The following is a 57,671-nucleotide window of genomic DNA, read 5'->3' as shown; positions in this document are numbered from 1 at the left end:
GATCACTGGTGGCAGGCCGACGTCCAGGGGCTCCTCCCCCGGTTGATCCGGTACGTGCAGGCGGTTGCCCAAGAGGGGGACGGCGAGGAGCCAGATGGCGACGGGCGCGGCCACCGAGGCGAGCACCGCGAGGGCACGGGCCTTTCGCCGGTACGCGGCTCCGCGTTCGCGCACGGCCGCTGTCGAACGGCCGGCCGACGATCCGCTCGAAGGGCCGGTCGACAGGGCGCTCAACGAGCCTCCCCGGGGCCGGTCAGGGCTCCGTGCAGGAACACGTCGATGAGGGCCTCGGTGTCCACGCCCGATTCGGCCGTGCCCGGCACGCGGCGCATGCCGGCGAACATCAGGTGCTGGAACAGCGCGGCCAGCCGCTCGGGCGGCAACCGCAGCGAGTCGCGTTCGGGTTCGAACAGGTCGGCCAGCGCTTCCCGGGTCTGTTCGATCCCGGCGTCGCGGTTCAGTCCGGGGGCGGGCGCTCCCTCGGGGCGGCCTCGTGTGTGGCGTCCAGTCGCGTGCAGGGCACCGAGGACGGTGCCCATCCGGGTCAGGAACGCCTGCATCGTCTCGGCCGCCTCGGCCAGCCGATCGGCCAGCGGCTGGTCCAGCGGGATCGCGGCGATGCCGTCCAGCACGTGGTCGGGGCGTAGTGCCTCGACCACGCAGGCGTCGAGGAGCTCCTCCTTGTCGGTGAACACGCGGAAGATCGTCGCCTCGCCGATGCCGGCCGCCTTGGCGATCTGGCTGGTGGTGACCGTCGTGCCGTGCTCGGCGACGAGCGGGAGCGCCGCCGCCACGATCATCGTTCGCCGTTGCTCTGCGCTCATTCCCGGCGCGCGCCGCCGGGTGGGTGTGGTTTCCATACGGCCGAGAGTACGGAGTGAGTACTCACTCCGTCAATCTCTTCAAGGCGCCGCACACCCACCCGATCCCGCTTGAACGGCCTGACCTGCATACGATCGACCGGTGCTCAGACCCGCCTATCCGCTCAAGACGGCACGGCTCATCCTGCGGCCGTACACCCCCGCCGACCTCGACGCCCTGTACGACCTGCAGTCCCGGCCCGAGGTCACGCGCTACCTCTATTTCGGGCCGCGTGACCGTGACGAGGTGAGGGAGGCGCTCGACCAGAAGACGCAGGCCGTGACCCTGACCGACGAGGGCGGCAACCTGTCCCTCGCGGTGGAACTGGCGGAGACCGGCCAGGTCATCGGTGAGGTCATTCTCTTCTGGCGAAGCCGTGCGCACCGGCAGGGCGAGGTCGGCTATCTCTTCCACCCCGACCACGGCGGCCGCGGGTACGCCACGGAGGCCACGCGCGTGATGCTGCGGCTGGGCTTCGAAGATCTCGGCCTGCACCGCATCATCGGCCGCATCGACGCGCGCAACACCGCGTCCGGACGGGTCCTTGAGCGCCTCGGCATGCGACGCGAAGCCCATTTCGTTCAGAACGAGTTCGTGAAGGGCGAATGGGCCGACGAGGTGGTCTACGCGATGCTCGAAACGGAGTGGCGAGCGGACTGACCTGCGAAAACGCCGATCGGCCGTCATCGCACCTGCGGCCGGACACCTGGAATGCGCGGAAACCGGGTGTATAGACTCAGGGTATACACCGAGTGTATTGTCTGCCTCATGAGCGTTCCCCTCACCTTGCTCGGCCTGCTCGAACGAGAGCCGAGCCATGGCTATGACCTCAAACGCGACTACGACGCCTTCTTCGGCCGCGGCAAGCCGCTCCCGTTCGGCCAGGTCTACTCGACCCTCAGCCGCCTGGCTCGCGATGGCAAGGTGGTGGTGGCCGAGACGGCGGCCGGCGCGGGGCCCGACCGTAAGCGCTACGTCATCACCGACACCGGGGCCACCGAGTTCGAGGCCTGGCTGACCGAGCCGGTCGAAGCCGAGCCGCACCTGCAGACGGTGCTGTTCTCGAAGGTGGTGCTGGCGCTGATGCTGGGACGTGACGCGGAGCACTACCTCGACGCCCAGCGCGCCGCGCATCTGCAGCGGATGCGCGAACTGACCGAGCTCAGGCGGGAGGGCGGCCTGGTCGATGCGCTCTTGGCCGACCACGGCCTGTTCCATCTGGAATCCGATCTGCGGTGGATCGACCTCACCGTGGCCCGGCTCGACGCTCTGGCCGAGGCGGTGCGGTCATGAGCGGCGCCGAGGTTCCCGCCGAAGCCGGCTCCCCGAGCTTCCTCACCGAGGCGCGCGACGTCGCCTTGTCGTTCGGCCGGACACCCGCACTCCGGGGCGCCAGCCTGTCGGTGGCCGCCGGAGAGATCGTGGCCATCATGGGCCCGAGCGGCTCGGGTAAGACGACTCTGCTGCACTGCCTCGCCGGGATCCTGACGCCCGACGCCGGCGAGATCCGGTTCGCCGGGCGCCGGATCGACACCATGGGCGAGACGGAACGCAGCACCCTGCGCCGGGACCGGTTCGGGTTCGTCTTCCAGTTCGGTCAGCTCGTCCCCGAGCTGACCGCCGAGGAGAACGTCGCGCTGCCCCTGCTGCTCGGCGGCACCCGCCGGGCGGCGGCACTGAAGGAAGCCGGCACGTGGTTGGAACGACTCGGCCTGGACGGGCTGGAGAAGCGCCGGTCCGGGGAGCTGTCCGGGGGCCAGGCCCAGCGGGTCGCGCTCGCCCGCGGCCTGGTCGCGCGGCCGGAGATCCTGTTCGCGGACGAGCCGACCGGATCGCTCGACTCGCTCACCGGCGAGCAGGTCATGGACCTGCTGGTCGCGGCCGCCCGCGAGCAGGGCACCACCGTCATCGTGGTCACCCATGAGCCCCGCGTGGCGGCCTACGCCGACCGTGAGGTCATCGTCCGCGACGGAAAGGTGAGCTCGTTCTCGGCGGCCGCCCAGGTGAGTTCATGATCAGCTTTGGTCTTCGGCTCACCCTGCGCGGCGGCAGGGAGGCGGCCGTCCGCCTCGTCGTCACCGCGGCCGCCGTGGCACTGGGCGTCGGCCTGCTCCTGGTCACGCTGGCGAGCATCAACGGCGTCAATGCGCAGAACGCGCGGTACGCATGGCTCAACTCAGGGGCGCCCGCCGCCACGTCCCCCGATGCCAAGGCATCGCCTGATCCGTTGTGGGGCACGCTCGGAACCGACCTCTACGACGGCGAGAGCATCACGCGGGTCGACGTCGCCGCCACCGGCCCGCAGTCTCCTGTCCCGCCGGGGATCTCACGGCTGCCCGGTCCCGAGCAGTTCTACGCCTCACCCGCGCTCAGCGCGCTGCTCCGGTCGGAGCCTGCCGCCGAGTTCGGCGGCCGCTTTCCCGGGACCCAGATCGGCGAGATCGGCATCTCGGGACTGCCGAGCCCGGACTCCCTGATCGTCATCGTCGGTCACTCCGCCGACGAGCTGTCGCGCGTGCCCGGTGCGGTGCGGATCAGCACCATCGCGACACTGACCCCCGGCAACTGCGCCGACTGCATCGTCGGCCTTAACGCCGACGCCATGACCCTCATCCTCTCCGTCACGTCGGCGGCGCTGCTCTTCCCTGTGCTGGTCTTCATCGCCACGGCGACCCGGCTCGCCGCTGCCCGTCGGGAGCAGCGGTTCGCCGCGATGCGCCTGGTCGGTGCGACGCCCCGGCAGGTGTCGGTCGTATCGGCCGTCGAGTCGACCCTGGCCGCCGTCGTGGGCACGGTCGCCGGCTTCGGCGTGTTCTTCCTGCTTCGGGTGCCGCTGGCGGGGGTCCCTTTCACGGGCGAGCCGTTCTACCCGAGCGACCTGTCGCTCCGACCGGTGGACGTCCTGTTCGTCGCGGCCGGCGTTCCGGTGGCGGCCGCGATCGCGGCACGGATCGCGCTCCGACGAGTGCGGATCTCTCCGCTCGGAGTCAGCCGACGCGTCACCCCGCGCGCTCCCCGGGCGTACCGGCTCATCCCGCTGGTCGCCGGCATCGCCGAACTCGCCTATTTCGTCGGCAGGCGCCCCGAGAGCACCAGCGGCCAGACCCAGGCGTACCTCACCGGCATCCTGCTGATGATGGTCGGACTGGTCGTCGCCGGGCCGTGGCTGACCATGGTCGGTGCTCGCATCATGGCCCGTCGCAGCAACCGGCCCGCGACGCTCATCGCCGCGCGACGGCTGTCGGACGATCCGCGTACCGGCTTCCGCGCGATCAGCGGGCTGGTCCTCGCCCTGTTCGTCACCAGCACGGCCGTCGGCGTGATGACCACCATGGTCGCCGAACGCAGCACCCCACGTGGAAACGCCGTGCAGCGGAGCACGCTGGTGGCCGACTACTCGCGGGGCTGGACGGAGGTTCCGGGGGTGCCGAGATCGTCCGTCGGCCCCGTCCCGGAATCGGTCCTCGCCGGGCTGCGCTCGATCCCGGGCGTCCACGGCGTGACGATGATCCACACGAACCCGCTGGGTACCACCGTCTCCGTCGGCGGCCCCCGGCCGATCGTTGCCGGGCTGATGTCATGCCGGGAGACGGCCGGCGTTCCGCTTCTCGGCCGCTGCCCCGCCGGAGCGGACGTGGTATCGATCCCGGCGCACTTCGCCCTGGACATTTCGCCGGGCGACACACCGGAGGCCTCGGGCTGGCCTACCGCCCCCATCTCGTCCGAACGGCTCCAGGGCCTCCCGGTACAGACGATCGTCATCGGAACGAATGGGTCGAAGTCGGTGCTCGAACGGGTGCGAACCGCTCTCGCGGTCGACTTTCCCGGGCAGAGGCCGGCCGCCACCTGGTCCGAGCACCTCGCGCAGTCGGGGATGGCCAAGGAGATGGCCGGGTACCAGCAACTGGCCAACGTCGTCATGCTCGTCAGTCTGTGCATCGCCGGCTGCGGCCTGGCGGTGAGCGTGGTCGCCGGGCTGAACGACCGCAAACGCCCCTTCAGTCTGCTGCGGCTGGCCGGGGTCCCGCTCGGCATGCTCCGCCGGGTCGTCGCCTTGGAGAGCGCGGCCCCGCTCCTCGTCAACGCCGTGGTGGCGGCGGGTGCGGGGTTCCTGGCGGCGGCGCTGTTCCTCGAGTCGCAGATGCACTATTCGCTCCGGCCGCCGGGAGCCGAGTACTACATCACCGTCGGCGCCGGGCTCGCCGCTTCGCTGGGGGTCATCGCCTGCACCCTCCCTCTGCTCAAGCGGATCACCGGACCCGAGACCGCCAGGAACGAATGACCACGACCGGCGACATGGTGCCGGTGCGGCCGAAGGCCGCGCCGGCATCCGGCCGTTCAGCGGCCCGACGGCGATGGCGACCTCGACCGGACGGAGGGCCGGCTCGCCGCTGTCCGCAAAGGCCGCCGCCGGTCCGGCCGCCAAGGCCGCTACACGGCGCCCGATCGGCGGCTACCGTTCCCCGCATGGCATCCGCCGCGCTCGCCCACGCGATGAGCGATCCGAGCGATCCACCCCTGCGCCCACTGCCGGCGCGAGTGTGCGCGCTGCTGGAGACGCTCGCCGCCTCACCCCGGCTCGCGGCCCACCTGCGCGCCGTACACGACACGGCGTGGGAACTGGTCCGCGCGCTCGAACCGCATTACCCCTCACTGCACTGCGACCGGGAGGCCGTGCTGTTCGGCGCGGCCACTCACGACATCGGCAAGTCGGTGCACGACGCGGAGCTGTCCGGTCCCGGGTCGGCGCACGAGCAGACCGGGTACGAGCTGCTCCGCTCGCAAGGCGTCGAGGAGCACCTGGCCCGCTTCGCCCGTACGCACGCGGCGTGGACGGCTCCAGGCGTCACCGTCGATGACCTGCTGGTCTCGATGGCGGACAAGGTCTGGAAGGGCAAGCGGGTGATCGATCTGGAGGAGCTGGTCATCGGGCACCTCACGGCCGCGTCCGGGCAGGAGCCCTGGGAGGCGTTCCTCGTGCTCGACGACATCGCCGGCCGCATCGCGGCCGGCGCCGACGCCCGCCTGGCCTTCCAAGCCCGCCATGCTCTGCCCGCGCCCCCTTCCGATCGGCCGCGCTGAACGACGGGCCCTGAGCGACGGGCCCTGAACGACGGCGCTGAACGTCGGGCCTTGAACGACGGGCGCGTCCGCCGCGGCACGCGACCGCGAGCCTGATCATTCGGTCGCGTACGGCGTTGGCCGATGGCCGTGACGCGGTTCATGAGAACCTTGGCGATCACGGGCAGCCAGACACCCTTTGGGGCAAGGAGGTACGGAATGTCAACTCGTACGGAATCGGTGACGGTCGAGGACGGAACGTTCGATCTGCCGATCTGGCTCCCCGAGAGCGGACGCGGACCGGGTCTGCTGCTGGTCCAGGAGATCTTCGGGCTCGGGCCGTACATCCGCGAAGTCGCCGAGGACCTCGCGGCGCTCGGCTATGTGGTCGCGGCACCCGACCTGTTCTGGCGGCTCGAGCCGGGCTATGTGGCACCCGCCGGTGAAGAGGGGCTGACGCAGGCGGTGGAGATGTCCTCCCGCTTCGAGGTGGAGACGGGCGTCGCCGACCTGGCGGCGGCGTTGGACCACCTGGCCGGGCTGCCCGAGCTGTCCGCCGGAGTCGGCGCCCTCGGTTTCTGCCTGGGCGGGACGATGGCCTACCTGCTCGCCGCGAAGACCACACTCGGCGCGCTGGTGTCGTTCTACGGTTCCGGAGTGCCCGACAGCCTGAACCTGCTCCCCGACATCGGATGCCCGGTGCAGTTCCACTTCGGCGGCTCCGACCCGTACATCCCCCGCGAGCAGGTCGCGATGGTGGAGCAGGCGGTGGCCGGCCTGCCGAACGTGGAGATCCATGTTCAGGAGGACGGGGGCCACGCGTTCCACAACCGCAAGTCGGCGATGTTCCATCAGCCCGAGCCGGCCGCCCGCGCGTGGGCGCTGACCGAGACATTCCTCGCCCGGCACCTGCCCGTATAGTCGCCACCTTTCTACGGCTCCGCACGACTGTAGGCGGCTCAGGGAAGAGTCCTCAGCGAGCTCCTCGCGCACTGGCGGCTGACCGAACCCCTGGTCGTCGGACATGACTTCGGCGGCGCCGTCGCGTTGCGCGCGCACCTGTTGCACGGCACGCGGTTCCGCGTGCTCGCCCTGGTCGACCCGTGGCCATCGTGTCAACGTGGGTTGACACGAGCCCTCTCGTCAACCTATGTTGACACCATGAACGAAGGGGTGCAGCTCGCGCAGGACGCGAGCAGCCGGGACCCGGCGATCGGGCTGAGGGCCGTACGAGCACTGAGCGACCTCACGGAGCGACTGGAGTCGCTGCAGGTGAGCAACGCCCGTGAGCTCGGATGGTCATGGCAGGAGATCGCCGCGGTACTCGGAGTGAGCCGGCAGGCAGTCCACAAGAAGCACGCGCGCACGTGCGCACTCGGAAGGGAGCGCTGAGGATGTTCGAAAGGTTCGGCCAGGACGCCCGCCAGGTGGTCATCGTGGCCCAGGAAGAGGCTCGGGCCCTCGGGCACGACCGCGTGGGCAGCGTGCATCTGCTGCTGGCGCTCGCCAAGGACGAGGACGGCGCCGGAGGCGACGCCCTGCGTGAACACGGGCTGCGCCTGAACGACCTGCGGGCGCGGGTCCGTCGCCTCGCGTGGGCCGACCAGTCCTCGGGCCCCATCGACGGCCAGGCCCTCGCGAGCATCGGCATCGACCTCGATGAGGTGCGCCGCACCGTCGAGGCCACCTTCGGGGAGGGTGCCCTCGACATCGGCCACAGGACCAAGGGCCATGTCCCGTTCACGCCCCAGGCGAAGAAGTGCCTGGAGCTGTCGATGCGCTCGGCCATCGCGCTCAAGCAGAAGCACATCCGCAGCGGGCACATGCTTCTCGGCCTGCTCCGTGCCACCGGCGACGACAACCTGGCACTACAGGTGCTGCGGGACTCCGAGGTCGATCTCGACGCGCTGCGGACCACGACGACCACACTGCTCCGAGCCCACGCCGCCTGAGGCGAGGCTCACCCGACGGCGCCCGGCTCACCGGACCAGCCGGGCGCGCCCCCACCGCAACGTACGGCTCCTCCGGTCCATGCCGCGGTCGGCTACCCGGCCGCGACGAACCGGGCGACGATCTCGGCGGCGGGGGCCTCCGAGGCGAGTCGGAAGGACGTGCCCGCCCACAGCGCCACCGTGTCGGCGTCGCCTTTCGCCGCGGCGGCTCTGCGCAGCGGCGAGGTCAGGTCGTTCACGTGGGGGTAGGCGGCGGGCGCGTACGCGCTGTGCAGTGCCAGGAAGCGGTTGACCAGTCCACGGGCCGGCCGGCCGCTGAACGCCCTGGTCAGTGCCGTCGCGGAGAACCGCGGATCCGCGAGCGCGTCCTTGTGCACCTGGTTGGCACCGCTCTCAAGTGAGCGCAGGAACGCGGTGCCCAGCTGAGCGGCCTGGGCACCGAGCGCGAGAACCTCGGCGACATGGCCACCGTGCCCCAGGCCGCCGGCCGCGATGAGCGGCTGGTCGGTGACCTCCCGTACGGCCGGCAGCAGAGCGCGCAGGCCCTCCGGACCCTCGCCGCCGCCCTTCTCACCCGTGCCTCCCCGCACGGCGTCTGCGGCGATCCGGTCGGCTCCCGCGGCCTCGGCCCGGCTCGGATCGCTCAGCCGCGCGGTGTTGTCGAACGATCCCTGATGCGCACCGGCCTCCGGCCCCTGTACGCACAGAGCGTCCGCGTCCGAGGCCGCACTGGCCTCCGCGACGGAGGTCACGGTGACGACTACCAGCGCACCGCGATCACGCAGAGCGGTGATGACGTCGGCGCCGGGGCAGCCGAAAGTGAAACTGACGACCGCGGGCGGGTCGGTCAGCAGGTCGGCGACCTTGGCGTCCCAGTCGTCATCTCCCCCGGCCGGCTCTCCGAGTGCGACGCCCAGCCGGGCCGCCTCGGGGGCCAGCCGGTCCCGGTAGGCGGCCACGGCCCCGGCGTCGACGGGGTCGAGCGAGGGCACGAAGAGGTTCACGCCGAACGGCCGCGACGTGAGGGCCCGTGTCTCGTCGATCTCTCGCCGCATGTGCGCGGCGGTCTTGTAGCCGGCCGCGAGGAACCCCAGGCCGCCGGCGTTCGAGACGGCGGCGGCCAGCGCCGGGCCGGACGCTCCCCCGGCCATCGGCGCCTGCACGATCGGATGCTCGCAGAGTTCACCGAACCGAACGGACATCTTGGCCTCCTCGCGGCACGCCGGAACGCACCTCTGAGCGGTACGCCGGCGAAGACTCACCCGATCCCCAGCCTAGGAAGCGCCGGCGGCTCGGTGCCCGTGCACCCCTGTGTCCTTGCTCGCATCGCCCCGGGTCGCCGCGGGCGGGGAGGTCGGGCCACGGCCGACGCGATCTCGCGACGACGTCGGCGACATTCAGTGCCGCCTCGGGCCTCAGGCTCAGGCCTCGGGCGGGCCTCAGGCGTCGGGCTCGAGCCGCGCGTCGAGCCGGCCGGCGAACGCGACGACCGCCTCGGCGATCTCGGCCGGGTACTCGACGTGCGGGTGATGCCCCGCGCCGTCCAGCAGTACCAGCTCCGCGGACAGCCGCTCGACGACCCATTTCGCCTCGGCGACCGGGTCCGGCCAGTCGATGTCCCCGGTGCCCATGATGACCAGCGCAGGCGCGGTGACCCTGTCGAGTCGCGCCTCGGCCTCTGCGTGCGACTGCTCCAGCATGTAGCTCTTGATGACGCCACGGCGGTCGCGCTGTTTGAGGTTGGCCTTCAGTTTCGCCACGTGCTCATCGAAGTCCGCGGGCCGCTTGGGCTCCCACTTCGGGTAGTACGACAGGTACATCGGAAGCGCGATCGCGTTGATCCGCGCGACGTTCATGAGCATGCGTTGGACGAACGGCTGCTCACCGTCGCGGACGAACGGAGCGGCGAGCACGAGCCCGCGGATCAGTTCTGGCGCCTCGGCATTGGCGTAGACGCCGGCGGCCGCGCCGTTGGACGTGCCGTAGACGATCGCGGGTCCGGCGTCGAGGTGCCGGATCAGCGCGATGAGATCGTGGGCAAGTGGCGTACTGCCGTACTCCGGCCACTGACCGCTGCTCTCGCCCATGCCGCGCTGGTCCAGCGTCACCACCCGAAAGCCGGCCTCGACCAGCAGCGGGGTGAGGAAGCGCAGCTCGGAGCGCAGATCGAGCATGGCAGAGGTGCAGACGATGAGTGGGCCCTCGCCCATGTCGTCGTAGGCGATACGACCGCCCGGAAGGTCGAGGAACTTCGTGTCGCTCATGGCGCGCTCCGTGCCGTCAGTCGCTAGCTACAACATCTAGCCCTACAGCTAATGACATTAGCCTATACACCACGATCGTACAAGTGCGCATCGAGGATCGGCAGGACGGCACTAGGACGGCTACGCCAAACGGCTGGACCGTTCTGCGCCTCGTCCCCGTACCGTCTGGGCGGTCAGGGCTGTCAGGGACTCAGCCGATTCGCGTCCGAGGAGGAGCGCATGCCGGGGGTCCGGCCGCACAAGCGCAAACACCACAAGACCGCCAAGCGCCGGGGTGCCCGTGGCCACCGCCGGAAAGACCCGCCATGGGTCTACGCGGTCGTGATCCTCATGGTATTGATCATGATCGCCGCGGTGGCGTCCAAGGCGAGTTTCGGGTGATCACCGGCCCGCCGAACAGGTACGTCGCCGGCGTTCGGCGGGCCCGCTCGACGTAGCCGGATTTCACCGGGCGCCCCGTCCACATGCTCCCGTCATCGCACTCCGATTCCGGCGCATCGGCATTCCCGGCATATCGGCATTCCGGCGTATCGGCGATGCACCGCTGACCCATGCCTCCGTGCAGTCATGCCTGTACTGCCTGGTAGACGACTCCGGACGGAATCTTCAGGAAGAGTCGTCACGCACGGGAACGGCATGACGCCGGCGGGCGGCATGACCGAGGCCACCCTGTCGACGCCGCCGCCGAGGGCGTCCGGGCGGCCTTCGGCACCTTGACATCCAGAACCCTCCGGCCCGGGGCGTTTCGCATCCGTGCGACCCCCACAGCCCCGGGCCGGAGGCCCCGACCGGACGAGAAGCGGCGGGCCCGCTCAGCGATAAGCGGACAGACCCGTGATGGCCTCGCCCAGTACCAGCGTGTGGATCTCCTGGGTGCCCTCATAGGTCAGGACCGACTCAAGGTTGTTCATGTGACGGATGACCGGATACTCCAGCGTGATGCCGTTGGCGCCGAGCACCGTACGCGCCTGCCGGGCCACGTCCAGGGCCGCCCGGACGTTGGCGAGCTTGCCGAACGAGACCTGCTGCGGCGTGACCTGGCCCGCCTCATTGAGCCGGCCCACGTGCAGCGCCACCAGCCCGGCGCGGCCGAGTTCGACCTCCATCCACGCCAGCTTCTCCTGGGTGAGCTGGAAGGCCCCGATGGGCCTGCCGAACTGCTCACGGCTCTTGGCGTACGACACCGCCGCCTCATAGCAGGACCGGCCGGCCCCGACGGCGCCCCAGATGATGCCGTACCGCGCCTCGGACAGGCAGCCGAGCGGCCCGCGCAGGCCCGCCGCCTCGGGCAGCATCGCGTCGGCGGGCAGGCGTACGTCGTCGAGCACGAGTTCCGAGGTGATCGAGGCCCGCAGCGACAGCTTCCGGTGGATCTCCGAGGCCGTGAACCCGGGTGTCCCGGCGGGGACGAGGAATCCACGGACGCCTTCTTCGGTCCTGGCCCAGACGACGGCCACGTCCGCGACGGACCCGTTCGTGATCCACATCTTCGTGCCGTTCAGGACCCAGTCGGAGCCGTCCCGCCGCGCGCGCGTCAGCATCGAGCCGGGGTCGGAGCCGCGATCCGGCTCGGTCAGCGCGAAGCAGCCGAGTGCCTCACCGGCCGCCATGCGGGGCAGCCATTCCCGCTTCTGCTCCTCCGACCCGTACTTGTGGATCGCGGTCATCGCGAGCGACCCCTGCACCGACACGAAACTGCGCAGGCCCGAGTCGGCGGCCTCCAGCTCCCGGCACGCGATGCCGTACGCGACCGCGCCCGCACCGGCACACCCGTATCCGGTCAGGTGCATGCCGAGCAAGCCCAGCTTGCCCAGCTCAGGGGCGAGCTCGCGCACGGGAAAGGTGCCCCGCTCGAACCAGTCCGCGACATGCGGCTCCACTCGTGAGGCGGCGAACTCCCGCGCGGTGTCTCTGATCATCCGCTCTTCGTCGGTGAACTGATCGTCGATGCGCAGCAGGTCCATGACGCTCCAGGTCCTCTCGTTCGAGCCGGGAGCCCAGCGTACGTTCGTCACCCGGCGGCCCAGTAGACACAGATGACGATCAAGGGTCGAGGTATGCAGGCGTCGCCCGATCATTGATCGTCATCTGCGTACCGGAGCGACGTCACGGCAGAGGACACGGGTCGGTCAGCCGACCGCGACCTCGGGTTCCGGATGGTCCGACTGGGTCGAGGCGATGACGTCGACCCGCACCTGGGTCCAGGTGAGGGTGAGGATACTCGCCGCCGAAAGGCCCGCGACCCCGGCCAGCGCGACCACGGCCTCGGGGCCGAGCACCTGTGCGGCCGCGCCGGCGAGCAGGATGCCGATGCCCTGGCCGGCCAGAATGCCCGACTGCGCCAGCCCGAACGCCTGCCCGCGCCCGGACGGGGGCACGGCGGCCACGAACGCGGCATTGGCGGCGAGCTGATACGCGCTGCCGGCGCCGGACAGCGCCCAGAGGATCAGCACCCCCCACAGCGGCGGATGCAGGCCCGAACCGATCAACGGCGCACAGGCGAGCATCGACAGCCATCCCATGGAGCGGATGCGATCCGACGGCCGGACGAACCGGCTGAACAGGAAGACCCCGATGATCATGCCGACGGGCATCGCCGACATGAGCAGCCCGACCACCACCGGGCTCCCGCCGAACGTATTGGCGTACGGCGCTGCCAGGCCCTCGGGAATGATGTAGAACCCGCACAGCCAGGCGAACGACACCAGCGCGCGCAGGGTCGGGTCGCCGAACACCAGCCGGGCCCCGTCGCGCGTGTTGCGCCACAGCGAGATCGACTCGTCCTGGGCGTCGCCGGCCGGCGCGGGCCTGCGCTCGACCCCGGCCAGCAGGATCACCGCCGACACGGCGAACGTGATGGCGTCGATCGCGAGGGCCTGCTGGGTGCCGAGCGTGGCGACGATCGCCCCACCCACGAGGAAGCCGATGACCTGCGTGGTCTGGTGCGTGATGTTGTTGATCGCCGTACCGGCGACGTACCTGTCCCCCTTCAATATGTCGGGTAGCAGGGCGGCACGCGCGGCGGTGAACGGGGCGCCCAGCAGCACACTGACGAAGACGAGCGCGCACAGTGCGGGGAACGGCATGCTCTTGAGCGCCATCAGCCCGAGCAGCCCGGCGCGCAGCAGGTCACAGACCACCATGACCGTACGGCGCGGGAACAGGTCGGCCAGCCCCGACAGGATCGGCCCGCCCACGATGGGCGGCAGGTAGGTCAGCGCATAGGTGACCGCCGTGAGCAGCGGCGAGCCCGTGCGGTAGTAGACCAGGACGGCGAGGGCGACCTGGGCGAGTTGGTCGCCGATGCCCGACAGCGCCGAAGCGGCCCACAGCGCGCGGAACTCACCTACGGCGAACACCTCACGGTAGGTCGCCCGTTCCTCCGGCGGTCGCCGATGCCTTCCGGCCACATCTGCTCCCACTCCACATCCGCCCCGTGCCGAGCGGCTACCACACAATAACTCACGCTGCGTGGCAGTTATGTGACCTACCGTACCCAATTGCGGGCGGGATTGATGGTTCGGTTACCAACCGAGTTCGTGAAGTCGCTGATCGTCGATGCCGAAATGATGGGCGATCTCGTGGACGACCGTGATCCGGACCTCGTCCACGACGTCCTCGAACGTGTCGCAGATACGTAGAATCTCGCGACGGTATATCGAGATGTGATCGGGCAGGACGGCTCCGTACCAGTCGCCGCGATCAGTCAGGGGTACACCGTGGTACAGGCCGAGCAGGCCGGGCTCGGGGGCGTCGTCCTCAACGACGATGACCACGTTGCTCATGACCTCGGCGAGTTCGGGCGGGATCGTGTCGAGGGCTTCGGACACGAGGTCCTCGAACGCGTCACGCGATAGCTCGATCACACTGACATTGTGCGTGAGACGGGAGGCGATGTGGTCATCGCAACTGCCAGGGAACGTCTGTCCGACGTGCGCCGCATCCGCAGCCCCGGCCCGGCGACGAGGTCGGGACGGTCGCTGCGGATCCTGGCCGTGATCATGGTGGGGCTCGGGGGCGGCCTGATCGGGATCCTGCTGGGCGGCCGGGTCGAGACGCCGATCGGCCCGGTGAACGTCGCAATGTCCGTGCACCCTTCGTGGAACGGCGGCACGACCGTCGACGTGCCGCCACTGGGCACGCTGCGGATGGACAGCCACTGGGGACCTCTGCGGTTGCGCGCGCAGGTCGCCGAGATCCGCTCCGATGACGCGCGCGAGCTCATCGAGAACCCCGACGCGATCGAGAGCCTCACCGAGACGATCGGCGGCGAGGTGCGCCACGGCGTGATCGTCCTCGCCGTCCGGGCGCTCGCCTCCGCGCTGGTCTTCGGTGCGCTGGCCGGGCTCCTGGTCTTCCGGTCCTGGCGGGCGGCCCTGTTCACGGCGACGACCGCGCTGGTGGGCTTCGCGGCGGTCGGCGGGCTGGCCGTGGTGACCTTCAACCCGCAGTCGGTGGTCGAACCGCGCTACACCGGCCTGCTGGCCAGCGCGCCACAGGTCGTCGGCGACGCGAGATCGATCGCGCGACGGTTCTCGGAGTACCGGGGACAGCTCGCCCGCCTGGTCGGCAACGTCTCCCGGCTGTACGCCGCGACCTCGACGCTCCCGACGTACGAGCCCGACCCGACGACGATCCGGGTGCTGCACGTCTCCGACATCCACCTCAACCCGGTGGCATGGAGCGTGATCGGCTCGATCAGCAAGCAGTTCCAGGTGCAGATGATCATCGATACCGGCGACCTGACCGATCACGGTAGCAAGCCCGAGGAGAAGTTCCTCGACGAGATCGAGAAGCTCAAGCTGCCGTACGTCTTCGTCCGCGGCAACCACGACTCGCGCGCGATCCAGCGGGCGGTGGCCCAGCAGAAGAACGCGGTGGTCCTGGACGGGCAGATGAAGGACATCGGCGGGCTGCGCATCTACGGCGCCGGAGACCCCCGCTTCACCCCCGACAAGAGCACCCGGGACGACAACGTGGGCGCCGCGGCGATGACGGCCGAGGGCCGGCGGCTGGCCGAGGGCCTGCGCGGCACGGGGCTCAGGCCCGACATCGCGCTCCTGCACGACCCCAACGCGGGCCAGGCCTTCGACGGGGCGACGCCCCTGGTGCTGTCGGGCCACGCGCACCAGCGGTCGACCAAGCTGCTGCCGTCCGGTACCCGCCTGTTCGTCCAGGGCTCGACGGGCGGCGCGGGCCTGCGCGGGCTCGAAGGCGAGCAGCCCACGCCGATCGAGCTGTCCATTCTCTATTTCAACCGGACGACCCACCGGCTGCAGGGCTGGGACGACTTCCGGCTCGGCGGGCTAGGCCAGAGCTCGGCGCAGATCGAGCGCAAGCTCGAGCCCGAGCCGGACCGCCAGATCAGACCGCCGGCCCCGCAGACCCCGTCACTGACGCCCGGATCTCCTTCCCGCACCCCCGCGTTCCCGTCCGAGACCCCGGAGTCACCGGCCGATAGCCCGGGCTCCGAGCCCTCCTCACCAGGGGCGTTGCCCTCGGCTCCGGGCCCGGCCCTCCTGCTGGCGGTTCCCTGGGTGCCGACGCGGCGGCCGCGGTGAGCGCCGGCGGAGGGGAATCGTTTTAGTGTCAGGCCCGCTTGTCCCCTATGCTTGGCAAGTCCGGTGACGGCCTGCGGTCGCCACTGCAGCCGCCCCCATCGTCTAGCGGCCTAGGACGCCGCCCTTTCAAGGCGGTAGCACGGGTTCGAATCCCGTTGGGGGCACCAAGAAGAAGGGAAACTCGTCGCGGCTTCAGGTTGTGGATCACCAGACGTTGAGATGCGACTGTCTGTTGGCGTTGCCTGGGTGAGCGTGCGGATGGTGTCTTCCCTGACGGTGACACGGAGCACGGCTTCGTGTTGTGCCCGGTTGTAGCGGATTTGTAGCTGGAAGGCGTCGTAGAGGCGTCGTTGCAGATCTTCTGGGAGCTCGGCCAGTTTGATCGACAAGTACACCTCGTTCGCGTTCACCGCCCACCTGCTGGAGGCCCGGAATCGCCGCCTCGGTCGGTACCGTCGGGGACGCTCTGGACCACGCGCTGATGGAATCAACGATCGGCCTGTACAAAACCGAACTGATCAAGCGCCATGGCCCGTGGAAGACCCTGTCGCAGGTCGAGCTGGCCACCGCCGAGTACATCGACTGGTACAACAACCGCCGGCTCCACACCGCCATCGGGGACATCCCGCGAACCGAACACGAAGCCTTCTATTACGCTCAACACCAACCCCGTGAGGCGGTTGGAGCCAACCACTGAGGTCTCCATAGAACCCGGGGCGGTTCAGTCGGGTTGTCCCGCGCCATCTCCACTACCAGCGCCCACAGCGCAGCGGCGGCCGGTGGACGGCCCGGCCGCCACCCGGGACACGCGGTTCTCTTCGGTCAGGCGGTGGGACTCCGGTTGCTCGGCCAACTCGACCATGCGGCCGGTCGCCTTGACGATGCGCTCCCCAACCTCACAAAGGCCGTACGGATAATCCACAGGTTGCGCAACACCTACGAACAGGCCCTCACCCTCAAGGCCCTAGCCGAGGCACAGCAGGCCTACGGCGCTCACTATGCCGCTCACCGGGCCTGGCAGGAAGCTCTCCATCTCTTCGAACGGATCAACAACGTGGCCGAGGCCGCGAGCGTGAAGAGACTGCTGGAGACACCCGGCACATAGCGATACCTCCGATCGTCGTCGCCGGGACTCACGTGGAGCTGGCCACGGTTGGTGAGCCGCACGGCGCAGCCATGGCACAGCCGGTGTCCTCGAAGCTTGGCTCGTGGGACATGAGCCATATCGGCCCATCAAGCGGGCCGGGTCTCTGGTCATCGATCACGTCCGTCGGCGAGATCATCCGTGCTGCAGGGGGGCCGCATGACCAGCGTACGGCCCGACGCCGGCCCGCCATTGGTGACCGAGTCCACTGTGGTGCGGTTGCATCCGCTGAGCATGCGCCCCGATGGCGTGTCGTGGGTCATCCTCCTTCCACCCTCGGTGAGCGGCTGAAGAGCGGGTCGGCGCCCTTGGCAGAGGTCAGCCGACGATGGGTCGCTCGTGCGGCAGTTCGTAGCGGCGAACGCGTTGTCGTAGTGCGAGTGCGGTGGCCAGGGTGAGCGGGCCGGCCCGGCCCAAGAACATCAGCGCGGTGAGCAGCAGATGCCCGGCAGGCGGCAGATCGGCGGTGATGCCGGTGGACAGCCCTACGGTGCCGAATGCCGACACCACTTCGAACAGCACCCGGTCCAGGCTGTGCGGGCTGAGCGCCAGCAGCACGAACGTCACGCCCGCGACCAGACCGGCGCCCAGCGACGCGATCGCCACGGCCTGCCGCTGGGTACTGTCGGGCAGCCGGCGGTGCCCCGCGTTCACCCGTGTCTCGCCGCGCATCTCCGCCCACACGACGAAGACCAGCACCCCGAAGGTGGTGACCTTGATACCGCCGGCGGTCCCGGCGCTGCCACCCCCGATGAACATCAGCACATCGGTGACCAGCCAGCTCTCGTGCCGCATCTGGCCGACGTCGATGCTGTTGAAACCGGCCGTGCGCGGCATGACCGCCGCGAAGAAGCCCGCCAGCACCTTGGCCGGTGCGGGCAACCCCCCCAGCGTCTTGGGGTTGTCCCACTCGGCCACGGTAAGCATGACCGTTCCCAAAGCGAGCAGCATGACCGTCACACCGACGGTCAACCGGGTCAGCAGCGACCAGCTCCTCGGCCGCCGCCAGGACCGCAGCAATTCGAACACCACCGGGAAACCCAGTCCGCCCACGATGACCGCCGCCCCGATCGTCAGATTGATCCAGGGATCGGCCACGAACCGCATGAGGCTGTCGGGCCACAGCGCGAACCCGGCGTTGTTGAACGCCGAGATCGCATGGAAGACCCCGAGATAGACCGCCCGCCCGAACGGCTCGCCATACCCGATCACAAACCGGCCGGTCAGCACCGCCGCCACGACCGCCTCGCAGATCAGGCTGAAAACCACCACCTTGCGCACGACGTGTCGTACATCGACCATGCGCAGCGTCCGGGTCTCCGCCTGCGCCACCAGCCTGGCACGCAGCGCCAGCCGACCCGATACCAGTACCGCGAACATCGTGGCCAGGGTCATGATGCCCAGCCCACCCGCCTGGATCAGACCAAGGATGACGATCTCCCCGAACATCGACCAATGCGCGCCGGTGTCGACGGTCACCAGCCCGGTGACGCATACCGCCGAGGTCGCGGTGAACAGCGCATCGATCAGGCGGGTCGGCTCGCCGCCGGTCGTGGCCACCGGCAGCGACAACAACACCGTGCCGACTCCCACCGCCAGACCGAACCCGGCGACGACGACCTGCGCCGGATGCTGGAAACGAATCAGCACGGTGACCGCCGGTCAAGCGTGCGATCACCGAGTCCAGGACCGTGTACTGAGCCGATAAGGCGCCCCCCCAGGCGTTCGCCGGCCGAACAGCCGAGCACACGTCCCGGCATACCAGCACACACCGTACGGGGAGAATTCCGAACGGAACCGGTATCCCAGACACCGACCTCAGCCCGGAGCCTGCGCACCGCCGACCAACAGACGAGCCCGTCCGCCCACCGAGACCTCCGGCCTCGGCGTACGCGTCAGCGCGTGGACTGGGCGCGTTCGGCCTGCCAGCGTTCGATGAGCGCGGGCAACTCCCGGAACATGTACTCATAGAAGTCGCGCATCTCAGCCAGCCGGCGACCAGCGAGACTGTCCTCACCCACGGCCTGGATGCCCTGCCGTGCGACCTCGAACATGTACTGCACCATGCCGTTCTGCGCCGACATCAAGGTGGCCCACGCGCCATCGCGGAACCGATAGTGCTCGCGACGACTTCCCGGAACAGGTACCCGCTCGATCAGTCCCACTGTGCTCAACATCTTGATCGCCCCGGACACCCCGCCCGAGCTCATCCCCAGCCGCTCGCTCAACTCGCCCGCCGTCACACTCTCCTGCTCGGCGAACAGCAGCGCCGCCATCACCCGGGCGGTCGCCTTCTGCATACCCCCCTGCGTCAGGGTCAGCGCCAGTTGCTCCGCCACCGCCGTGGTTTCCGCCAAGTCGTGGCCCCTTTCTGACCTCACTGCCATTGAGTCTAACGAACTCCGATTCTTCAGAAATATCTGAAAGTTCTGATAGCTTGGTGCGTATGAGGGCAGCGATCGAACTCGAACAGCTCACCAAGACTTACGGATCCCGCCGCGGCTTGACCGGGCTCTCCCTGCAAGTGCGTGAGGGTGAGGTGTTCGGGTACCTCGGCCCGAACGGCGCCGGGAAGTCCACCACCATCCGCCTGTTGCTGGACCTGATCCGCCCCACCAGCGGCAGCGCGCAGGTACTCGGCCTGGACCCGCGGGCAGACGCGGTGCGATTGCACCGCAGGGTCGGTTACCTGGCCGGTGACTTCGTCGTCGACGGCCGGCAGACCGTCCGTGAATGCCTGATCTTCCTGGGCAACCTGCGCGGCGGCGTACCGCGATCCCGTATCGACGACCTCGCCGAGCGTCTCGACCTCGAACAAAACGCCAAGATCAAAAAGCTCTCCAAGGGCAACCGCCAGAAGGTCGGCCTGGTCCAGGCCTTCATGCACCGCCCAGAACTGCTGATCCTCGACGAGCCCACCTCAGGGCTCGACCCGCTGGTGCAGCAGACCTTCCTGGACCTGGTCCGCGAAGCCAGAGCCGACGGGCAGACCGTCTTCATGTCCTCGCACATCATGAGCGAGGTCGAAGCCGTCGCCGACCGCGTCGCCATCATCCGCGACGGCGAACTCGCCACCCTCGACACCATCACCGACCTGCGCGCCCGCGCGCTCCTGCAGGTATCCATCACCTTCGCCGACTCAGTCGATCCCACCGAATTCACCCGCCTGCCCGGAGTCACCGACGTGACCATCGAACCCGCCGCCGAGGGAGTAATCCTGACCTGCCGCGTCCCCGGGAGCCCCGACCCACTGGTCAAGGCCGCCGCCCGGCACACCGTGACCGGCCTGCACGCCGAGGAACCCGACCTCGAAGAGCTGTTCTTCAGCTACTACAACGGCAAGGAGACCGGTCGTGCCGCGTGACACCGCCGCCAAAACCCTGTACGGCAAGACCCTGCGGGACAACCGGCGGGTGTTCTTCGTCTGGGCCGTCGCCACCGGCCTGCTGGCGATGATGTACGCCGGCTTCTACCCACAACTCACCGAGAACTCCACACCCAACATTCCCCAGGCATTGGAGGGCTTCAACCTCAACGACGTGACGTCGGCCGCCGGCTATCTGCAGGGAAGCGTCTTCGGGCTGCTCGTACCACTGCTCGTCACCTTCTACGGCGCCGCAACGGGCGCCCGGATGATCTCCGCCGATGAAGAGTCCGGCCACCTCGACCTGCTCCTCTCCCACCCTCTCAGCCGGACCCGCATGGCCCTGCAACGGTTCGCCGCGCTCGCCACCGGAGCCGTGGCCATCGCCGCCGTGGTGCTGCTCGCCATGCTCACCATCCGCGGCAGCGCAGAACTCGACAGCATCAGTATCGGCGAATTCACCGCCCAATGCCTCAACCTCGCACTACTGGCCATCACCTTCGGCGCACTCGCCACCAGCATCGGCGGCGCCTTCGGCAAGGGACGAGCAGTCGTCTTCGGCGCCACCGCCGCAACAGGCGTGCTCGCCTACGCCGTCAACGGCTTCGCACCCCAGATCCACGCCGACTGGCTACAGAAACTGACGCCCTTCCACTACTACATCGGCAGCGAACCCCTCAAGAACGGCTTCCGACCCGCAGATGCCGCCGTCCTCTTCGCGCTCTCGGCCGTCCTGGTGACCGTCGGCGTCTGGAGGTTCAACCGCCGCGACCTCGCCACCTGAAAGGCGCCCCGGGCCATCCGCCGGTCAGCATGGCGCCAGCCAACCCGATTCAGCGAGCTACCGCGTGGCCGGCGGGTCCAGGCGACCGGTGGCTCCGGCCTGTTTCACCAGGCGCCCCCACCGTTCCCGTCGCCCGAACCGCTCGGCGATCTCCTTACCGAACGGCAGATCCCCAGCGGGTGTGAGGTTGGCGACGGCCCATTGCCAGGCCTGGCGCTGCAGTCCGGACGGTGGACGACTGCGCGATATGTCACTGCGATGCTCGCCTTCGAGGCCGCCTGCGCGCATCACGTCTGTATCTCGTATGAGGTGGTCTGTCATGTCGGTCCGAACCCCGTATGAGGGTCTCCCTCTCGGCTCGGAAACCTCAGCTAGTTGGATGGAATTCTGGCCATTTGACCAACCGCCATGAAGACAGCCTGCTGGCGCGGTGCCAGGTGACGTTGGCGGCGGCGATCACGGTACTACCGTCTCGCAGCTCCCATACCTGGGTCGCGGTCAGGCCGGATGGGTCGCCGACCGGTTGGCTTGGCTCGATGGTGAGGCCGGCACCGACCCAGCCTGCGTATATCGCCGCGTACAGCCGCTGGTTATTGAAGTTGTACTGGCTCTTCTCCGTAACGCTGACGACGCGGCTCACACTTCCCGACGTGAGCTCAGCTACCACCGAGTCGTACCGGTCCGATGACGGCACCCGATAAACCTTGGGCAGTAGACCGGTCGGGACCGACCGAGCCGGATTGGGTGCAGGCATCGCTCTTTGCGTTGGTGCGGTCGTTGGGGCGCCCTCGGCTCGGGACTTTCCCTGGCTGGAGACCTGAATCGCCACAATGGCGACCAGGGCCACGACCGTCACGCCCCCGACAGCGTAGAGCGGCCAGCGTCTGTTCCTCCGCTCACCGTTGCGCTCAGCGGCCGATTCCCCGAACCTCATCGGCCGACCGGCGGCCGACGTCGAATTCGGAGCAGCCTCCGCCATGTCCGGAGCAGGCTGTGCCCAGTGAGGGACAGGCTGCGGAAGAAGGTATGTTGGCGCGGGCACCGTCAAAGATTGCGGCCAATACTCGTCTGGCTCCTGTGGCGCCCGCTCGGCATACTCCGAAGGGTCAGCAGGCTTCCAAACCGCGTCGGCGCCTGGCCCGCGCCGGACGAACGACTGGGTCATCGGATCGATCCGCCAGGTGTAGCCCTCCGCATCGACGACCTCGTTGCTCTGTAGCTCGTGCAGCGCTTCGTCGACACTCAGAAGCTTGGCCTCGATCTTGGTGGCCAGATCGAGGGAAAGCGTCTGGACCGCACCGAGAGGAGTGCCGGTAAGAGGGTGCTCCACGTCGCGCCTTACCTTCCTGTCGGCTCAGATGGACCCGTGCTCGCGCTATTCACTGGCCCGGGGACACGGTGATGTTGACGTGGACCGTCCGGCCGCCGACCCAGGTGACAACAAATGTTCCAAAACGTGGCCGCGGACCAATATCGGGCTCGGCCTGCCGAGCCCGTCGACCAGCTCCCTGATCCGCCCCAGTCCGCCGCCAAGGGGCCGCCACAGTTGTGTTCCAACGGGTGGTGCCGCGGCTCCAAGGTGGTGGCCGTCGCAGGAACGGGGATCGTGAGGCAGGGGCTGTATTCCCCATCCCTCCCTATCCCGGCAGCCCAACGGCGACGACGGCGTCCACCCCGGCGAGAACGTACAGAGCGCCCTCGCCGGCGAGCACGGCGGTGGGGGAACGGTGGTAGTCCCGCAGGTCGAGCCGCTGCACAACCCGGCCGCTGACCGGATCGTGCGACGTGACCTCCCACTTGCCGGGGACATGTAGCGTTCCCCCGGCCAGGACGGGCTCGCCCGCGGAGGGATCGGTCCTGCGCTCCCAGCGCACGCCACCGTCGCCGACCCGCAGGGCGCGGACGCTGTCGGCACCGCGGACGAAGACCAGCCCGTGACCGACGACCGGAGTGAAACGGCGGCGGAAGACCCCGACAGGTGCGGGCGGCGCTCCTGTCTCGACCGCCCACCGCTGGCGGCCATGACGAATGTCGAAGGCGCGCAGCACCCCGTCTCCGGTCCCCAAGAACAGCGTGTTCCCGGCGGTCACGGGAAAGGCCGCGCTCGGATAGGGCCGTCCCAAAACGGGCTCGATGTTCAACTGTGGACGGACCCGCCAGCGAGCCGAGCCGGTGCGGGCGTCCAGGGCGTGAACATGGCGGCCTTCGACCGAGACGTAGACGGTGTCGTCGGCGACGGACAGCGTCGCGTCGGTGTAGTTGGGCGCGAACGGCGGTGCCATGACCACATCTTCGTCAGCGAAGCCGGACATCCAGCGCACGCCGCCGGTGGCGGCGTCCAGTGCGTGCACACGTTCCCACCGTCCCCGTGCCGAGGCACTGATGACGTACAGGACGCCCCTTGCAATGACGAGAGGGCCCACGGGTCTGCCGTCGACCCGCCGCTCCCAGACCACTCGGCCTGTGCGGGGCTCGTGCGCGTACACGGTGCCGGCGTCATCGGAATCCAGGGCGGGACCGACGTCGTACACAACGCCGACACCGTAGGCCGCCGCAGGCACCAACCCTGGGAACGCGCGCTGCTGCGACCAGCGCACAGTGCCGGAATCAGGGTCGATCGCGTGCAGTTCACGGGTGCTGCGCACCCAGACGCCTCCAGGACCGGCGACCACCTCGCCCCGCTCTCGGTCGAAGGGGGTGAGAGGACGACGCCATCGGTAGCGTCCCGTCGCGGTGTCCAGGCAGCACAGGTCCAGGCGCGCGCCGCCCGAGCGTGTGACGACGGTTCGGTCGAGGAGGAACAGCCTGCCGTGAAGCGCGGGCCCGAGTTCGTAGCCGGTCACCGCCGTGGCACGGGCGGCCCACAGGACGGACGCCGCCGGGGGCTCCGCGCCGCCGAGTGCACGAACCACCCCCATACCCGCGAGAGCCGCCGCGCCCACACCGGAGATCCGCAGGAGCACGCGACGACGGAGGCGTGGGCCGGCCTGGGTGGAAGGTGGTATCGAATCGGCCTGGTCGGCGATGTCGTGGGCCATCGGCGCGGGCAGCCAGCCCGTGCCCGTGGCGCCCGGGGGAAGCACGGTGGTCAGTTGATCCGTGCTGGGCCGTCGTACGGGGTTCTCGGCCAGGCAGGCGGCGACCACCTCCCGTAGGCCCGCGTCGTCGGTGTCGTAGGGACGGGCCCGCACGACTCGGTCGAGTGGCTCTGGCAACCGCACCGTCCCGAACGGCGGCGACCCGGTACGGCAGAACATCAGGACCCCACCGAGCGCGAAGACGTCGGCGGCGGGGGTGACGGGTCCGCCGGTGATCTGCTCGGGAGCCATGTACGCGGGCGTGCCGACGGGCCGTCCGGCGGTCCCGTCGCCGGTGCCGATGTCCGGGCCGCCCGCGATGCCGAAGTCGACGACGCGCGGTCCGTCGGCGGTCAGCAGGATGTTCGCGGGCTTCAGATCTCGATGCACGACGCCCGCCCGGTGGATCGCGCCCAAGGCCTCGGCGAGCACGGCCCCGAGTCGGCGCGTGGCCTCGACGCTCAGTGGGCCGTGCCGCGTGACGGCCTGGTCGAGCGACAGCCCCGGGAGATAGGCGGTGGCCAGCCAGGGCCGGGGAACGTCACCGGTGTCCAGCAATGGCGCGGTGTACGGGCCGCTCACCCGACGCACCGCCGCGGCCTCACGGGCGAAGCGGGCGCGGAAGGCCGCGTCCTCGGCGAGGTCGGCATGGATGAGTTTCAGCGCCACCAGCCCGCCGTCCTCCGCCCGGGCGAGGAACACCTCCCCCATCCCACCGGCCCCGAGCCGGCCGACGCATTCGTATCCACCGATCTTCTCCGGATCGCCGGGACGCAGTGCCTCCATCGTCAGCTCTCCAGGCGGAGGGCGAGGACCTGGACGCCGGAAAGGGCATAGACATTCGCACCGTCGGTGACCAGTTCGGTTGTCCCGGCCGCGCCGAGGGCCCTGAGGTCCACGCGACGACGGACCGACCCGTCGATCGGGTCGTACCCGGTGATGGCGTCCCCGTCCGACACATGCAGCATGTTCCCGGACACGAGCGGGCCACTGTAGGAGCCGTCGGCGCGCCGCTGCCAGCGGGGCCGTCTCTCGTCGGCGCCCAAAGCGTACAGGGTGCTGTTGCTCCTACCGGTGTGACTGGCCCGGAAGTACACCTGGCCATCCCCGGTCCGCGGCTCGGGAACCATGTGCACCTTCGACGGCCTGGCGTCGGTGCCGAAGGCCCAGCGCCGCCGACCGTCACGCACGTCGAAGGCGTGCAGAACGCCGTGCTCGTCGCACACATAGACGGTCGTACCGGCGACCACGGGGACGCCTGCGTCGAGCGTCCTCTCACCGACGGAAAGGCCGGCGCCTCCACCGGAACGCGGTCTCGGCCGAACCTGCCATCGAATCCTTCCGGTGGACACGTCCACGGCATGCAGAACGCCGCGTCCCCTTGAGAAGACATAGAAGGTGCCCGCGGCATGGGCCACGCCGGAGCCCGGCCCCGAGTCCCATACGCCGAGGCGTCGCGACCAGCGTTGTTCACCGGTGGTCGCGTCCACGGCGTAGGCGAACGTCTCCGAGTTCCGGGACACGCCCGACATGACGGCGGTACCGAGCAGCGACCCCGCCGCGTAGATCGGGGCGTCCGCCGTCACCACACGCGGCTGGACGACCGTCGTCCAGCGCAAGCGTCCGCTGCCCACCTCATAGGCGTGCAGAGCATGCCTTGACGTGGTCGTCGAGACCGCGTTCTCCTCATCACCGCTGTCGTGGACGAGGCCCCCGCCGACCGTCACCGTGAGGGACGCCGAACCCCCCGTGTTCCGCTCCCGGCGCCAAAGCAGGCGTCCCGTGTGAAGGTCGAACGCGTGCAGGGCCTCATACGTCCGCGCCAGTACGACGGAGCCGGCGACGACCACCTTCTGCAGCCTCGCCGTAGAAGGCCCGAGGGAGACCGACCAAAGCCGGCGTCCTGTCCCGGTGTCCAGACACGACAGTACGGTCCACCGCTCTCGTCCTCGCGCGGCGAACGGCCGCTCGACCAGCAGCAGGTGCCCCGCGGTGACCGGCCCGAAGAATTCATCCGCGGCGAGCTTCACCTCGGCCGTCCACAGCAGCGGCCCGTCCGGAGCGGGGATGCTCGGATACGCGTCCTGTTCTTCGCGCAGGGGCCAGACGGTCGCGCTTCCGGCGATCGCGGCTCCGGCCAGCCCTGCGATCGCGCGGCGCCGGCTCAGCCGGCCGGACTCACCGGTACTCATACCTGGAAGGCGTAGAGCCGGGTGAGGTCACCGCATACCAAGACCCGGTCGCGCCATACCTGGGCGTGGACCTCGGTCTGGCGTCCCACTGGATGGCTCCAACGCACTCTCCCATCTGCCGTCGTGATCGCGTAGAGACGATCGTTGTCCGACCCGGCGAAGACCGTGCCCGGAGCGGCCGCCGGGGCGGCGCGCAGTGGCCCGTTGGTGTCGAAGCGCCAGCGCGGTCGTCCGGTCGCGGCGTCCAGGGCGTGCAGGCGTCCGGAGTCGTCGCCCGCGAACACCAGGCCGTCGGCGACCGTCACACCGCTCGATATCCGAGCGCCGACGTCACGGCTCCAGCGCACGGCGCCACTGGCCGCGTTCAGAGCGTGTACGCGATCGGCACCCGCGGTGTACAACAGGCCGCCGTGAATCGCCGGTGCGGCGGTGCCTTCGCCGAACCGCCACCTCACGGCCCGGACTTTGGGATCGACCGCGAACACGCCGCCCGGCGCGGCGTAGACGAGACCGCCCGCGATCATCGGATCAAGGCCACCCTGGGCGCGGACCGGGTCGATGTCACCGCCCGCGCCGGGCTTGACGAGGCGCAGCCTCCACCGGCGGCGACCCGTACCGCCGTCATAGGCCGACAGGTAGCCGACAGTGTCGAACAGGAAGACCTGATCGCCGCCCGCGGCCGGGGCGCCGGTGATACCGACCCATGGCTCCTGCCAGTCAGGTTCGGGGGATCCATCAGTGGCGCGTCGAGCCCACAGCCATCCGTCGCTGAACAGCACCGTTCCCTCCCTCAGCACCGTTCCCGCCCTCAGCACCGTGGCGCTCGAACGAACGGGCATGCCTCGGTTGGCCGTCCACGACAACTCGCCCCGCGCGCAGTTCAGCGCATGCACGCCCATGGTCGAGCTGAGGTAGACCATGTCCCCGACGACGGTGGGCCTGGTGAACCAGTGCTCGTTCCCACTGTCGGGACTGCTGTAGGTCCAGAGCGGCGTCCGGTCCTTGGTCGGCTGCCGGACCCCTGCCGAGAACGCGCCGTACGCCGACGGTCCGAGCGTCGCCAGAACGGCGCCGGTGGCGCCGAGTGCGAGAACGGTCCGCCGGGTACGCCTCCCGCCCGGCGCATGCGGCGGCCTTGGGGGACCACCTGCGCCGGTGACGCTCGCGGCCACCTCGTCGGGCAGCCACCGTGTGCCCACCGGGTCGGGCGCCTCGGTGAATCGTTGGGTCAGCTCCTCGGCCGTGGGACGTCGCCTGGGGTCACGAGCGAGACAACTCATGATGATCTCGGTGAGCCCCGGATCGTCCACGGCCGCACGCAGCGCGTCCAGCCGAGGCTCCTCGGACTGCGTGCGGTAGAGCAGCGCCGGCGCCGAGCCGGCGCCGAACGGCCCTTCTCCCGTGGCGGCGTACACCAGCACGGCACCGAAGGCGAAGACGTCGCCTTCCCGTCCCGAGCGCCGATCGCGAATCCGCTCGGGCGGGATGTAGCCGGGGGTGCCGAGCAGCGACCCGGGCACGGTGATCGTGTCGGCTCCGTCGGGGCGGGCGATGCCGAAGTCCACCACCCGCGGACCGTCCGGCGTGAGCACCAGGTTCGACGGCTTGAGGTCCCGGTGCAGGACACCGGCCCGATGGATCGCCGTCAGCGCCCTCGCCAACCCCGCCCCGAGGGCGCGCACTGACGGCGCGGGCAGCGGGCCGTGCAGCTCCACCACCTGCCGCAGCGTGAGGCCGGGCAGATAGGCGGTGGCCAGCCAGGGCTCGGCCGCGCTCGCGTCGTGGTCCACCACCGGCGCGACGTACGCCGCGTCGATGCCGCGCACGGCGGCGATCTCCCGGGCGAACCGCTCGCGGCGGTCCTGGCGATGAGCGAAGCGCGCGTGGACGACCTTCACCGCGACGGGGTCTCCAGATGGGCCCTGCCCCAAGAACACACGGCCCATCGCCCCCGCCCCCAGCCGCGCGACCAGCCGGTAGTCACCGATCCGCGCCGGATCATCCGCGCGCAACGGCTCCATTCCGCTCCCCCTCGAAGGACTAGGCGTGCCCGGTGGGCAGAATAGACGGCGGAAGATCCCGGGTAGCGTCTCTACGGGATAAACGCTCCCCCATCGGACGAGTTCCACGAGGTGACGGCGTGTCGGGCGTTCTGGTGTATCTGCCATCGGACTCGCGTCGCGACCCGGTACGCAAGGAACTGGCGCCGGGCGAGACCCTCAGATTCGGACGCGGCGCACCCGGTCGCCTGGTCGACCTGCACCTGGACAATCCCACGATTCCGCGCCTGGCCGGAGAGATCCTCGCCGTCGACGACCACTGGCGGCTCAGCAACTTCAGCAACGACCGCACCTTCGTGGTGGAGAATCCGGAGGGCGCGGGAGAGTATCTGCGGATCCCCCCGCGACGCGCCTCCTGCCCGGTGCCCTTCGAGTTCTCCCGCGTCGTGCTCACCACCCAGGGCCCGACCGCCTCCTTCCAGGTGTACGCGCCCCAGCACATGTACCTGGAATCGGTCGACCTCGAGCTGCCCGAACCGGACGGCTCCTCGACCATCTCGGCCTTTTCCCTCGACCAGGACGCGATCTATTTCCTCGTCTTGGTGGCCCTCTGCGAACCGCGGCTACGGGACGAGTCCTCGACCGCGGTCCCCACCTCGCGTCAGGTCGTGGAACGCCTCAGCGCGTCGCCCGACTGCAACCCCACCCTGCGAGCGGTCAACTTCCACATCGATTACCTCGCCGAACAGAAATTGCGCGTCAAGCAGCCCTTCGAAGAGGAGCGGCAGGACGGCAAACGAGCGGCCGTGGTGGACGTCGCCCTGCGCTTCGGCCTGGTCCGCGAGGAACACCTGTCCCTACTCCCCACCCGCCGCCCACCCCGGACGACCGACACCTAACGATCAGGCCGATTCTTTCAGGTACCAGTCGTCAGCTTGAGGCTCCCGATTCCCCCGAGCCGGCATTGCCGGGCAGCAGACCGCCTGCACATTCAGACCGGGCGGCGCGGCGACCACGGTGCACACATCGACGGGTTACAGAGCCGTGAAAAGAGGAGCCTCGACGTACGCCGCAATGCGGCGTACGTCGAGGCTAGTTATGCGCCCTCGGGGAAACCCCGTTGACGCTTCGTCAGGTCACTGGCCGTCCCCCAGGTAGGGGCGCCCAAGCCGGGACCAGTTCACTCGACCTTGGACCCTCCGCAACCGTTGCAGGTGTACACGATCTGCCCGTTCGGCGTGGTCCCCTGCGGTATCCACACGTGCTGGTGGTTGTTGTCCGACATGTGTGACTCTTTTCTCTCGGGGTGATGTGACGGGCCATTGCCGTCAGTAGGAGCCGTCCGTGTTTCCCGGCTCTTAGTCATGACTGTCCAGACTTCTTAGGAAGCGGCAACTGTCTTTCGCCGGGCGGTGTGTTCGCCCCGGTTGGGTAGACACTCGGAGGGGGCTTAACGCCTACGGCGAAGCGGAGGGTGTGAATCGGCACAGGGACCTCATCGAGACGGAGTCGCTGTTGCGTCCTCATGGTGTTAGGCAACTCCGAGAAGTACTCGCCATGGGAAGACGCTGCCCAGGAAACAGGCTTTAGCAGATCGGGGCGTGGCCGCCGGTTGCGCAGAGCCAGCGGGCGGCCTCCGGTGCCGAGCGGACCGGCACGATCCGCACTCCGGTGCCCTGGGCCGCCGCGGCCGCTGTGGCCCGTTGCCAGGCCGGCACCAAGAAGACGTCCGTGCGCGCCGTTGCCGCGGCGCGGACCTTCTCGGCGATCTCGCCGACGCTGGTCACGGTGCCGTCGGAAGTGATCGCGCCGGTCCCGGCGACGCGGCGGCCGCCGGTCAGGTCGCCCGGGGTGAGCGCGTCGACGCGGGCCAGAGCCAGGAGGAGCCCGGCCGACGGTCCTCGCACAGCGCCCAGTGGGTGGGCGGTGGCCGCGACATCCGGGCTGACCCGTATCTGCGCGAGCCGGGTGGCGGGCATCCGTCGGATCTCGGCGCTTCCCCACTTGTCGCCGGGACTCAGGGGGACGACCAGCACGCGTAGGTTGCTCCGCCGGGCGGCCACCGCTTGGAGGTCGGCGTGTGTACGCAAGGGGATCAGATCCTCGCCGTGCCCGGCGGCCAGCAGAATGTCGCGGGGTCGCAGTCCGCTCATGCCCCCCGCATCGATCACCTGCAGCCCGGTACCGCCCACCGGAGTCCGGCGGGCGGCGAGCTGGGCGGCGACCACCACGGCGTTGGTCTGTGCCGTGTCCATCGCCCGGGCAAACGACGGGGAGCCGTCGCCGCCGCCGCGGATGGTGCGTTCCCCGGTGAGTTCGGCAGCCGCCCACTGGAACCAATTGCTGTGCCGCACGTGGGCCGTCATGACTGACCAGGACCCGGCGGCAGGCGGGCCGACCTGGATCACCGGGCCTGGATCGACGCGGTGGTACGGAGAACCGGTCACCCCGAAGCCCGCCAGCATGACCAGAGAAGCGACCACGCCGTACAGCAGCCGCCGGTTCAACGGGATCGGGTCCCGTTCGTCGTCACTCCGTACGACGCCGTTGCTCACAGTGGAAGGGACATCAGCCGGTTTCCGGGGCGCCGGTGCCGGTCGCGAGCTGGCGGAGCACCTCGCGCAGGTCGGTGCCGGCCTTGACGACCCGGACGTAGTGCCCAGTGAGCCGCCCGGCGAGCTGGGCGTTCAGCCCGCCCTCTCCGATCCCGCCCGAGAGCTGGTGTTCCTCGACCGCCACGATCGCGTTGTCGCCACGAATGAGAACCTCGGTGACCCGCACCGGGTTCATGGCGTTGGTCAGGAAGGTGGCCGGGTCGCCCGAATACTCGATGATCTCCAGCCGCTCCCTGCCGAAACCGCGGTTCAGCAGGCTTTCGGCACCCTTGAGCCGGCTGGCGCCCCGGCCGATGCAGGCTCCCCGAGCGTCGACGCCCTTCGTGGTGGGCACCACGGCGACCTTCGTCTTGGTCCCGGCGACGCGCGCGACTGCCTTGATGACGACCTTGCCGGTGACGATGTCGTCGACGAAGCCCGACAGGATGCGCTCGACCAACTCGGGTGCCGTGGCCGACAGCATGAGCCGCTCGGTGCCCTGCTGCGCCGTACCGGACACGCCGACGACCAGCGCGATGACGGTGTCACCCACCGCCAGCTCCGGGGCGGCGGCACCCTCCGGGAGATCGAAGGCATCGGCACGCGGCAGGACCGCCTCACGGGGCTCGAGGGTGGCGACATCGTAGACGGTGCAGCGGAATCCGTCGGGACCGCTCGACGTGATGTGCGCCGTCACCGTCGTCCCGACGAGCGGGGATTCGAGACCGAGGTCGCTCAGGATCGTTCGCACCGGTCATGGGTCCTTTCGTTTGTCAGATGGGGCTTGGCTCGGCCGGTCGCACTCCGCATCTCGGGCCGCGCCTGCCCCTGACCTCTAGAGTCCGCGCGTTTCCAGATTCCGCAACCCGGCGTTCGCCGACCTGCGGGGTGCACCTTCCCACCCGCTCGGAAGTACACCGGCAACACCGATTAGGCATGAGTACCTCTGACGAGCAATTCCTTGCCAAGGCGCCCATGGGCCGGACGGTAACACCGCAAGACCACCGGTTCCCGCGTAAGCCGCAACCCCCGCTTTGAGGCCGCTGGGGTGATGGGCCCCTGGAACTCTCCAGGGGCGGTCGGCGACGCCCGCGTGTCATCTTCTCCATATCAGGGTGCTGGGGGAAATCAGCACACAAAAGAGATGTTGTTTTATTTGGTGTGGTTGATAAGGCCTTGCCTCTTTATGGCCTTTGCCGGTATTGCCGTCGCGCTCATCTGCCATCGCCAAATGAAATGACCTCCAATGGCGAGGAGACAGATGAACATCGTGCAGCTGGCCGGTGGCGGGCGTCCCGCCGCCGAGGACTTCCGCACCCGCAACAACGAACACTTCGCGCGCCGCAAAGAGCTCCAGGAGCAGCTCACCGTTCTGCGCGCCCGGGCCGACGCCGGTGAGCTGGACATGCTCTCGGAACTGGCGTTGCGCCGGGCCGAGCGCGAACTGGAGGATGTCACCTACGAAATCCTGAACGTGAACTTCGGCCTGGTCCGCAAATACGTCGCCATGTTCACCTCCAGGTCCAATGAGCACATCGAGGATTTCGAGAGCGCCGGCAAGGTCGGCCTGTTGTGGGCGATCTCCTCCTATGACCCGGAGCGCGGCCCTTTCGCCGGCTGGGCCTTCAAGCCGATCCAGCGGGAGGTGCTGCGGGCGGTTCGGGACGCCGACCATCCCAATCTCAATCCCGGGGACTTCGAGAAGCGCCCTGCCATCCTGGCCGCCGAGCGGGCGTTCCTGGAGGAGGCCGGGCCTGACGCCCCAGTGGACCATGCCGACGTCGCCCGGCGCGCCGGGGTGACCGAGGCACAAGTGCGCCGTGTCCTGGACGCGCCCCGGCTCGACAGCCTGCACGCGCCCGCCCCGGGAGAGGGCGAGTACGAGGTGCCGTGGGACGAACGGCTGGCCGACCCCTCCCCGGGCGTCGAGGAGGAGGTGTTGCTGCGGTTCGATCTGCGCGCCGTCAGCGGCCGCGGCCTGTCGAATCTCGCCCCTCGCGAACGTTATGTGCTGACGCGCCGGTTCGGGCTGGACGGCGAGCCGGAGCAGTCGCTGCGCGTCATCGGCGAGCGGCTCGGGCTGTCCCGTGAGGGGGTACGCCAGATTCAGCAGAAGGCGCTGGCCAAGCTCGCCGAACGCATCGTGGACGGGGTGGACGGTCCCGAAAGGCTCGAAGGACGGGCAGGATGAACGATGAGCGGGAACCGGCGAGCCCAAAGGGCGTGGAGCCGGACGGGACCTGGGAGCAGAACCCATGGATCGTCATCGACGACACGCAGGGCGCCGGCTGGGCGTCATTCGAACCGTCGGAGACCTGGAACGGCATGACCGTCACACCCCCAGGAGCCGCCGCGGCGAGGACGACGACAGGGGGCACGTCGAATGCCGTGTCCGATGCCTTGTACGAGACAGCGTCGGGAGGCTGGTCCGGAGGCGGTGGCGCGCCCCGAGCGGGGGCGTCAGCGGGCTGGGCGGCTCCTGCCGACGACGCCGTCCAGAACCGTTCCACCGACGTCGCGCCGACCGCCCGGTACCCGGATGACGGCATCGACGACGGCAACGCGCCTCTGGCAGCCGGCGGTGACGACGCCACCGGGAGGTGGGTCCGCCGAGCACTGGCGGACCGGTTGCCGCGGTCCGGTGCCGTCTCCCTCTGGCCCGTCTTCGTCACCTTCGTCATCACCTGTCTAGGCGTCCTGCTTGTGGTCTCGTCGATCATCTGGCGTCCGCATGCGCCCTGAACCCCCATCGCCGGTACAGGCGTCGCGAAGAGCGGGCTCGGTGGGGCCCGCCACTGCGGCTACCCCCGGCCGGCGCTCGCATCGAACGTCGATGTGCACAGAACTCTCCTCGCGCTCGCCCTCGCGGCTCGGGTCAGGCGCGGGCACGCAATCGTCGGCGTCGGGCGCGTTCGGCGTCGGTGCGGCGCGGCGTCGGGCGGCCCTTCGGTTCCCGCGGGTCGCGGCGCCGTCCATCTGAGGCCGGCCTGCCGGCACGGCGCGGCCCGTTCGACGACCGCCTGCCGGAACCGCGCCGCCGCACACCGCCCAGCGCCTTGATCCAGATGACGCCCTGCGCCGTCCCGTCGCGAATCACTTCCCGTACGGTCCGCGAGAGCGCCCGTGCGAGCCGTACGAACCACAGCGTGAGACCGGCGACCCCGAAGTTGACGACCGCCGCCAGTCCGGCCACCTGTCCCCAGGCGGCCGCCTCACGCACTCCGCACCGGCCCGTACTGAACAGACCGCCAGGGCATTCGCCCGGGATCATCACCACGAGCGCTCCGGCGAGCGCGGCCAGGGCGCACAGCGCGGCGGCCGCCGTGAACCGGCCGACCGTCCTCTTCCAGTGGCGGTGCAGCCGCGCGGTCGCCCGTACGGCCGAGGCGGCCGCCATGCCCGCCGCGCCTGCGATGAGCACATCCGCGAATCCGAGCCGGAGCGCCTCGCCGTACTGGAGAACGAGCAGCCCCAGGGAAACACCCGCCAGTGCTCCCCCCAGCGCCACGACGATCGCGGCCTCCCTCGCCACCGCCCGCGGACTGATCCTGATCGCCCTCATGCCGTCCGCCTCTCGTACCGGCTCAGTTCCTGGGTCCGCATCGGCACGACCACGTACTCGACCCTGCTGTCCGGTTTGTTGACCCGCAGGTACCCCTCGCCGGTGCCCAGATCTCGCAGCTCCTGGGGCGGAACGATGAACTGCTCCTTCTCCATGACGTTGAACTGCTTGGGGTGGCCGCCCTGGGTGACACGTTCACCGAAGGTGTTGTTGACCCGCATGCCGAGGAACTCCGCGCACTTCTCGGCCGACTCGGGCGAGGACTGCGCCATGGCGATCAGCCAGTTGATGTTCTGCGCCAGCCGGGACCAGTCGTCGCCGTCCTTGTCGATCCAGTCCGTCGGGCCCTGGGTGCAAAGGATCATGCTGAACAGCGCGGACCGGACCCGCGACAGCATGTTCATGGCGATGCCCCGATCGATGAAGTTCGCCTCGTCCACGACGATCAGGCGCGGCCGGTCCTTGGGGGCACGGCCCTGGATGCGCTGCGCGGCGTAGACCGACAGGCGCTGCAGCGCCGAGGAGGAGAGGACTCTGGCCATGTCGGGCTGTCCCAGCGAGTTGAGCCCGACATAGGTCAGCCCCTCGCGCCGAACGTCGATCATCTGCCGGTCACCACCGGGGACGAGGATGCGCCGGCCCGCGCCGGAGTCGTACAGTCCGGTCAGCTTGGTGCCGAAGCTCGCCGCCGACTTGGCCTCGTCCGCCGACGGTTGCAGGATGTTGGTGAAGCGGTCCTTGCAGTGGCCGGTGCCCTCAGCCGCGTCGATCGCCAGGACCCGCTCCCGGACGGCGCTCCGCATGGCCGTGCCCTGCTCCATGATCTTGCCGATCTCCAGCAGCGTCGGCGGGCCGAAGCGACCCGGCGCCACCTCGCAGGCCTGATAGCAGATCTGCACCACCTGCTGGAGGATCTTGCGGTTCAGCGCCTGCCAATAGGCGTCGTCGAACTCGACCATCGTCATGATGGTGTCGAAAGCCTCGTCGGCGGACATGCCGGCGAGGACGTTGAACCAGTAGGCCGGCCGCTCGTCGGCCAGGGCTATCTCCTGCAGCGGCACCCGATGCATCCGCGCGTAGGCGCGCAGGAAGTCGCGCAGGCCGCCCGGCTCGGTGTCCTCCTTCATGTCGATGACGGTGACGTCGTACCCCATGTCGAGGGCCGCCCCGATGATCCACATCAGGGTGACCGTCTTTCCGCTGCCGGTGGACCCGACCACCGCGCCGTGCATGCCCATCTCCTGGACGCTCAGCCACACCGGCCGGTCGCGGGCTCCCAGGCCGACCGGGATGGCCTTGGCCTTGAGCGGCGTCCGTGCGGTCTTCCTCGTCGCGTGCGGACCGCGCACCGCCGGGATGTCCCGAAGGGTGACCCGGCCGGACACCCGCCGCTTCAGCATGTCCCGCCGGATGCTCCCAGGCGTGATCGGGTCGTCGACCGATTCCTTGCGGCGTATCCACGTGCCGTCGAACAGATCGGAGATCATGTTCTTGATACGCAGGAACCTGCTGATGCCGGCGACCGGCGAGCCGATGGCCCTGCCGAAGATCATGCCGGCGCAGCCCGCCAGCACCGCCGCCACGCACAGCACCACGGTGACCGGTACGCGGCGCGGGTCACCCGGGCCGTAGTCGAAGAAGCCGAGCAGCCAGTAGCCGTAGGCGAACGCGTTCTCCCTGGGATGCAGGGCAAATCCGACCACGCCCGCCAGCGTCACGATGATCCAGTCCCGGCGGACCAGGAACCGGCGCAGTGTGATGAAGATGGCCGCCCCGCAGATGGCCGGGACGAGGAGCACCACGGCGATCGCGAGCGCCACCATGATCAGGGTCGTGAGCAGGTATCCGCCGCTCTCGGACTCTCCTGGCCTGGTGTCCGACCCGAAGATGTTCGCCATGCTCGCCTCCCCTCCTCGGTCTGGCCGCCCGCCGCGCTCAGTCGCTGCCGGTGCCGGTGACGGACTCGACGCTGTCGAAGGCGCTCTCCACGATTCCGGACATGGCCCCCACCGCGTCGATGGTCATGGTCAGGTTGAACAGCATCCCGCCGATGATCAGGCCGAAGACGAGCGTCTTGAAGCCGTCGCCCGGCTTGCCGCGGGTGATGTGGTTGATCATGCGGAAGATGCAGATCACTGCGATGATGACTCCGACCGCGCCGCAGAAGGCTTCCAGGACGCCGCCGAAATCGGACTCGAGGAAGTCGGTCGCGCCGTCTTCACCGGGCGGTTCGGCGAGCGGGAAGTACGAATCGGTGAATTTCATGTCACGTCCTTTGTTTTCGTACTGTTCCGGTGCAAAAGGTCAGGGCCGGGTGAGGGCGTTGGAGTAGGGCTCGAGCTCCGCCGCCGACCCGGCCGGGCCCCAGGCGAGAATCGGAGGCCGCGCCCCGGTCGGCGCCCCTACCAGCAGGTCGAAGTCCGCGTAGGTGGTGAACTGCGGGCCGGTGGCATCGTCTTCGGCGGTGTTTCCGGAGGAGACCGTGTTGCCGGGGACGGGTCTGGCAAGCAGGACCCGCACCCGGACGATGAGTCGTCCCGCGGCGGATCTGATCGCCGACTGGATCTGCACGGCCGAGCCGGAGGCGGGCAGAGTGAACCCGCTGAGGCCGAGGTAATGGTGTGTGCTGTTCTGGTCCCCGGTGAGAGTCAGCAAGGCGGTCGAGTCGCCGGTGACGTAGGCCCTGGCCCACGCCGCGACCTGATTCTTCACCGACTCGCTCACGTCGGCCAGAAGGTTGCCGTAGTTGGTGTAATCGCCCTTCCCCGCGGGCTCGCCGACCCCGCTCCTCACGGTGGAGAAGGCGGGTGCGGCCGCCAGCCGCGGACCCTGCTCGCTGACGAGGACGGGGACGTCCAGCAGCAGCACGTTCGTGGGGGGTGCTGCCGCGCCACCGTCGGACGCCGGGCCGGGGCTGCCGGAAGGCGCCGCGGAAGCCGGGCCGCCGCCCGGGGTAGGCGCGGCCGGACCATTCGGAGCCGAAGCGCTGGACGGCGCCGCGGACGGTGTCGGGGAGGCCGTGGCCTGCGGGGACGCCGTCGGCGCCGCCGTGGCCGACTGGTTCGGGGAATCCTGGCCCGTCCGCGGCGTCCGCCGCGGCTCCGCCGTGGGGACGGGGCCGCCGAGCGCGACGAGGAAGTGGTGCACCTCGAAATCGGTGAAGCCCGCGTTCTCCGAGCCGAAATGCTGCGGGGTGAACCCGACCCAGTTCAGCGATCGGTAGGGCAGCGGGACCGCCTGCCGCCCCGCGGACAGGTCGGCGGCGGCCCTGGCCGTGTCTTCGGGATCGAAGGACGTCGCGTGCGGCACGTTCTGGTGGCCGCCCGCGAGGTAGGTGACCGCCGCCGTGTGCGCCAGTTCGCGGCCCTGCGGATCGACCGCCGACAGGTCGGCCTCGCTCTGGCCTCTGGACAGCGCGACGAACACCGAGACGGCGCTGAGGCCGGCGGCAAGGAACAGCGCGCCCAGAATGCGTCTGGCCCGCCTGCGCGCCGTCGGCTCGTCCGAACGGCGGGCCGGCACCATCACGAAACGGGTAGGCGACTCTGCTGACATGTCCCTCTCCTGTTACTCTCCGCCCGCCGGGGGGCCGACAGCGAAGACCGTTCCGTCACCGCGTGGAAGCGCAAGCGACCGCGGGGCCGGCTCGGTGTCTCATTCGCCTGTGCGGGCCTCGCGCCGGTTCGCATGCCGGTTCTCGCGGCGGGCCTTGCGCGGCGCTCGACCGGGGGTTCGGCCTGGGACACGCGGGCCCTCGCCGGCCGCCCGGTCCGACAGGGCCGGCTTCTTCCGGAGGCGGGTCGCGGCGGTGAGCCGTGCGGCGCCCGGGATCTCCTGCTGCGGGACGCCGCGCGCGTCCCATCGCACGCTGTCGACGGGCACGCCGCCGGGCAGCATCCGCACCGTCCCCACAGCCGTGCGGCGCAGCGGCGCGATGCCCACGTAGAGGCGGACCTGCCGTCCGTCGACGACGAGCTTGCGCTTGCGGGTCTGGTTCGCCTGCAGGCCGAGCCACCTGGCCATCGACTCCTCCCGCAACGGGGAGAAGTTCACCAGCGCCCACCCGATCACGCCGCCCAGCGCCGGACCGTACAACAAGGCGTACAGCCCCGCGCCGAAGAGGAACAGCGTGCCGAGGAAGCCCAGCACCGCCCCCGTGGCGACGGCGGCGAGCGTGGCCAGCCTGACGGTCCGCGGCAGCGTGATCTCCCTGTTCAGGCTGCCGATGACGGCCGGCGGCGGCTTGAGCATGTTGGTGGCGGCCAGCATCACCGGGCCGCTCACGGCGTCGTTGTCACTCACGCGTTGGACAGTGCGCGGCCCCGCCCCGGCCGCCACGCCCGCCGGTTGCCGGACGCCTTCCGGCACCGACGGTCAACGGTATGCCGAAGATAACCGACTACGTCCGCGAGGGCTTCGACCGGCGCAGCCGCCCCTGGGACCGCACCGAGCTGCCCGAATGGTGGGACCTCGTGGTGTGGGTGGCGCTCGCCGGGGTCATCGCGATGCTGCTGCTCGGCGCGGTGTTCGGTCGTGGCGGATCGTCGGAGGACGCCGGCGGCGACGAACGGCGGTTCGCGGTGCGGTCGCTGAACCCCTACACCGTCACCCCCGCACCCTCCGCGGACGAGGCGGCATCCGCCACACCCGGCACCGGTGCGCCGTCACCTGCCCCGGGGGAGGCGCCCACCGAGGACTTCACCGCCACCGCCGCGGTACGGGTCCCGGTGACCGGCGGCGGGACGACGGTCGTCCCGGCCGGTGCCCGGAACGTGGCGTTCGCCGCCGCCACCGCAGAGGCGACCGGTGATTGGACCGGGATCCTGTTCGTCGGCGCCGCCAGGCCCTCCGCGGCGCCCGCGTACCCGCGGGGCTCGGTGGCCGGAGAGATCACCGTCAAGGATCCCCGCGTCACAGGGACCGGCCAGTACCTGTTCAGCGCGACGATCACGCGGGACGGGAACGCCGCGTCCCGTCGCGTGGAGATCACGGTCGAACGCGGCCCGGACGGATACGCGATCCGGGCGCGCTGACGGGCGGGCCTTGCCCTCCGCGCGCGTCGGCGGACGGTCTTTGCCGATCACCCACGAACAGTCGGGAGACGACCGCAGAACCTCGAGGGGCATCGCGTGAACGAGGCCAACAGCATCCCGGGCCGGCCGTCCGGTCCGATGCCGGGACGGCCCGGCGGACCGGCCCAACACGACCCGCGAGCGGCAGCCTCACGGCAGACCCCGGAAAAAGGCCGCGATGTCGTCGCCCGCCACACCTCCGGCGGCGGCGGAGGCGGAGGCGGAGGCGGAGGCGGAGGCGGCCTGCCGAAGGCGGAACCGCCGCCCGGCAGGGCACCGGGAGCCGAGGGCGGCCCGTCCGCGACCACCGCCGAACCGAGTGCGGCCAAGCCGGCGGACGGTGGAGCGGCCCCGGACGGTGGGAAGCCGGACGCCGGACCGGCGTCGTCGGGAGCGACCGGCGGGACCGCCGCGGCGAGCGGCTCAGGGGGCCTGCGCAGAGCGATGGGGGGCAAGGCGGGCGGCCTGGCGGGGACGGGCCTGTCCAAGCCGCAAGGCGACACCCTCGGGGAGAAGACCAAACACCTGGCGCGACAAGCCGGCAATGCGTTGGGACAGGCGGCGAACCAGTACGTTCGCAACCTCGCCGCCTCGGTGGGCATTCCGCCCGCCGTGTACGACGCCGCCAGGCGCCTCGCCAACACCAGGTACGGCCGGCGACTGCTGAACCTGACGCCCGCCGGACTGTTCGCGCCGAAGTCGGTGAAGGACGGCTTCCTGGGCGGCAACGGCGATGGGGAGGCGAACGCGTCCTCGGGGTCCGGTTCGAGCCGCCGCGGGGCCGCCATGTCCCTGGGGGTCGGCGCGTCGACGCTGATGCCCCTCATCCTCGTGGCCGGGGTGCTCGGAGCGGTCCTCGACGACACCGAGACCCAGCCGGACGACAGGTCGAACAGCAGAGTCGGCGAGTACTTCCCGGACGGGTGGCAGCGGGTGCTCCAGCAGGCCGCGAACCGGGCGTCGTCCGGGCAGCCCGACTACGCCACCGTGCCCTGGACGGTCCTGGCCGGCATCGTCAAGACGCAGACCGACTTCGCCCGCTACAGCCCTTACGACAACGTCGACCGCGACCCCGGGCGCGAGGCGTCGGAGATCCCCGGGGGCGGAGGCGCCACCGACGGCGGCGCCGTGGAGGCCGGTGTCACCAGCGGCGCCGGGCCAGGGCCCGTGCAGGGGGTGACGGGCCCCGGCTCGGCCGCCACGGTGGGATACGGCCATGCCGGGCCGCCGGAGGGCGATCTCGCCCACCAGCTCGGCTGGTTCCTGTACGCCCTGCGGATGCACGAGTCGAACGGCGGCTACACCCGCCGGGCCGGGACGAGCGAGAGCGACGCCTGCGGCGCCTACCAGTACATCTCGAGCACGTGGAACAACTACGGGGGGTACCGGACCGCGTGCGACGCGCCGCCGAGCGTGCAGGACCGCCGCGCCACCAGGGACGTCCTGGACAAATGGAACCGGTACAAGAAATGGCAGCAGGTCGCCGCGGCCCACTTCTACCCCGCGTGGGCGAACTCACCGGGGAGGTGGGACCAGTGCCCGGCCGCCTGCTCCTTCAACCCGACGATCTGGGAGTACGTCGATGGCGTGATGGCGAAGATGCGGGACGCCGCCCGGCAGTACCAGGCCGGCGGCTCCGCGAACGCACCGCAGCCGGCCACGTTCCGCACGGAGGGCGGCATACAGCCCGGCGGCACGTGGCCCGGCGAACCGAGAGCCGAGCCCCCGGAGCCCGCCGATGGCAGGTCGGCGGATGACGCGGGGGGCGGCGTTCCGGCCGGGGTGATCGCGGACGGCTGCCTCGTCGAGAACCCGGAGCCGACCATCGGGGGCGAGGGCGACCAGGGTGTCGGCCCGTACCTTCTCACACGGGGGACGGCGTTCGAGATGGCGCGCATGTCCCTGGACCCCCAGAACCCGTGCGACTCCTCGTACTACGTCGCCCGCACGCTGGTCGATGCGGCGAAGAGGGTGCACGCGGACCGCACAGGCCCCCGGTGGAAGCCCAACGGCACGGCCGAGAACCAGGAGGACGCACGCGAGTACTGGAGCAGGGCCATCGCGGCGTCCGGGATCTTCGCCGACCGGGGCGCCGACCCCGACGCGCCGTGCGCCGTGCCGCCGCCGGACGACCCGGAAGAGCCCTGGTCGACCAGCTTCAAGATCATCTCTATCTGGCGTTGCGAGATCCTCCGCCTGCCGGAGTTGCATCTGGTCACCGGCGGGGCGTACGACGACGACGGCGAGTTCGTCCACACCGTCGAGAACGACCGGATCGCCGCCATCGAGACCCTGGTCAACGAGGCACTGTCGGTCAGCTACGGGGCCGGAAAGTGGTCGACCGACGAGTGCGACGACGACGCGAACGGTCGCCAGGGCGTCTTCCCCATGACCGAGCGGGAGGCGGACGCCGCCGGGGTGAGCGACCGGTGCGACACCGATGAGAACATCACGGGCGCCGCCAGGCTCGTGCTGTCCGTCGAGCGCATCCCGCCGAAGGAACGCGTGGCCGAGCTGGGTGTGTACCAGCCTATGATCGGCGGCTGGCAGCGGCTCGGCATCGCCATGGGCGGCGACCTGAGGCCGTTCGCGCGCTTCGGCCCCGGAGGGGAGTTCACGGCCTCGGCCGAGTGCACGAGGGCGATGACCGACTTCCTGACGGCGATCGCCCCGCACGCCACGGAGTTCGCGGCGCTGGAGGAACCCCCGGACGAGGCCGACGTGTACGGCGAGTGGCAACCGAAGATGACGGCGCTGCGGGAGGCCAGTGATCTCACCGACCCGAGTTCCGGCCACGCCTGCCTCAGCAGCTCCTGGGCACCCGGATACAACGCCACGCTCGCCCAGATCGCCCTCGGGCTGGCCGGCGACGACACCGCGAACAGACCCAACCTCAACGGCCTGGCCAACTACTATCAGGCCAGGGAGAACGCCTACCGGCCGACGGCTCCGGTGGCCGGTGAGGACACCCTGGTCGTTCCCAGGCTGGCTCCGCGCCCGCTGAGGGAGATCGGCGCCCCGATCGCCCCCGACGCCACCGAGGCGTGGACCCGGCTGCGCAGCACCGACGGGGTTACCCTCCCGCTGGAGCAGCGCGCCGTCGAGTACGCCTGGTTCTTCGGCGGCGTCATCACCCCCTTCGACAGCGCGGGCCGGCGGATCGGCTCGCTGGAGGAGGGGGCCGACGGGGCAGGCGGCTACGGCGCCGGACAGGTGGAGGTCGGGCCGGACGGCTGCCCCAAGAAGACCCCGGCGAACACGCTCCGGCACGGTTCCGCCGAGATCGGCATCCACGAGTTGTGCGTCGACTCGGTGGTCCAGGCCCGTACCCCGGAGGCCGCGAAGGCCATCAAGTGGGCGCTGACTCACCTGGGCCTCCCCTATTGCATGTGCGTACCGCAACGCAACTGGGACGACTACGCCGACTGTTCCAGCTTCGTCTCCCGCGCCTACCGGCACGCGATCCCGAACCTCTACCGGGGCAACGCCCCGACCACTGACACCTTGCGGGCGGTCCGCTGGATGCGGCAGATCCCCTTCAGCCAGGTCCGGCCCGGCGACCTGGTGGAGCCGACCTCAGGGCATGTGGCCATGCAACTGGCCGACGGCTACATGGTGCACACCAACACGTCCAGAGACGTTTCCAGGGTCGAGCGCGCCTACAATTCCGCCTTCTGGACCGGCTGGCTCGACCCCGGCAAAGTGTGACAACGACGAACAGCACGGCCGGAAATATGACCCCTGCCGCACCTCGACGCGGAAGGAATTCCCGCCATGTTCGAAAAGCACAGGGGTCTGCAAAAGCCTGCGGCGGTCGCCGCCGCGGTCTTCATCATCGTCGTCATCGTCGTCCTCGGAGTGACGTCGATGACGCGTTCCGGAGGTCCCGACGTGGCCTCCGGCATCGACAAGGGTAAGGCGGCCACCGCGTCGGCCACCACGGAAAGCTACGCTTTCACGGCAGCGGAGGGGCGGTTTTCCAGCTGCTCGAGTGGGAGCGCATCGAGGGCGACGCCATCAACGGCATGCACACGGAGGGCCGTTTCGACGGCGACGACCCCAAGCCGACGGACTGCGTGGAGTTCCATGGCGGGCAGGTGACGCCCCAGACGGTCGAGTTCGAAGGGGAATTCGACATGGACGGCCCGCTGGAAGGAATCATCAGCGAGTCGGGCGGCGAGTCCATCCTCACCCTCAACTCGGACCTCTATGTCCAGAGCACCCGACTGGAGGAGGTCGATCCGGCCGACTTCCGGGAGGAGTACGAGATCATGTGCGAGACGGTTCCGGCGGAACCGTCGGCATCCTGACACCGGACCGGCCCGCACCCCTGGAGGGTGCGGGCCGGTTTCATGTCCCGTGCGTGCGGAACGGAGGAGGCCGCCTCCCGCTCAGCTCACCGCCGTACGGCCCAGGCCACCAGATCACGGCCATTGTCCGGGGGGGCGGCCTGGTTACGGGGGTCGGCGTCGTACACGCTCTGAGAGTGCTGGAGGCGCTGCTCCAGCTTCCTCAGCCGGTCGGCCACCTCCCGGTTGCTCTCCTCCTCGGAGAGGAGCCGGCTCGCGAGCACCTTCCCGAACTTCTCCAGTGCCTGGACGAACTCGGTGGCGTCGGCCTGGTCCATCGGCAGCCGGTAGACGCTGCCGGCATGCTTGTCGACCTGCTGGTGCCATGTCTTCCGCATGGCGTTCAGTTCCTCGCTGATCTTCTGGGCCTGCGCCATCACCCCCGAGGTGTCCATGCTGATGTCCGGGTCGACCATCTCGGTGCGCAGGCCGGTGGCGGATCGAGCCGACATCGAGGCGTCGACGACGTCTCGCAGCGTCGTGCTCAACTCTTCGATCTTTCCGGCGTAGTCGTCACGCTGCCTCATCTGCTGGTCATGTGTGAATCGGTAGTAGTCCGGATCCATGGCATGCCGTTGCTCGTGCAGCACTGCCATCTGCTCGGCGAGCTTTCCCATCCTGGTGAGGTTGAGGTCGAGGTCGGCCTTGACCTGTCCCACGCGCACGGTCACGCCATCAGGCAGCTCGACCTCCTTCGACATCAGACCGCCCCTGATCCATCCACCCGCGTCCTCAAGCGCGTCGGCCACGTCCGCTGCCTCCCGCAGCCGACGCTGTCCAAGGCTCGGCCCCTGTTCGTGTTCCCAGTCCCGGCCTGCCCGGAGGGCGGCCTCCTCCGACCCTCTGGCCCTGATCTTGATCCCTGAGAGTTCCTCGAATCCACGCTCGGCCGGCACGTCGATGTGCTCGCCGTCGATGACGTAACCACGCGCGATGCCCTGCGTCATGATCCGCGTGACCAACTGCGTGTCGGTCTCCTCGACCCCGTCGACGATCCGTCGCCGTTTGGTGTGATCGTCCAGGTGGGAGGACCAGTGTCGTTCGGCCGCGTCCCCTTGGGGAAGCCACAGGCCGTTGTCGGCGAGCATGATCTGGTCCGGTGCAAGCCCTGTCTTCTTGGACAGCTGGAGGAGCGCGCGCATCTTCTCCTGATCGTTGACGAAGCCCTTGAAGTCCAGGTTGAGCCCGTCGATGTGACCGCCGCCGTACATCTTGGCCCGAACCATGTCGAGTTCATGGCTGATGTGCTCTTTCATCATCTGCCGTTGCTCATCGACGTTGTTGATCCTGTCGATGTTGCGGAGCCGGGCGTCCGCGCGCCGCTTGGCCGCCTCCGGATTCCCTGCCATGGGCATTCCGGCCACTTCGCCGGGCTTGAGCGCGCCGTCAAGCGACACTCCGTTCTTCACCCGGTCGGCGAGGTGGATCGCGTTTCTCAACCCGTCGCGAGCCGCATGGGCTCCCCGGTAGAGAGCCACGCCGCCCATCGCCGCGCCGACCAGCGGAAGCAGCGCCGGTGAGACGATGGCGGTCCCGGCGGCCAGGGCCGCGGTCAGTTCGGCGTACTTGGCCGCACGCTCCGCGGGAGTACCCGACCCCGCCAAGTCCGCCAGATCGTTCCGCCTTCTCCGTATGGCGGCCGCGGCGGAGTTCCTGATCGGCCTGGTGGCCCTTTCCGCGCCGCGTCCGATCGCGCGTCCCGTGCCGACCGCGGCCCGTCCGGCCAGGCGCCTCCCCGCACGCCCCGCCGCCCGGGTCCCCCTGTTGTTGAACATCCGGTTCTGCAGTGACCGCTCGTCCAGCGCGCTGAGCCTCGCCCTGCCCATCCCGACCTGGCCGAGCGCTCCGGACAGCTGCCGGGCATAGGCGTCGTCGCCCGGACGGAGGAGGTGGTTGTCGCCCGTGGACTTGAGCGCCGCGGCACCCGCGAAGCCCAGCGCCCCGGTCATGCTGCCGATGTTCCCCAGCCCCATGAACTTGGTGATCTTCTTGAAGAGCCACAGCGCGACCAGGGGGGCGGCGCACTGCGCGACCTGCTCGAAGAAGTTCGGGGCGGCGGTGCCGACGGCATCGGTGATCGCGATGTAGGTGGCGTCGATGAGCGTCGCCAGGGCCGTCAGTGCCAAGGTGAAGACGAACTTCCCGGCCGCCGCCGCACCGGTGAGCTTGAGCAACCGCTTGCCCGAGTCCCAGCCCATGGCGAAAAAGAGCAGCGACAGCGGCAGTATCATCGCGAGCCCGGCCAGGGCCACGCTGATCATCGTGAGACCTATCGCCATCGGGCCGAGCGCGAACAGGAAGGCGCCCGCCACGATCATCGACATCAGGCCCTGGGTGAGCCGCTCGGTCTGATTGGCGCCGAGCCATGCCTCGGCGGAGTCCCAGATGTACCGGCACGAGGGGTCCGACTCGTCGGTGACGCATTTGCCGAGATTGGCGCTCAGCTCATCGCCACCGTTGAAATAGAAGGGCTTCAGCGGACCCATCCCTGCGAGGAGGAATGCGAACGAATCGGTATCCTCCATTGTCTCGCCGTCGCTGTAGAGCTGCTTGCAGCCATTCTCCTTACCGTCCACATCGGCTGCGTCCCATTGCGGGGTGGTGTGCACCCTGCCCTCGTCGTCGGCGTCCATCTTGCACGCGCCCCAGGCGACCATGATGGTCTGCTCGCCCACACGCGGGGAGAGGTAGAAGCCGCGCCAGATGTCGGTGGTGGTGGTGCCCTCCGCCCAGCCGGCCGACAGGTCGAACGCCTTCAGTTTGTTCCCGATGTCGACGTCGGAGTTCGCCTCGAGCACGCGGCAGGCCGCGTGGGCGGGGGCGGGATATTCTTCGGTGCCATCGCTGAGCTGGGCGACCATCCAGGAGCGGACGAGCGAGCTCTCCCACATCCTGCTGATCTGCTGCATCGCGGCGTTCCCCGGGAACCCGCCGTTCTCGTCGCCGTACAACTCGTAGAGCTTCTCGTGAAGCCCGTCGCAGGTGATCCTTCCCGACGCGGCCGGGTCGTCGTCATAGAACACCTCGCCGCTCGACTCGCCCTGGGAGTTCGTCATCTCGGCCAGGGCGTCGGAGACCTCCGCGAACCATCCCTGCACCGTCGCGGCCATCCAGGGCACGGTGTAGGCCTTGGTCGGGTCGTTGCGCCTCTCCTCGGACTGGTCGGCGATGAAGAAGATCAGCCCGGTCGCCGACAGGAACACCATCACCAGGCGTACCGCGGACGCGGGACCCTTCCTGCCGCCGGTGCTCCAGCGCTTGATCGCCGCCGCGAGGACGACCAGCCACGCGGGGATCAGGAACCAGGACGCGTACCGGGCCATCGTCCCGCTGATCTCGTTGATCGAGTCCGCCGACCTGCAGACCATGTCGAAGGTGTAGCTGAAACCCATGAGCATGCCGATGATCCGCCAGGCCAGCGCCGCCACCATGAAGAAGAAACTGGCGAAGATCGAGGTGATCAGCCGGGTCTTCAGCAGCCAGGCGTTGTCCACGGTGTGCAGGCTGAAGGAGGACCACCGGTTCAGCGGCAGGAAGTCACTCTGCTCGTTGTAATCCGTGCACTCCGACTCCTCCTCGGGCGAGGCGCCGCCGTCCGAGTCGTGATCGAGGATCAAGGGGCGGTCGTCGGGGCCTGCGACCACCTGGCCTTCGGTGTCCTGTACGGCCGTCGGAACGGCTGTCGTCGATACAGGTGCGGCCGACACGGTCCCACCGGCCCCGGACCCGGCCCCGGACCCGAATCCGAAAGTCTGTCCGGAGAGCAGGGCCAGCCCGCAGAACACCGTCAGCGCGAGCGCCCACACCAGCAACTGGAGCCCACGCCGCGGCGGCGCGGAACCGGACCCGGCGCGCGTGCGGCTCGGCCCGGAGCCCGGCGGCCGGGCGGAACGCCCGCTCGGCCGGCGGGGCCTCGACCGGCTCAGTCGACGAGCCATGAGTCCGTTCCCTCCTGGGGCGCGGCCGCGGCGAGCACCGCCGCTTCGTGCTCGGCGCGCTCGGCGTGTACCCGGGCCAGGCGCTGCTCCTCGCGCCTGCGGCGGTCCTCGGGGTTGGTGCTGTAGGCCGCCGCGGCGTCGGGCGGCGTGGGGCCCAGCACGACCTGGGCATGCCGGCCGGCCAGATCGCGGAAGATGCCGCGCGCCCAGCGGGCCGGGCGGTCGCCCTCCGGCGGCAGCGGGCCGAACTCACGGATCTCGGCGAGCCGCTGCGGGGTCGGCCTCAGACCGCACAGCCTCAGCGCCGTCTCCGCCTCCCTGGTCTCATTCAGCTTGAGCACCAGCACCCGGCTGAGGTACGACTCCAGATCCTTGGTGACCACGTCGGCGATCCGCTGGGTGAGGAACACCGGCAGGATGTTCAGCGACCGGCCCTCCCGGGAGATGCGCTGCAGCGAGGCCAGTCCCTCGGCCTGCGACAGGAAGGTCCACGCCTCGTCCACGATCAGCACACCTGACCGGTTGGCGATGAGGATCTCCAGCGACGCCCGGATGACCAGGCGGACGGCCGCCAGCGCGATCCGTTCCGACACCGAGTACTCGCTCGGGGTCTTGCCCTCCGGCAGGCCCAGGTCGCGGTCGAAGTCGACCAGCGTCAGCCGCTGTGTGACGTCGAGGCGAGGCAGTGGCTTGAGCGCGATGCCGAGCGAGAACATGCTGGACGCCTCCATCTGCTGCTCGACCAGGCCGCGCAGCCGGGCGGCCTCGTCACCGGGGACGTACTGCAGGGCGTCCCACACGCAGCGCGCGCCGTTGAGGGCGCCGCGTTTCAGTCCCGAGCCGAGGGCCAGCCGCTCCGGCAGCGACAAGCCGTCCCGGTAGTCGTCGAGCGCGGAGAGAATGTGCACATTGGCGATCTCGGCTGCGATGGTCGGCGGTGCGTACCGGAACGGGTCGAAGGCGCCCGGGGTGTCCTCCAGCGCCGACATGGACACCCGCCCGCCGGACACGCCCAGGTCCTGGGCGTAGTCGACCATCCCGTACAGCGAGTCACCGCCCTTGGGGTTCACGAAGATCACCGGTAGGTCGTTCAGCGCGGACTGGACCGCGACGGACTGGGCGAAGAACGTCTTCCCGCTGCCGGGGTCGCCGAAGATCCCGAAGACCGGCGGCAGGTTCTTCATCGGGGCGCCGAGCGGGTCGACGAAGAAGGGGCTGCCGTCCGGATCGATGAGCCCGCCGAAGATCCCGGTGTCGTCGCCGAGCCGGGAGAACGACTGAAGACCCGCGTGCGAGATCATCGGTACGTTCACGTCCTGCAGGAACGGATTGACCCGTACCGAGGAGCAGGGCAGGGTCTCCTCCAGCGCCTGGATCTGCCGGTGCTCCAGGGGCTTCAGCTGGATTCCGTAGTTCTGGGAGAGGAAGTCCAGGTAGGTCTCGGTGGTCTCGGTGACCTCCCGTGCCATGACGAGGCTGCAGTTGGCCAGCATGGGTTGTTTGGAGCCCGCCAGGTAGTCCTCGACCTCCTTGGCCTGCTGATAGGTCTCCGACAGCTCGACCTTCTCCAGGTCCTGGGTCTTGCGCTCCTCCTCCATGTTCGCCGCGATCCGCCGCTGCGCCCGGCGGGCCCGCGCCCGCGTCAGGTTCGGCGGCTCCAGCTCGGCACGGATGGACACGACCTGCGGGGCGTCGCCGGGGTGGCTGATCGCCTCCAGCGCCCACTGGGCGTACGGAGAGGGCATGACCGGCTGATCGAAGCGCATGACGGCGGCCATCTCCAGCTCTCCGACACCGGTCACGGCCAGCCGGGTGGGCAGTTCCTCGATCACCGCGTCCGGACCCCGCCCGAGGTTGTACCAGGATTCCAGCTGGTCGAGTTCCTGCCGGGTCGGCGTTTGCGCGTCGCTCCGGTCGAAGATCGAGGTGACGAGTTCGAGGTCCCGCCGGTACGGGACAAGGTCCGGGACGTCCTCGCCGATGGACTCCTTGACCATCTCGGTCAGCGTCTTGAAGAACGACGGGCCCCCGGGCGCCCGGGCCTTCGACGCCTGGTCCCGCATCGATGACCGCAGTTGCACGCCGACGAACAGCACCCGCCTGGGCGCCAGGAACCCGAAGGCGCCCGCCTGGTAGTCGCGCAACGCCTCGCTGTTGTCCCGCGGCGGCGTCACCAGGTCGTCCCAAGTGATCGAGACCAGGTGGATCCGCCGGTTGTTGGACAGGGCCGCCAGGCCCCCGATGGGCTGCCGTGAGGTCCCCCCCAGGTCGCTCAGGAGCCGGTCGAGCGGCGCGGCCAGCGACAGCTGTTGCTCGGGGTCCTCCCACTTCATCGGCGCCAGCCGCACGGTCCGGTACATCCACACCTCGCCGTTGTGGCCGATGTAGACGCCGTCGGCGGTCCGCCACGCGTACGGGGTCGTCCACATGGTGGCGGTGTCGGCCTCGGAACGACCCGCGCGGCTGGTCCCGGTGAGTCGCCCGAACGTGGCCCTCAGGTTGACCATACGTGTCATCTCCCAGGTTCGGTGGGCTCTCCAGCAGACAGTCCGGCGGCCGGCGCTGGCGGCAGCCGCCGTGGTCCGCACAGTCGGACGTGGAGGGCCGGCCGCCCATGTCGGCCGGTCGACGACCAGAGCGCTGAGGACACTGAGATGGCAACTGCGCCGAACCTCGTCGTGGCGGGGGAGCCGGGCGTCGCGCGGAGGTTGCGGAAGACCGGCCGGTTCCCCGCGGTGTTCGACGCCGCCTCCGCGGCGGAACTTCGTGCCCTGTCCAAGAGCGGTCAGGTCGGCTCCCCGGCAGCGTTCATGTTCGCCCCGGGGTTCGTCGAGGACGTGCCGGGCGCCGGAGTCGCGGTCCTGGCCAACGGACTGGCCGGCAGCGGATTCACCGTGCTGGTGCACGGGTTCTTCACCGAGCGCGGTGATGTCTTCGATCCGAAAGTACGGGTTACCGGCCGGCAGCTGAGGCTGTCGGAACTGCTGGCGACGTTCGGCATCCCCGAATCGGCTCCACCTCCCGCCCCGCAAGCCACGCCGGAGCCGCGGCATCCGACGCCGCCGAGGCCCGAGACGGTTCCCACCTCCAACGCCTGGCCGAGCCGGCCGACGACACCCGCCGACCGCAGGACTGCGGCCGGGACAACGGCGCCCGTCGCCAGGCGCGGCCGAGTCGTCGCCGTCGCGTCGGCGAAGGGCGGCGTGGGCAAGACCAGTACGACCGTGAGCCTGTCGGTCCATGCGGCCAAGCACCTTCGGACGGTGGGGCGGGCCGGGACGGTGGCGCTGGTGGACACCAACTTCCAGCAGGCCGACGTCGCGCGCTACCTCAACCTGGAGTCCCCGACGATCCTGGACGTGCTCCAGGAGAGCGGCGCGCTGTCGGCGCAGTCGGTGCGCAACCATCTCGCGCATCTCCCCGAGATCGGCCTTTACGCGTTGCTCGGGCCGCCCGACCCCATCAACGCCGACCCCGCATTGATCAACTCGGCGCTGTACCGGAGGATCCTGGCGGTGCTGCGGGCGGCGTTCGACCTGGTGTTCATCGACACGCCGGTCGCCGAGCTCTACCACACCACGTTCACCGACCTGATCCTGCCCGAGGCCGACGCGATCCTGGTGCCCGTCGAACCCAACCGGGTAACTCTGGAGGCGGCCCGTTCCTGGCTGCGGGCCATCACCCTGCCGCAGCACTCGCGGGGCGGCGGCATCGACCCGGAGAAGCTGTCGCTGATCCTCAACCGGGCCCGCGCCGACGTGGACTGCGGCCCGGAGGACGTCATGGACCTGCTACCCGGGTGGCGATTCGTCGGGGTGATCCCAGACGACCGGGAATGGATGCAGGCGGTGAACAACCGCCGGCTGGGTGACCTGCGCTCCAGTCCCGATCTGGAGGCGACCCTCTACGACATCCTGCGGGTCGTCACCGCGGACCCGGTGTTCGAAACGGCCACGCCGTCGATGAACGGCCGGCACACCCGGTGGCGGCAACTGCTCGGCCTGGGGTCCAAGTGACCGAGGCCCTCGAACCGGCACGTCCCTCATCAATCTCAGCGGAAGGAAACGATCAGCATGGCGGCTCATCAGCCCCCCGCGACGGGGATGGACTTCTGGGCGGCCCTCGGTGTCGCCCCGGAAGCCGAGGACCGGTCGGACGTGGGGGCTTCGCAGGGCACGCCCGTGCCCCCGGGCGAACAGGCCGCGCCCGCGGGACCGACGACCGCTCCCCCGGCGCCTGAGCCGAAGGTCGGGCAGCCGGGGAAGCGGGACGAACGGGCTTCGCTGTTCTCAGCCTTCGAGTCGGCCGACGAGAACGGCATCGGCGAGTCCGGTGGAGCCGCACCGGCGGCATCGCAGGCCGCCGCGAGGACACCGATGGCCCGGGCGGCGGATGTGGCTCCACAGCATGCCGCGCCACAGGCTCCAGCGCAGCCCCCGGCACAGGCTCCAGCGCAGGTCTCGGGGCAGGCTCCAGCGCGGGTCTCGGGGCAGTCCGAGGCACCGGCGGACGCGAGGAAGCCGAAGGCGCAGAGGGCATCGGAAACGTCGCCGGATCCGCGGCCGCAACCGCCGATCCCACAAGCGGCGCCAGAACCCCCGGATCCGGCCAGGCCGCGAACCCCGCCCGCGGCGGACCCGGCGTGGCTCGCCGCGGAACGGATCGCCCATTCACTCAGGCCGCAGATCTCCGGAATCTGGATTGAGGTGCTCACCCGCTACACCCACGGGGATCGGGCAATGGCCGGCCGGGTCTATGACGTGCTCAGCGGCACCCACCTGCTCGGCGAACTATGGCGCGACAAGCACGTTGACGAAGTGCACATCCAGGGCACCGAGGTGACCGTCTGTGGCGCGCACGGCGTGCACCAGGTCCCGGGGTTCCCCAGCCTCGCCGCGGCCCACCGGGCCATCGAGACGATCGAGGCGGCACCGGAGAGGACGGGCGCCGTCGTCTCGCGGATCGGGGGCTCCGTGGTGGTGAGCCGCCGCCGCGGCACGAACCTGGACGCGACCGCGCTGCTCGCCGGCGGGATCCTCACCGAGGATCAGCTCGCACAGGTCAGGCACGCACTCGGGCGCACGCGGGCGGTGACCGTGACGGGCCCCGCCGCGCGGATCGTTGTGCGCGCGCTCGCCTCGCTCATTCCGGCGGGCAGCAGGGTCTTCCTGGCGGCGTACGCGACGCTGCCCGCGGGGTGCGTCACCGCCGCGCACCCGATGGAGGCCGACTACGTGGTCGGCGTACGCCCGGGGGCAGTGGCCGAGGAGATGGCGGCGGCGGGCCAGGTGGGTGCCCTCATCGCCAACCCGGAGACGCCGATTCCGGCGGCGCTGCGGTTCGCCGTCTCCGGGCAGTCCGCGTCCCCTGGCAAGCTCACCCCGCTGACCTGAGCGCCCGGCCAGTTTCGACGGCTCCCTATCAACGACTGCCCGGAATACGGCGGCTCCCCGGCGACGATGTGGGCGAGCCGGGGCCTCTCCAGCAGCGAAGCGAGGCGCCGCTCACCGCGATTCCGGCGAGCGGGGCCTCGAACCGCGTGAACTCAGGCGCTGGGTGTCCCGCTCGTACACCTTCAGCACCCGGGCGCGCGCCGCCGCCTCGGCCAGCGGCGCGATGACGCAGGTCAAGGGGGTTCGCTGCGCGGTTCCGGGCGACTCGGCCAGCTCGGTGACCCGCCGCACGCCGCCCGCCCCGCGCAGTTCGAACCCGCGTACCGGATGCACCCAAAGCCTGCCCTGTGGCGTGTCGAGCACCGGCACTGAGTGCTCGCCGGGGGCGACGGCGATGTCTCCGAGAACCCACCCGGTGCGCCGAGCGGCGTCCGCGAAAGCGATGACCTGGTCCATGTCACGCCGCAGCCGTGCCACGCCGGAGCCGTCGAACGAGGCCGGCGGGCTGCTCAGCGCGACGGCGGCGCGGCAGCCCAGCCGGTCCGCGATCTCGGCGACCCGGTCCAGCACACTGTGATGGACCAGCCCCACGTCCTGTCCGTCCACGGTCAGCAGCACCATGTCCGCGCGGCCTGCGATCGTGCCATCGGATCCCTCCTCACCGGGTGGCCACCAGCCGGCGCCGTTGCGCTCAGGCGGCACGCAGGTCGACCACGCGATCGGAGTCCAGGATGAAACTCGCGGCCTCGTCCGGGGTCACCCTCAGCACGTCGACGGCCAGCCGGACCGGCCCGATCTTCTCGGCGTCGCAGCGCTGACACCTGGTCCGATTGTCCCCGTACACCTTCATGGACGGGCGCTCGTCACCGTTGCTGTGACTGCGCGGACGCGGGCAGTGCCACATGCCCTCCTCGTCGGTGGTGGAACCGAGCCGTCGCAGCACCGTCCGGATGTCGACCCCGTTGGCCTCGGCGATCCGCCTGTTGTGCGGCGAGACAGGGACCCGCGCAACGACCTCGGCGCCTCGGGACGCGATGCGCAGCTCCTGTCGGTGGCGCGCCGCCTCCTGCCGGAGCTTTTCCAGGTCGATCCCCTGGTCAAGAGCGTTCTTGGTGAGTGGGACGGGCTCAGTGCCGGTGGACAGGAACGGGAACCGGTCGTCGGCCCGCCGCCGCAGCGCCGCGACGAGCACGAACATGGCGAGCGCGTCCCTGACCGATTCCGGGGGGACCATGCGCAGCCGCGCCGCGTACCGGATCACCGTGGCGGCCTGCGGGCTGACCAGCTCCTGCCCGCCGGAGCCGAGGTGCACGGTGGGGATCCCCTCCGCAACCGGTCCGCCGACCTGGGCCCACATGAGGAACTCCGACGGCCGGCCGGCGTCGGGACAGGCCGCGCCGTCGCGATCCAGCCGAGAGAACTCCAGGACGGCGCCGTCGGCGTAAGCGTCGACGCGGCGGCCGGAGAATCCGCACAGCGCCGCGTACGTCACCAGGCCGCCGGGACCGTCGGGCACGAGGAAGATCGCCCGAGAGCGGAAGTCGGCTGCGGTCAACCCGCCGGCCCGCAGGCCGCCGATGGTCGAGGAGATCACGTCATCGCCATCGGCCGGCACCAGCTCGACCGTCTTGACTCCCGCAGGCGCCGATGGCGAGTTGGGGGTGCGGATGGCGAGCAGGTAATCGGTCAGCTTGTGCATCGGTCTCCCCTATGGTGGGCCGCCCTCATGTCACCCATGACCGTCCGAACTGGCCGGCGACCCGCACGTGTCCCTCAGGTAGTTGCGGATCCGGCCTCCCCCGAAACGGTAACGGACTGGAAACAGCATCAGTCTGGGCGACTGGTGCCACGCCTTGCCGGCTTGGCCAGGCGACGACGTTACCGCCGACCGGTCATCCGGCCGGCGGCCGGATATGGGAGAGGTGCATCGTGACTTCCACCCTGCAGGTCAAGGAAGAGTTCTACCTCCGGCGTGCATTCGACGATGACGCCCCGGTTTTCGTGGACGCGACCAGACACGCCAGGCAGGGACTCCCCTATCCGCTCAGTGCCAAGAAGGCGCTGAAGGCCACGTGCGCCGTGTGGACCGACGATGACGTGGTCGCGTTCAGTCTGCGCGATTACACCGCCAAGCAGGCCGAGCGGGAGGTCGAACACGTCGAGTCCAGCATCGGCGTCAAGACGATCACCACCCGCAACGTGCTGCGGCCGAGGATGCCTCGCAAGACCCTGCAGGACCTCAACGAAACCGCACGCGCGTTGTCGGCCGTCATCGGCGACGACGTGATCGTCGAACTGGACGGCGGGTTGTACGTCCTGGCACTGACCCGCACGGACAACAAAGGCAAGTTGAGACTGGTCGGCAGGCTGGCCAAGGCCGAGAATGGATACGTCCAGTCCGAGATCACCGATGCCGACAGCGAGTTCGAACTACCGATCCAGGGTCTCCGCCTACGCGTCTTCCTACGCTCCCCGGTCCGGCAGCGTGTCCTCGCGTACGGATTCGGCGGTTACCTCACCCGCAAGCCCGGTGAAGTGGAGACGGTGTCCCGGGCGACCGCTCTGGCCCTGCACAGCCTCCTCGGCCTGGCGACGTTCCGGATGTTGTCCGGGCTCGACCACGTCGAGGTCCCAGCCCGGCCGGGCGGCACCGCGATCCGGCAGCGCAGGCAAGCCGGTCGCGTGGCCTTCACGGTGCCGGTACTGCTGTTCACCGGCGATGGGACTCCAGCGGCCCGGGGCCACGTCGCCGGAGAGATCCGTCTCGACCAGGTGGATCCGGTGACCGGCGGACTGCGGCTGCACCTCGGCGAGGGCGACCGACTTGAGTGGAACCCGGCGATGGTCGGCTTGGTACGGTTCGAGACCTACGAGCGGGTACTCACCGAGGCCATCGCCGAGCTGATCCACTCGCACCTGGGTGCCGACGCCGTGCGTGACATCGCCTACGACATCGCGCTGGACGACCTCGGGCACGTTGCCGTCGCCATCCTGCGCGCCGCAACCGCCGACCTCCCCGGCCTGGCCGCCACTCCCAGCCAGGCAGAGGTGCGACCGCTGCAACCGGGAACCACCCAGCCGGCACTTTGAGCTCGGATGCGGACGAGAGCCGCCAGCGGATCAGCCGGCTTCCTCTCGGAAGACCGACGCCGCGAAACGCGAGAGATTCGTGGGCGCCGGCCGCATCGATCTCGCCGGTGTGCTCGTCGGCCTGCTGATGTGCTACGCCGTCTGGACGTTCATCACCGGCGACGCCCGCACCGGCCGCCGCTGAGACGTCGAGCCGGTCGGCGATGTCCGTGCCGCTGACGTCGACCCGAGTTCTCGGCGTGGGCGGCGTCCTCGGGGTCGCGGTGTCCGGCGGCGGGGGCGCATCCGATCGGCGGAGTGGCGCGCGCCTGGCGGAGTGGCGCGCGCCTGGCATGCGGCCTGGTCGTCCCCGAGCTGGCCGGAGACCTCGTCACCCTCGGCTCGAAAGGCGCCTACCAGATCACCGCGCTGGCGTACGCGCACCGTGCAAGGTTGCTGGTGGCCTGCTGCTCACATGGCGAGCTGTACGCCTGGGATCTGGACGGCGCCATCGGAAACTTCAGTCATGATTGGTTCGGGCATCGTTGGACGGCTCAGCTCAACCGTCGAGCCGACGACGAACACCGGAGGCGCTGAGAGCGCTGACGCTCAAACCCACGCCCGAGAGTAAAGGGTCGACTCGTCGGGGCCGTGGCGAACGGGAGGCCCGCATGACCTGTCCTGGATCATGCGGGCCTCCTTTACCGGGAGCACGTGCGCTTGCTCGAGTGCGGTGTCGGGTTACGTGGTCCACACGATGGGGCTGTTCCCATAGCCGCCTTCTGTCTCGTCGTATTCGGCTCCGGCGACCTGGCCGCCCTGGCGTGCGGCCTGGAGTCGGCAAGCTTCGTATTTGGCTCCGGCGGTGGTGAACTCGTCGGTCGCGCGTCCGCGTTCGCAGTCGGGTAGGTCGCCGATCACACCGACGCCGGTACCCCGGCCGTCAGGTCCGACGGCCCTCAGGAGCGGCGCCGAACTTGAGGACAGATCGGAGCCACCGACGTTCTCGACCGTGTAGCGGATGTAGTACGGCACCATCCCGCCGGCCCTGGCCCCGAACCTGGCGGCGAACGCCGCCTGGTCGCCTTGCTCGATCGCGGTCACCGTGATCGCGATCGTGCCCGTCCTGCTGCCGTACTTGAACGGGACGACAGCGCGCTCGCCGACCTTCAGCTTCGTGCCAGGTGCGGTCACCGGGCCGCCGCTCGTCGCGGGTGGTACGCCTTGGTTGGTGGGAGCGGGAGCAGCGGGAGCAGGCGCCGACGTATCCAGCCCGGCAAAGCTGTCCGGTTCGTCGCCGCCACACCCGGAAACCGCGATCGCGGCCACCCCCAGAGCACTCAGCAGCGCCATGTGCGTGCGATTGATTGTCTTCACCTTTCTCTCTTGGAACGGGACAGCTATGACTGTGCGAGGTGGGCTGCTACCGGCAAC

50 protein-coding genes and 1 tRNA gene (1 of these 51 running past the window's edge) are annotated in these 57,671 nt (G+C 69.8%); 26 read left to right on the top strand and 25 right to left on the bottom strand.

Annotated elements, in window-relative coordinates:
- Positions 1-234 carry the 5' portion of a DUF6069 family protein gene (locus tag HKK72_RS09430; RefSeq protein ID WP_187233895.1) on the bottom strand. It extends 81 nt beyond the left edge of the window, so only the first 234 of its 315 coding nucleotides appear in the window; it begins with the start codon at positions 232-234; the stop codon falls past the left edge of the window.
- The gene (locus HKK72_RS09425) at positions 231-860 is read right to left on the bottom strand and encodes a TetR/AcrR family transcriptional regulator (RefSeq protein WP_261986678.1); all 630 of its coding nucleotides are present in this window, start codon (positions 858-860) and stop codon (positions 231-233) included. Before HKK72_RS09425 ends, HKK72_RS09430 begins: the two co-directional genes overlap by 4 nt.
- 103 nt (positions 861-963) lie before the next feature.
- Here HKK72_RS09425 and HKK72_RS09420 point away from each other — a divergent pair, with 103 nt between their 5' ends.
- From HKK72_RS09420 to HKK72_RS09385, 8 genes are all read left to right on the top strand, one after another.
- Positions 964-1,521, top strand: coding sequence for a GNAT family N-acetyltransferase (locus tag HKK72_RS09420; RefSeq protein ID WP_187233894.1), 558 nt, complete (start codon positions 964-966; stop codon positions 1,519-1,521).
- A 108-nt stretch (positions 1,522-1,629) separates the two neighbouring features.
- Positions 1,630-2,154, top strand: a complete 525-nt coding sequence (locus HKK72_RS09415; protein ID WP_187233893.1) for a PadR family transcriptional regulator — start codon at positions 1,630-1,632, stop codon at positions 2,152-2,154.
- Positions 2,151-2,876, top strand: coding sequence for an ABC transporter ATP-binding protein (locus tag HKK72_RS09410; protein WP_187233892.1), 726 nt, complete (start codon positions 2,151-2,153; stop codon positions 2,874-2,876). The genes HKK72_RS09415 and HKK72_RS09410 overlap by 4 nt, the downstream gene beginning before the upstream one ends.
- Positions 2,873-5,143, top strand: a complete 2,271-nt coding sequence (locus tag HKK72_RS09405) for an ABC transporter permease (RefSeq protein ID WP_187233891.1) — start codon at positions 2,873-2,875, stop codon at positions 5,141-5,143. The genes HKK72_RS09410 and HKK72_RS09405 overlap by 4 nt, the downstream gene beginning before the upstream one ends.
- A 185-nt stretch (positions 5,144-5,328) precedes the next feature.
- The gene (locus HKK72_RS09400) at positions 5,329-5,943 is read left to right on the top strand and encodes an HDIG domain-containing metalloprotein (RefSeq protein WP_187233890.1); all 615 of its coding nucleotides are present in this window, start codon (positions 5,329-5,331) and stop codon (positions 5,941-5,943) included.
- 198 nt (positions 5,944-6,141) lie between these two features.
- Positions 6,142-6,843 (top strand): dienelactone hydrolase family protein, encoded by a 702-nt coding sequence (locus tag HKK72_RS09395; RefSeq protein ID WP_187233889.1) that lies wholly within the window; start codon positions 6,142-6,144, stop codon positions 6,841-6,843.
- 240 nt (positions 6,844-7,083) lie between these two features.
- Positions 7,084-7,314, top strand: a complete 231-nt coding sequence (locus HKK72_RS09390) for an RNA polymerase subunit sigma-70 (protein WP_187233888.1) — start codon at positions 7,084-7,086, stop codon at positions 7,312-7,314.
- A 2-nt stretch (positions 7,315-7,316) separates the two neighbouring features.
- On the top strand, positions 7,317-7,874 hold the full coding sequence (locus HKK72_RS09385; protein WP_187233887.1) for a Clp protease N-terminal domain-containing protein: 558 nt from the start codon (positions 7,317-7,319) through the stop codon (positions 7,872-7,874).
- Between the two features lie 92 nt (positions 7,875-7,966).
- Here the strand turns inward: HKK72_RS09385 and HKK72_RS09380 are convergent, their stop codons facing one another.
- Both HKK72_RS09380 and HKK72_RS09375 read right to left on the bottom strand, forming a co-directional pair.
- Complete coding sequence (locus HKK72_RS09380; protein WP_187233886.1) at positions 7,967-9,076, bottom strand: nitronate monooxygenase; 1,110 nt, start codon at positions 9,074-9,076, stop codon at positions 7,967-7,969.
- Positions 9,077-9,313: 237 nt separating this feature from the next.
- Positions 9,314-10,138 (bottom strand): alpha/beta fold hydrolase, encoded by an 825-nt coding sequence (locus HKK72_RS09375; RefSeq protein WP_187233885.1) that lies wholly within the window; start codon positions 10,136-10,138, stop codon positions 9,314-9,316.
- 219 nt (positions 10,139-10,357) lie between these two features.
- On the opposite strand from HKK72_RS09375, the gene HKK72_RS09370 reads away from it, so the two are divergent.
- Complete coding sequence (locus HKK72_RS09370; RefSeq protein WP_187233884.1) at positions 10,358-10,519, top strand: hypothetical protein; 162 nt, start codon at positions 10,358-10,360, stop codon at positions 10,517-10,519.
- 431 nt (positions 10,520-10,950) lie between these two features.
- On the opposite strand, the gene HKK72_RS09365 is transcribed toward HKK72_RS09370, so the two are convergent.
- The 3 genes from HKK72_RS09365 to HKK72_RS09355 all read right to left on the bottom strand — a co-directional run bounded on the left by HKK72_RS09365 (position 10,951) and on the right by HKK72_RS09355 (position 14,004).
- On the bottom strand, positions 10,951-12,102 hold the full coding sequence (locus HKK72_RS09365; protein WP_187233915.1) for an acyl-CoA dehydrogenase family protein: 1,152 nt from the start codon (positions 12,100-12,102) through the stop codon (positions 10,951-10,953).
- Between the two features lie 165 nt (positions 12,103-12,267).
- Complete coding sequence (locus HKK72_RS09360; RefSeq protein WP_187233883.1) at positions 12,268-13,548, bottom strand: MFS transporter; 1,281 nt, start codon at positions 13,546-13,548, stop codon at positions 12,268-12,270.
- Between the two features lie 114 nt (positions 13,549-13,662).
- Positions 13,663-14,004, bottom strand: coding sequence for a metallopeptidase family protein (locus HKK72_RS09355; RefSeq protein WP_187233882.1), 342 nt, complete (start codon positions 14,002-14,004; stop codon positions 13,663-13,665).
- Positions 14,005-14,013: 9 nt separating this feature from the next.
- Here HKK72_RS09355 and HKK72_RS09350 point away from each other — a divergent pair, with 9 nt between their 5' ends.
- The 5 genes from HKK72_RS09350 (at position 14,014) to HKK72_RS40770 (ending at position 17,134) form a co-directional block, all read left to right on the top strand.
- A complete protein-coding gene (locus HKK72_RS09350; protein ID WP_315987160.1) occupies positions 14,014-15,699 on the top strand; it encodes a metallophosphoesterase in 1,686 nt (561 codons plus the stop codon).
- Between the two features lie 91 nt (positions 15,700-15,790).
- Positions 15,791-15,866, top strand: a tRNA-Glu gene (locus tag HKK72_RS09345).
- Positions 15,867-16,132: 266 nt separating this feature from the next.
- Complete coding sequence (locus HKK72_RS09340) at positions 16,133-16,396, top strand: integrase core domain-containing protein (protein WP_187233913.1); 264 nt, start codon at positions 16,133-16,135, stop codon at positions 16,394-16,396.
- A 132-nt stretch (positions 16,397-16,528) separates the two neighbouring features.
- Positions 16,529-16,804 (top strand): hypothetical protein, encoded by a 276-nt coding sequence (locus HKK72_RS09335; protein ID WP_187233881.1) that lies wholly within the window; start codon positions 16,529-16,531, stop codon positions 16,802-16,804.
- Between the two features lie 198 nt (positions 16,805-17,002).
- Positions 17,003-17,134, top strand: coding sequence for a hypothetical protein (locus tag HKK72_RS40770; RefSeq protein WP_261986677.1), 132 nt, complete (start codon positions 17,003-17,005; stop codon positions 17,132-17,134).
- A gap of 27 nt (positions 17,135-17,161) precedes the next feature.
- On the opposite strand, the gene HKK72_RS09330 is transcribed toward HKK72_RS40770, so the two are convergent.
- Entirely contained in the window at positions 17,162-18,493 is a 1,332-nt protein-coding gene (locus tag HKK72_RS09330; protein ID WP_315987159.1) for a TrkH family potassium uptake protein, read from the bottom strand.
- Positions 18,494-18,738: 245 nt separating this feature from the next.
- The gene (locus HKK72_RS09325; protein ID WP_261986676.1) at positions 18,739-19,200 is read right to left on the bottom strand and encodes a GbsR/MarR family transcriptional regulator; all 462 of its coding nucleotides are present in this window, start codon (positions 19,198-19,200) and stop codon (positions 18,739-18,741) included.
- A gap of 89 nt (positions 19,201-19,289) precedes the next feature.
- Between HKK72_RS09325 and HKK72_RS09320 the strand changes: the two genes are divergently transcribed.
- Together HKK72_RS09320 and HKK72_RS09315 are read left to right on the top strand one after the other, a co-directional pair.
- Positions 19,290-20,207 carry an ABC transporter ATP-binding protein gene (locus HKK72_RS09320; RefSeq protein WP_187233879.1) on the top strand — a complete coding sequence of 306 codons (918 nt, stop codon included), beginning with the start codon at positions 19,290-19,292 and terminating at the stop codon, positions 20,205-20,207.
- Positions 20,197-20,991 (top strand): ABC transporter permease subunit, encoded by a 795-nt coding sequence (locus HKK72_RS09315; protein WP_187233878.1) that lies wholly within the window; start codon positions 20,197-20,199, stop codon positions 20,989-20,991. Before HKK72_RS09320 ends, HKK72_RS09315 begins: the two co-directional genes overlap by 11 nt.
- A 367-nt stretch (positions 20,992-21,358) precedes the next feature.
- On the opposite strand, the gene HKK72_RS09310 is transcribed toward HKK72_RS09315, so the two are convergent.
- The 4 genes from HKK72_RS09310 to HKK72_RS09295 form a co-directional block, all read right to left on the bottom strand.
- Positions 21,359-22,321: a hypothetical protein gene (locus HKK72_RS09310; RefSeq protein ID WP_187233877.1), complete on the bottom strand. Its 963-nt coding sequence runs from the start codon at positions 22,319-22,321 to the stop codon at positions 21,359-21,361.
- Between the two features lie 307 nt (positions 22,322-22,628).
- Positions 22,629-24,854: a serine/threonine-protein kinase gene (locus tag HKK72_RS09305; protein WP_187233876.1), complete on the bottom strand. Its 2,226-nt coding sequence runs from the start codon at positions 24,852-24,854 to the stop codon at positions 22,629-22,631.
- Positions 24,855-24,856: 2 nt separating this feature from the next.
- On the bottom strand, positions 24,857-26,260 hold the full coding sequence (locus tag HKK72_RS09300; RefSeq protein ID WP_187233875.1) for a PQQ-binding-like beta-propeller repeat protein: 1,404 nt from the start codon (positions 26,258-26,260) through the stop codon (positions 24,857-24,859).
- A complete protein-coding gene (locus HKK72_RS09295) occupies positions 26,257-28,281 on the bottom strand; it encodes a protein kinase domain-containing protein (protein WP_187233874.1) in 2,025 nt (674 codons plus the stop codon). The genes HKK72_RS09300 and HKK72_RS09295 overlap by 4 nt, the downstream gene beginning before the upstream one ends.
- A 119-nt stretch (positions 28,282-28,400) precedes the next feature.
- On the opposite strand from HKK72_RS09295, the gene HKK72_RS09290 reads away from it, so the two are divergent.
- A complete protein-coding gene (locus HKK72_RS09290; protein WP_187233873.1) occupies positions 28,401-29,159 on the top strand; it encodes a serine/threonine protein kinase in 759 nt (252 codons plus the stop codon).
- A 687-nt stretch (positions 29,160-29,846) separates the two neighbouring features.
- Here the strand turns inward: HKK72_RS09290 and HKK72_RS42060 are convergent.
- Together HKK72_RS42060 and HKK72_RS09280 are read right to left on the bottom strand one after the other, a co-directional pair.
- Positions 29,847-30,815 (bottom strand): S16 family serine protease, encoded by a 969-nt coding sequence (locus HKK72_RS42060; protein ID WP_222720525.1) that lies wholly within the window; start codon positions 30,813-30,815, stop codon positions 29,847-29,849.
- Between the two features lie 13 nt (positions 30,816-30,828).
- Positions 30,829-31,605, bottom strand: a complete 777-nt coding sequence (locus HKK72_RS09280; protein WP_187233872.1) for a hypothetical protein — start codon at positions 31,603-31,605, stop codon at positions 30,829-30,831.
- A gap of 510 nt (positions 31,606-32,115) precedes the next feature.
- On the opposite strand from HKK72_RS09280, the gene HKK72_RS09275 reads away from it, so the two are divergent.
- On the top strand, positions 32,116-33,045 hold the full coding sequence (locus tag HKK72_RS09275) for a sigma-70 family RNA polymerase sigma factor (RefSeq protein WP_187233871.1): 930 nt from the start codon (positions 32,116-32,118) through the stop codon (positions 33,043-33,045).
- Positions 33,042-33,596: a hypothetical protein gene (locus HKK72_RS09270; protein ID WP_187233870.1), complete on the top strand. Its 555-nt coding sequence runs from the start codon at positions 33,042-33,044 to the stop codon at positions 33,594-33,596. Before HKK72_RS09275 ends, HKK72_RS09270 begins: the two co-directional genes overlap by 4 nt.
- Before the next feature lie 133 nt (positions 33,597-33,729).
- On the opposite strand, the gene HKK72_RS09265 is transcribed toward HKK72_RS09270, so the two are convergent.
- The 5 genes from HKK72_RS09265 to HKK72_RS09245 form a co-directional block, all read right to left on the bottom strand.
- Positions 33,730-34,416 carry a hypothetical protein gene (locus HKK72_RS09265; protein ID WP_187233869.1) on the bottom strand — a complete coding sequence of 229 codons (687 nt, stop codon included), beginning with the start codon at positions 34,414-34,416 and terminating at the stop codon, positions 33,730-33,732.
- Entirely contained in the window at positions 34,413-36,314 is a 1,902-nt protein-coding gene (locus tag HKK72_RS09260; protein ID WP_187233868.1) for a helicase HerA-like domain-containing protein, read from the bottom strand. The genes HKK72_RS09265 and HKK72_RS09260 overlap by 4 nt, the downstream gene beginning before the upstream one ends.
- Before the next feature lie 37 nt (positions 36,315-36,351).
- Positions 36,352-36,681, bottom strand: a complete 330-nt coding sequence (locus HKK72_RS09255) for a hypothetical protein (protein ID WP_187233867.1) — start codon at positions 36,679-36,681, stop codon at positions 36,352-36,354.
- 39 nt (positions 36,682-36,720) lie between these two features.
- A complete protein-coding gene (locus tag HKK72_RS09250) occupies positions 36,721-37,971 on the bottom strand; it encodes a hypothetical protein (RefSeq protein WP_187233866.1) in 1,251 nt (416 codons plus the stop codon).
- Between the two features lie 99 nt (positions 37,972-38,070).
- Positions 38,071-38,718, bottom strand: a complete 648-nt coding sequence (locus HKK72_RS09245; RefSeq protein ID WP_187233865.1) for a hypothetical protein — start codon at positions 38,716-38,718, stop codon at positions 38,071-38,073.
- An 80-nt stretch (positions 38,719-38,798) separates the two neighbouring features.
- Between HKK72_RS09245 and HKK72_RS09240 the strand changes: the two genes are divergently transcribed.
- The 3 genes from HKK72_RS09240 (at position 38,799) to HKK72_RS09230 (ending at position 43,798) form a co-directional block, all read left to right on the top strand.
- The gene (locus tag HKK72_RS09240; protein ID WP_187233864.1) at positions 38,799-39,449 is read left to right on the top strand and encodes a hypothetical protein; all 651 of its coding nucleotides are present in this window, start codon (positions 38,799-38,801) and stop codon (positions 39,447-39,449) included.
- A 96-nt stretch (positions 39,450-39,545) separates the two neighbouring features.
- The gene (locus HKK72_RS42055) at positions 39,546-43,196 is read left to right on the top strand and encodes an NlpC/P60 family protein (RefSeq protein WP_187233863.1); all 3,651 of its coding nucleotides are present in this window, start codon (positions 39,546-39,548) and stop codon (positions 43,194-43,196) included.
- A 317-nt stretch (positions 43,197-43,513) separates the two neighbouring features.
- Positions 43,514-43,798, top strand: coding sequence for a hypothetical protein (locus tag HKK72_RS09230; protein ID WP_187233862.1), 285 nt, complete (start codon positions 43,514-43,516; stop codon positions 43,796-43,798).
- Between the two features lie 86 nt (positions 43,799-43,884).
- Here HKK72_RS09230 and HKK72_RS09225 read toward each other — a convergent pair whose 3' ends face one another.
- Positions 43,885-47,775, bottom strand: coding sequence for a hypothetical protein (locus tag HKK72_RS09225; protein ID WP_187233861.1), 3,891 nt, complete (start codon positions 47,773-47,775; stop codon positions 43,885-43,887).
- Positions 47,760-50,282, bottom strand: coding sequence for an ATP-binding protein (locus HKK72_RS09220; RefSeq protein ID WP_187233860.1), 2,523 nt, complete (start codon positions 50,280-50,282; stop codon positions 47,760-47,762). Before HKK72_RS09220 ends, HKK72_RS09225 begins: the two co-directional genes overlap by 16 nt.
- Positions 50,283-50,429: 147 nt before the next feature.
- On the opposite strand from HKK72_RS09220, the gene HKK72_RS09215 reads away from it, so the two are divergent.
- Together HKK72_RS09215 and HKK72_RS09210 are read left to right on the top strand one after the other, a co-directional pair.
- Entirely contained in the window at positions 50,430-51,791 is a 1,362-nt protein-coding gene (locus tag HKK72_RS09215; RefSeq protein WP_187233859.1) for a CpaE family protein, read from the top strand.
- A gap of 57 nt (positions 51,792-51,848) precedes the next feature.
- Positions 51,849-53,168 (top strand): hypothetical protein, encoded by a 1,320-nt coding sequence (locus HKK72_RS09210; protein WP_187233858.1) that lies wholly within the window; start codon positions 51,849-51,851, stop codon positions 53,166-53,168.
- A gap of 111 nt (positions 53,169-53,279) precedes the next feature.
- Here HKK72_RS09210 and HKK72_RS09205 read toward each other — a convergent pair whose 3' ends face one another.
- Positions 53,280-53,870, bottom strand: a complete 591-nt coding sequence (locus HKK72_RS09205; protein WP_187233857.1) for a hypothetical protein — start codon at positions 53,868-53,870, stop codon at positions 53,280-53,282.
- Complete coding sequence (locus tag HKK72_RS09200; RefSeq protein WP_187233856.1) at positions 53,860-54,867, bottom strand: hypothetical protein; 1,008 nt, start codon at positions 54,865-54,867, stop codon at positions 53,860-53,862. The genes HKK72_RS09205 and HKK72_RS09200 overlap by 11 nt, the downstream gene beginning before the upstream one ends.
- A gap of 230 nt (positions 54,868-55,097) precedes the next feature.
- On the opposite strand from HKK72_RS09200, the gene HKK72_RS09195 reads away from it, so the two are divergent.
- Together HKK72_RS09195 and HKK72_RS09190 are read left to right on the top strand one after the other, a co-directional pair.
- Positions 55,098-56,258 carry a hypothetical protein gene (locus tag HKK72_RS09195; protein WP_187233855.1) on the top strand — a complete coding sequence of 387 codons (1,161 nt, stop codon included), beginning with the start codon at positions 55,098-55,100 and terminating at the stop codon, positions 56,256-56,258.
- A gap of 297 nt (positions 56,259-56,555) precedes the next feature.
- A complete protein-coding gene (locus HKK72_RS09190) occupies positions 56,556-56,834 on the top strand; it encodes a hypothetical protein (RefSeq protein WP_187233854.1) in 279 nt (92 codons plus the stop codon).
- A 144-nt stretch (positions 56,835-56,978) separates the two neighbouring features.
- On the opposite strand, the gene HKK72_RS09185 is transcribed toward HKK72_RS09190, so the two are convergent.
- The gene (locus HKK72_RS09185; RefSeq protein ID WP_222720524.1) at positions 56,979-57,614 is read right to left on the bottom strand and encodes a hypothetical protein; all 636 of its coding nucleotides are present in this window, start codon (positions 57,612-57,614) and stop codon (positions 56,979-56,981) included.
- Positions 57,615-57,671: the final 57 nt, after the last annotated feature.

Source organism: Actinomadura sp. HBU206391, assembly GCF_014323665.1.
GTDB lineage: Bacteria > Actinomycetota > Actinomycetes > Streptosporangiales > Streptosporangiaceae > Actinomadura_C.
This window is presented reverse-complemented; position numbering and strand designations above follow the sequence as displayed.

Bases quoted from the DNA above. Each gene is read 5' to 3' on its own strand.
- HKK72_RS09240 (WP_187233864.1), top strand. From the start codon at position 38,799: ATGCCGAAGATAACCGACTACGTCCGCGAGGGCTTCGACCGGCGCAGC.
- HKK72_RS09415 (WP_187233893.1), top strand. From the start codon at position 1,630: ATGAGCGTTCCCCTCACCTTGCTCGGCCTGCTCGAACGAGAGCCGAGC.
- HKK72_RS09390 (WP_187233888.1), top strand. From the start codon at position 7,084: ATGAACGAAGGGGTGCAGCTCGCGCAGGACGCGAGCAGCCGGGACCCG.
- HKK72_RS09295 (WP_187233874.1), bottom strand. From the start codon at position 28,281: ATGGAGCCGTTGCGCGCGGATGATCCGGCGCGGATCGGTGACTACCGG.
- HKK72_RS09365 (WP_187233915.1), bottom strand. From the start codon at position 12,102: ATGGACCTGCTGCGCATCGACGATCAGTTCACCGACGAAGAGCGGATG.
- HKK72_RS09395 (WP_187233889.1), top strand. From the start codon at position 6,142: ATGTCAACTCGTACGGAATCGGTGACGGTCGAGGACGGAACGTTCGAT.
- HKK72_RS09425 (WP_261986678.1), bottom strand. From the start codon at position 860: ATGGAAACCACACCCACCCGGCGGCGCGCGCCGGGAATGAGCGCAGAG.
- HKK72_RS09275 (WP_187233871.1), top strand. From the start codon at position 32,116: ATGAACATCGTGCAGCTGGCCGGTGGCGGGCGTCCCGCCGCCGAGGAC.
- HKK72_RS09200 (WP_187233856.1), bottom strand. From the start codon at position 54,867: ATGCACAAGCTGACCGATTACCTGCTCGCCATCCGCACCCCCAACTCG.
- HKK72_RS09375 (WP_187233885.1), bottom strand. From the start codon at position 10,138: ATGAGCGACACGAAGTTCCTCGACCTTCCGGGCGGTCGTATCGCCTAC.
- HKK72_RS09380 (WP_187233886.1), bottom strand. From the start codon at position 9,076: ATGTCCGTTCGGTTCGGTGAACTCTGCGAGCATCCGATCGTGCAGGCG.
- HKK72_RS09265 (WP_187233869.1), bottom strand. From the start codon at position 34,416: ATGAGGGCGATCAGGATCAGTCCGCGGGCGGTGGCGAGGGAGGCCGCG.
- HKK72_RS09255 (WP_187233867.1), bottom strand. From the start codon at position 36,681: ATGAAATTCACCGATTCGTACTTCCCGCTCGCCGAACCGCCCGGTGAA.
- HKK72_RS09320 (WP_187233879.1), top strand. From the start codon at position 19,290: ATGAGGGCAGCGATCGAACTCGAACAGCTCACCAAGACTTACGGATCC.
- HKK72_RS40770 (WP_261986677.1), top strand. From the start codon at position 17,003: ATGACCAGCGTACGGCCCGACGCCGGCCCGCCATTGGTGACCGAGTCC.
- HKK72_RS09260 (WP_187233868.1), bottom strand. From the start codon at position 36,314: ATGGCGAACATCTTCGGGTCGGACACCAGGCCAGGAGAGTCCGAGAGC.
- HKK72_RS09210 (WP_187233858.1), top strand. From the start codon at position 51,849: ATGGCGGCTCATCAGCCCCCCGCGACGGGGATGGACTTCTGGGCGGCC.
- HKK72_RS09410 (WP_187233892.1), top strand. From the start codon at position 2,151: ATGAGCGGCGCCGAGGTTCCCGCCGAAGCCGGCTCCCCGAGCTTCCTC.
- HKK72_RS09305 (WP_187233876.1), bottom strand. From the start codon at position 24,854: ATGGAGGCACTGCGTCCCGGCGATCCGGAGAAGATCGGTGGATACGAA.
- HKK72_RS09400 (WP_187233890.1), top strand. From the start codon at position 5,329: ATGGCATCCGCCGCGCTCGCCCACGCGATGAGCGATCCGAGCGATCCA.
- HKK72_RS09230 (WP_187233862.1), top strand. From the start codon at position 43,514: ATGCACACGGAGGGCCGTTTCGACGGCGACGACCCCAAGCCGACGGAC.
- HKK72_RS09220 (WP_187233860.1), bottom strand. From the start codon at position 50,282: ATGGTCAACCTGAGGGCCACGTTCGGGCGACTCACCGGGACCAGCCGC.
- HKK72_RS09250 (WP_187233866.1), bottom strand. From the start codon at position 37,971: ATGTCAGCAGAGTCGCCTACCCGTTTCGTGATGGTGCCGGCCCGCCGT.
- HKK72_RS09405 (WP_187233891.1), top strand. From the start codon at position 2,873: ATGATCAGCTTTGGTCTTCGGCTCACCCTGCGCGGCGGCAGGGAGGCG.
- HKK72_RS09385 (WP_187233887.1), top strand. From the start codon at position 7,317: ATGTTCGAAAGGTTCGGCCAGGACGCCCGCCAGGTGGTCATCGTGGCC.
- HKK72_RS09225 (WP_187233861.1), bottom strand. From the start codon at position 47,775: ATGGCTCGTCGACTGAGCCGGTCGAGGCCCCGCCGGCCGAGCGGGCGT.
- HKK72_RS09215 (WP_187233859.1), top strand. From the start codon at position 50,430: ATGGCAACTGCGCCGAACCTCGTCGTGGCGGGGGAGCCGGGCGTCGCG.
- HKK72_RS09300 (WP_187233875.1), bottom strand. From the start codon at position 26,260: ATGAGTACCGGTGAGTCCGGCCGGCTGAGCCGGCGCCGCGCGATCGCA.
- HKK72_RS09370 (WP_187233884.1), top strand. From the start codon at position 10,358: ATGCCGGGGGTCCGGCCGCACAAGCGCAAACACCACAAGACCGCCAAG.
- HKK72_RS09270 (WP_187233870.1), top strand. From the start codon at position 33,042: ATGAACGATGAGCGGGAACCGGCGAGCCCAAAGGGCGTGGAGCCGGAC.